Here is a 57,671-nt window from a genome sequence, read left to right on the forward strand (position 1 = left end):
TTTAAGGCAACGGCAGCGGATCTATTTCACTTAGATTTAGCGTATGCTCCACCATTTGCAACGACAAAAGATCCTGTATTGTATACAGGTATGGCCTTAGACAATGCGATACATGATAATCCACTAATAACGCCAGAAACGCTCATTCAGAAACAAAATGAAGGCGAGAAAATGCAGATTATTGATACACGATCCAAAAAGCAGTTTGAAGCATCTTCTGTTAAAAATGCCATACACATTCCTTTGGCCGAGCTCCGAGAACAGGCCACGTTACTTGACCCTACAGTAATTACAGTAACCTACTGTAATAAAGGCGTAACAGGCAATGCAGCCCAGAATATTCTAAAAAACAAGGGATTCCAAACAGTCTATAATCTGTCTGGAGGCAACAAGAACTATCAATTATATTTGAATATGATTAGTGACTAAATAGTATTATAAGGTGAAAGATGTGCCAATGTATAGATGGCATGTCTTTCACCATTTTTGTTGTGTAATAAGTAATCAATACCTAACGGTAAATACTAACAGCTTGATGGTGATTTAGGGTGTACCCTAAATAGACACTCCGGATTCATTGCTTTATGCTGATTTTTAATGTAAAATTAGGGTGTAAAATAAATGAGTTCAAAAATGGAGTGATTTGGGGCATGAAAGTAGCATATGCGCGTGTAAGTTCCACGGATCAGAATTTAGATCGACAATTGGAAGAATTTAAAAGTCATGGTGCCGAGAAAATTTTTGTTGAGAAAAAATCCGGTGCTGATTTTATTAATCGCGAAGAATTTAGAAAAGCATTGGATTTTGTTCGCGAGGGAGATTTTTTGATGGTGGAGGCAATCGATCGGTTAGGTCGGGATTATGCTGAAATTATCCAAACCGTCAATGTACTGAAAGAAAAGAATATTGGTTTGATGGTTACGAGTATGCCTTTATTAAGTGAGCCAATTGGGGACCCACTTTTAGATCGTTTCGTAAAGGATTTAATCCTTCAGTTACTGGCGATGATTGCAGAACGAGAAAGAACGGAAAGTAAGAGAAGGCAAGCGCAGGGAATCGCGATTGCGAAGGAGAAAGGAGTCTATAAAGGTCGGCCGATTTTATATGCGGCAGATGCGAAGGATCCTCAAAAACAGGCAGTGTATCATCAGATTGTTCGGATGTTAGAAGAAGGACTTCCCATCAAACAAATTGCAGAAAAGAATCGAGTGACACGACCAACGATTTATCGAATTAAAGAAGAACTATATGATATAGAAGAAACACGTCATGAAATGAAGTGATTTTGACGAGATCTTCAAAAAATGCTATAATGAAACCAAGAAAAGGAAGCCATGCGCTAACATGACTTCCTTCCAGTAGCACCGTTAAAAAGACGGCGGCCGATTGTATAGTGTAACCATCAAATCCCGACCAAGCGATTGATGGTTATTTTTTTTGGTCGTTATTAAGCTTAATCAATGCAATAACAAGAGCGATTAGGGAGATCAAAAGACTTCCAAAACCGACTGCTAGTTGCAAAGCTTCTGCTACAGACACAAAGGCCTCTCCTTTCGTTAGAGTAGATACTTATTCGCATAAGCATCCCCCCTTTCATGTAAGGATAGCCACCATCTTTCACTCGCTACTAATTTTTATTATAACATACTTGCGGTGCCGTAATACAATGAAATAAGGCGATGTCAGAACGCATGGTTTTTGACAAGGATTAGAGTTAGAGGGGATAATAAAATCATACGATGGGTTAAATTTAAATGAGAGTAGGATTGTAACATGAATAATATCGAAAAAAAGAAACAAATTAGCTTTTCAAATTTTAAGAATTTAAATATCTTTGACAGTGAGCAGTTAGTGATGTTAAAAGGTGGTATACAAGCACTAAGACAGATATCCAACCCTTGTCGATTAATTCATTTTTGCGTAGATATGAGATGCTTTTTAGATGATTTTTTTAATAAGCGTACTCCATATAAACAAGTACAAAGTGAATCATGGTATGAGCCGGAAATTGACCAAGTCACAAAGAAGCCTAAAAAGCATCCTTCAAGGCAGAGTCATTTAATTTATTGGATTAAGAAAGAAATAGAAGCATATGATATTGATGTTCGAAAGGGTACAATAGATAAAATAAAATCATCAGATCATCTTGTAAAAATGTTGAATTCTTATGGAGGTATATGCAAGAAAATACATTCTGACGGAAAACTAGGCGCACTTTTGAATATATCTGATCAAGAGATTAAAGACCAAAAGAATGAAATCTTAAGTGATCTATACAATTTTTTTTACGCTTGCAAGAGATTTGATCTCAGATATGTTAGAATTTAATCTTGTTAAAAATGAATTACTGAGGTATTGCGTGTATAACTCATTTCAAAATTTGGAAAATGTAGGGTATCATGAAATTGAATGGGTTAGTGTATCGAATATAAATATACGAATAAATTCATATGGCGATTTTTTTGGTAAAGGGAAATGTGAGGTTGATTTAATCTTCCATTTAGGCGGTCGTAAAGATGGTGTACAGCATGACTTTGTAATAACACCGAATTTCACTTTTAAATTAGAAGCAGGAAAATCAATTAAAGATTTGCTAGTTGAAATTGATGAGAATTCAATTGATACGGATGCGTTTTATGAATAATGAAGTAAACGTGCATTAGAATTTGTTGTATCTGGATAAAGAATAAAGAAGATACCTATGATTTGACATTAATTTTACTTTATGGTAAAATTTTTTATCAGTTATTTTACTATTATGTAAAATTTCGGAGGAATTTAATAATGAAGGGAATTTTTGCTATGGACAGTCTATTTTGTTTCTATAGCGGCAAGGACCGAGATAAAGCTCCATGGGCATGGTTGCAAGGATACGATAACCCTGTAACCAGGTACGTAATAATGAAACTTCAAGATTCCGATACCATTTCTGAAATAGAGATTATTGATCAGAAAAATCAAATATTCCTTCTTAATATAAAATGTGATGAAGAAAATATTTGCTTAATCGGATATATCCATCATGAGTCACATGTATTATGTGGAAAAACTGATACTATGAATGGAGAAATTTTCAATCAAGATTTGCTGGATGTCATAACTATCATAGCAGAGTAAGCCCAACTCTTTTATCTCGGCCGCTTTGCGGCTGCAAAAACAAATAGAAGCATATAATTCCATTATGAAAAAAGTGCTGTACCGAAGGAGAAAAATAACGTACCGAAGTAAAGACTCAAAAAAAGGAGGGAAAAGATGAAAGAATAGTCAGTAGTGACTATCGAATATCTATCGTATTCTAGTAGGTTTTAGTAAAGAGGTATGAAAAGGAAGGAGGGTACTATTTAACATGAGTATTGAAAAAACATTTAATATGGACGAAATGCTTAATGATATAGGCGATATACATGGTAAGGAACTACAATTAAAATTACAGTTAAGTGCTAAAATAAAAGAGATAAGAAAAAATAATAAAATGACGCAAGTAAAGCTAGCGGAACTATCAAATGTACCTACCAAAACAATTTCATATTTGGAGAATGGAAAGAACTTTCCATCCATTCCTACTTTACTACGAATTACTGAGTCGATGGGAGCGACATTAAAAATTAGTATCCGTTAATAATACTTATAATATTTTATCTATGAGATGTATTTATAATTAAAAATCAAAATACCCAGATGAAAGAGGGATTAAAAATAAGCAGGATTCTTCGTATAAAACCATTTTAAATAATGGAATATACAAGGCTCCTGCTTTTCCTTAATTGAAGGAAGAGGTGATTTAGGTGGGAAAGGTGCCCAATAAAAAAATGATTAAGGTTGTATACTTTGATGAGGGATCGGCAACAGATTACATTGTAATTCAAAATGGTGGTCAAATTGATTGGTCAAAAAAAGAAAATAAGGAAAAATTGGCAAAAATGTTGACTGAGATAGATGTGCAAGCAAAAGGTGGATTTAATCTATTAGCGTTGGCGAAGGCGGCAATTTCAGGTTCAATGCAAGTTGGGTATGATGCAAGCTCTACAAAAATGGCAGAGAGCACAATAACGAATACGTTGCTTACAGACTATATAAAATTTGCCAATGAAGATAAACATATCTATAAATTTTATAATAAATATGTTTATGCCCCGGAAAATTCAGTTTCAATGTATAAAATGTATAGCTCTTATCTTAATATTGTCCCGAAAGATCAAATACCAATTGATTTAGGCGAATTAAATAATGCTATCTTGGGAGAACGAGGATATTATCAAATGTTAATATCTGATGATAATGGCAGAAAGCAAGTCTTACGTTTTAATATAAACACCTTTAAAAATGGATATACTTTAGCAGATTTATCAAAAATGAACTTAACATTTTTTGGTGTCAATGTAGGGACATGTATGGAAGCAGATTTATCAATGGAAAATGAATTTAAGTTTGAGACAGGAAGTAAGAAGCCACCTAGTGCACAAGAAGTGGTAAAAGGAGTTCAGGCAGTTGATGAAAACAGGCTAGAAATTTTTGATATTGTATTGGCAGGTGTTATGCGTGACCCGAGTTAATATTTTTTACGGATCTAAGAAAAAATTTAATGAAATTATCCCTGAAAAATATAGAACTTTGACGGATGTAGCTTATGAATCAGACAGAAATAGTAAGCAATTTTATATAGTTGTAAAGGGAGAAGATCAGAAAGAGACAACTGAAGAGAGAGTATCTATTGAAAATTTTGTGGCGAGTTCGGATGAATATGCTGGTGTAAGCGAGCATGTAATTATTAATTTCAATAATTTTATCGCTAAATTTAAAGTTGACAATATGTATTTGCATAATCCACCAATTCAAATTAGTAACCAAGTAAAACGTCTATATGATGAGGTGAAGATTAATTATCAGAACTACACGCAATTAAAAGTAGCTGATTTACAAACAATAAACAAAGAGTATAATAGCACTATTATTGGGCAGGAGTCTGTCAAAAACGAATTAATCCAGGCTTTATTTCCGCTAACTATCGAGACAAGAGTAAAACCCGTTGTAATTCTTTTCTATGGGAAATCTGGTATTGGAAAAACAGAAACAGCCAAATATATATCGAATATACTCGAGGAAACTTTGTTTAGAAAGCAATTTTCAATGTATCAAAATAATCAATTTGCAACCTATCTATTTGGGGGGGCTCACTACGAGAAGAGCTTTGCGAAAGACATGCTAGATAGAGAGTCAAATGTTTTATTGCTAGATGAATTTGATAAAGCACATGCATCATTTCATAGCGCATTTTATCAGCTTTTTGATGAAGGAACTTATGAAGACCAAAATTATAATTTGGATTTAAAAAAGTCAATTATAATATGTACGTCAAATTATTCGAGTTTAAACGAAATAGAAAAGCACTTGGGAAGCGCAATTTATAATCGATTTGATAAAGTTATACAGTTTTCTGATTTATCATTAGAGTCGAAAGCACAGATTGGGGAAAAAGAGTACATGGAGATTTCAACAATTTATAGACACTCTTTGAATAATGATATTAAGGTAAGGCTTGAAGGTAGTTATAAATATTGTGACAATGTAAGGCAAATTCGCCATTTGATAGAAGATACAATAGCTTTAGATATAGTATCAAAGACGCTGAATTAGTTTGGATAGGTTTAAACTAGTGAAAAGTCCAGAATTTAAGATATATAGACACGCTAAATGAGACCAGTAAGTAGAAACATACAGGTCTCATTTAGTGTTTCAAAGTTGGTCTATAAAGCCGAATCTATATAGAAGAAACGAGATGCTAAGACAGATATTTACTTCGTGTATCCGATTGCTAAAGAATGTCATACCAAGTCGATATCTATATCCGTATTTGGTTATATAGATTTTAGCAAAACACTAGTGTAAACTGAGATTATCACATTGTGATGTAACTAGATAAGGTGTTTGTTGAAGAGATTGACTACTATATATTGTATATGATATAGTGATAATAGATAAAAAGGCAATAATGCTAATAGTTTCAGTCACTTTAATTGAGAGCGCTAACAATTAAAGTGTGACGTGTTCAGTAGTTAGTGGTTGACTTCCAAAAAAGTCATCAATTAAAAAAGGGAGATGATTGTCATAGCAGATTTTATGGTAATAAAAAGATTTAACTCAAAGCAAGACGATATGGAGGTTGCGTCAAAAGAGCAGATTTTATCTTTATTAGATAATGGGGAAGAGTCTCAAAATATAAAGGATATTTTAGACAATATTGTCGAAGAAAAATGTAACATTGCTGGCTCGGCTCAAATAATTAAACTATTTAATCAAATTAATAATAAAAAAGATGATATGCGAATAACAGTAGAAGACATTTCTCTTGTTGGATTTGATGAAAAGCAGCTAATACTATCTTTTAATGAGGAAAGTACTGATGATTTGGCTTTTACCGCAAAAGGTATCTATTCTTTTAGCACAGATTTTTTAGATAAATTATTCAGTATGTCTAAATTTGCGAGATACTGTTTTAAAGTAAATGAAATTGACTTTTTACGAGACAGCTTGGATTATCTGTTAGATAAGACAGATGGTAAAATGATGCAGTATCGTTTTATTAGCGGTACGGGTAAAAATAAAGAGGATATGTATATTAGAGCGATTACTTCTAATCAATACAGAAACTTTGATAATAATATAGTGCTGTATCTTTGTTTAGTATCGATACATAATTATTCAAAGGTAATGAATAAGAAAGCCTATATTGAACAAGCTTATATTACAGATTCCAGCTTAGATTTAACTATAAAGTTAGATGAGAAAATCAAATTAAACAATTATTTTTCTATCGAGGTTGGTATTAACATCACAAATAGTGAAATTAGAGAAGGAGCTGTTCTTTTTGAGTTTATATATACTATTAGTGATAAGAACGGTAAGAAATCCACAGCAATGGGAGATACTGTTATAAAGATACAGCATAATAATAAATTTGAAACTGTGGGTTCGAAAATGAAAATGCTTCACAACTTAAAAGATCATACAGATGGAGTGCTAAATGGAATCAATGTTGCAAGGCTAGCTACAAAATTAGATGAAAATGTATTATTTTCTATCTTTAAAAATTTGGCAAGTTCAAAAACTCTTGAAAAAGGCACTAGATCTAAATTAGAAAAACTTCACAAGGAAGAGATAACTAGTAATACGTTAACGATAATAGAACTTTTTGAGAAGCTAGAGCAACTAAATACTTCTGTTGACGATAAAACATATATACAAAAAAAGTTTAATGACTTTTTAACTAATGGTCTCAAGTAAATATTTTTTGGATATTGCTTAAGGCTTAAGGATGAAAAAAGAACAGCTACCCAACATGATAGATTAAATGGTGTAAATTGTATGTTATTGATGCTTTGTTTGAGTCTCACTTAATGGCATTGTGGGATGCTGAAAATACAAAGCGAATCTAACACAATGGACTTGTGTTAGATTGGATAAAACGATGCGAGACATTGGGCGCGTAAGAGAGAAAATGACTTTTTGGCCTTTCTTTTTTCTTTCAGCTTTTTGAATAGCACATAACATATTCTATAGCAGTATTAAGTGATATTCGATAAAAGATGATATTTTTCCTTATGAATGCATACGCACCAAAACTACGAGCCAACCCCGCCCGTAGTTTTTATTTACGAAAAAACTAAATGAAACCGCTTTACAAATGAACTCAAAAAAGGTATGATATCTGTATAGTTAGTTCGATGCACAAACTAATTGGAATCTGCGTGATAATTTGATGAGGAGGCTATATATTATGAGTTATTTTCCACAAGTAGAGAAGATTCAATTTGAAGGTAAGGGGACGAAAAATCGGTTTGCGTTTCGTCATTATAAGGCGGATGAGGTTGTACTCGGTAAGCCGATGAAGGAGCATTTGCGTTTTGCTGTGGCGTACTGGCACACAATGACTCAGGATGGTAGTGATCCGTTTGGAATGCCTACGAATGAGCGTACTTGGATTGGCGCAACGGAGATGGATACGGCTAAAAATCGTGTTGAGGCGTTTTTTGAAATCCTTGAAAAATTGGGTGTGGAGTATTTCTGTTTCCACGATATCGATGTGGCTCCGGCTGGTAATTCGATTGAGGAGTTCATGAATAATCTGGATGAAATTACGGATCTGATTAAGGTGAAAATGGATCAGACGGGTATCAAATTGCTTTGGAATACGGCGAATATGTTCTCTCATCCGCGTTTTAATAATGGTGCGGGTTCGACAAATGATCCGGAAGTGTTTGCTTATGCGGCGGCGCAAGTGAAGAAGGGTCTGGATATTTCTAAGAAACTTGGCGGCGCGAACTATGTATTCTGGGGTGGTCGTGAGGGTTATGAGACGCTTTTAAACACGGATATGAAATTCGAGCAGGACAATATTGCGCGTCTTTTCAAAATGTCGATTGCTTATGGTGAGAAAATTGGTCACAAACCGCAATTCCTTATTGAGCCGAAACCCAAAGAGCCGTCAAAACATCAATATGATTTTGATGCAGCGACAACGATGGCGTTTATTAAGAATTATGGTTTAGAGGGTGACTTTAAGCTGAATTTGGAGGCGAATCACGCGACGCTTGCTGGGCATACTTTTGAGCATGAATTGCGTGTGGCTCGTGAATATGGGGCGCTGGGCTCGATTGATGCGAACCAAGGGGATATGTTGCTTGGTTGGGATACGGATGAGTTTCCAACGAACGTGATGGACGTGACGCTTGCGATGTATGAGATTTTGCAAAATGGTGGTATTGCTCCGGGTGGGGTGAACTTTGATGCGAAGGTTCGTCGTTCTTCTTTTGCAATGGAGGACTTGATACTTGCGCACATCGCGGGGATGGATACGTTTGCTCGCGGGTTGAAAGTGGCTGCGAAACTGATTGAGGACAAGTTTATTTCTGATTTGCTTGCTGAGCGTTATGGTAAGTGGACGAATACGGAGATTGGGAAGTCTATTTTGGCTGGGAAAGAGGATTTGGAGTCGCTTTCGAGCTATGCGTATAAACATGGTGACGCGATTGAACTGGAATCTAGCCATATCGAATATGTGAAATCTGTTTTGAATGATTACGTATTTTAAGCGAAGGAGTTTAGACTGATGGGCTATGTATTAGGTATTGATCTGGGAACGAGTTCGTTAAAAGGAATCGTCATGGATAAGGCGGGGCAAGTGATTGCGGAGGCGTCGGCGGAGTATGAGATTGATTCTCCGGCGCCGGGCTTTTCTGAGCAGCATCCGGAATATTGGGTGGTTGCTTGTGAAGAGGTGTTGACGCGGCTGAATATTGAAGTGGCGGATTTCAACGCGGAGCTTGAGGCTATCAGTTTTTCGGGGCAGATGCATTCGCTAGTGACGCTTGGCGATGAGGATGCGATTGTTTATCCGGCGATTTTGTGGAATGATGTGCGGACGACGAAGCAATGTACGCAGATTATGGCGGAGTTCGGCGATTCGATGATTGAAATTACGAAAAACATTGTGCTGGAAGGCTTTACGTTGCCAAAAATTTTATGGTTGCAGCAGAATAAACCAGAAGTCTGGGAAAAAGTTCGGAAAATTATGTTGCCAAAGGATTATTTGGCGTTCGTTTTGACGGGAAATATGCATTGTGAGTATTCGGATGCTGCGGGAACGTCGTTATTTGATATTGAAAAACAGGATTGGTCGGCGGAGATTTGCGAGAAGTTTGGAGTCGATATGGCTATTTTGCCGGATGTTGTGTCCTCGATGACGCAAGTTGGTGTGGTGAAAGCGAGTTATGCCAAGCGATTCGGCTTGAAACGGGAAGTGAAGGTGTTCGCTGGCGGCGCGGATAATGCGTGTGCTGCGCTCGGAGCGGGTGCGGTGAATGAGGATTATGCGCTCGTTTCGCTAGGTACCAGTGGTGTTTTCAGTTCGTTTGAGGCGAAAATATCGAATTATGAAGGAAAGCTGCATTTCTTTAATCATGTGATTCCGGATGCGAATTATTCGATGGGTGTGACGCTTGCCGCGGGAAACTCGTTGAACTGGTTTAAGAACACGTTTGGCAAGGGCCTCAGTTTTGCGGAGTTGTTGGCGGACGTTTATACGGTTGCGCCGGGCAGTGAGGGTCTGCTGTTTACGCCATATATTGTTGGTGAGCGGACGCCGCATATTGATTCGAAAATTCGTGGTAGTTTTGTCGGGATTGATACGCGCCACGAGCTTAAGCATTTTGCGCGTGCGGTGCTGGAGGGTATCACGTTTAGCCTGAAGGATGCGCAGATATTGATGGAAGATGCGAAAAATAAGAAGTTTAAGCAGATTATCAGTGTTGGTGGCGGTGCTAAAAATGCTGATTGGATGCAGATGCAGGCGGATATTTTCAATGCGGAAATGATTCGTTTAGAGGTGGAGCAGGGGCCGGGCGTTGGTGCGTGTATGCTGGCGGCTGTTGGTAATGGCTGGTTTGAGGATTTTGAGGCTTGCCGTGATGTCTTTGTGCAGTATAAGGACGCGACTTTTACCCCTCGTGCGGAAAATGTAGAGAAATATGAAAAACTGTATGAGATTTATACGCAGGTTTATCCGGCTACGAAGAATATTTGTGGTGCGTTGACGGATTTGCAAGAGATTTGAGAATAGGGACAGATGAGAGTGGTGTGAGTGCTCTTGTTTGTCCTTTTTTGTATTTTTCTTTTTTTAGATGTAATTTTCTGATTAAATATGGTATGATGAAAAAGATTGGGGATGTGATTTTAGTCGTATTTTTGTAAGCGCTTTACGAATGGGCTAACCACATAAAAAAGGTATTTACTTGGGATAATTACAAACAAAGTGGGAGGAAGAAGAATGAAGATTGGATCAAAAAGGTTTTTTGGGAGTTTGATGGTTGCTTTGCTCGCTTTATCACTTGCTTTTTCAGGGGTGTTTGATGCGCCAAAAGTGACTGCGGCTGAGTCGAAATCGCCGTATCGGAATGTGATGTATTATGGGGATTGGTCGATTACGGAATCGGAGGGTAAGTTTTATCCGAAAGATATTCCGGCGGACAAGTTGACGCATTTGAATTTTGCGTTTATGGATTTTGATAGCGCGGGAAATTTGGAGTTTACGGATAAGGATGCTGCGGTGAGTGCGGCTGTTGGGCAGAAGGCTGCGATGGGCGGTATTTTGAATGCGCTTCAGGACTTGCGTGCGACGAATCCGAATTTGAAAATTGGTGTTTCGTTAGGTGGTTGGTCGAAGTCAGGAGATTTTTCGGTGATGGCGGCTGATGATACGGCGCGTGCGAATTTTGTGGAAAATGTGTTGAAGTTTGTGAAATATACAAATATGGATTTCGTGGATGTGGATTGGGAGTATCCGAATTCGCCGCGGGATGGTGATTTATTGGATAATAAGGAGGATGAAGGGACGCCGAATGCCGGGCCTGCGGATAAGGAGAATTATGTGAAATTGCTGCAGGATTTGCGGACAGGGCTTGATGCGCAGGGCAAAACGCTGAACCGGACGTACGAGTTGTCGGTGGCTTTGCCGGCTTCGCAGTGGACGATGAGCCAAGGGATTGATTTGCCAAGGGTTTTTGAGATTATTGATTTTGGGAATATGATGACGTACGATATGCATGGGGCTTGGGACGCTATAACAGGCCATCAGACAGCGCTTTATGATAATCCAAATGATCCGTATGCGAGTTATGGATTATCGATTGATGGTGTGACGAAGTATTTGAAGAGTAAGGGTGTGCCTTCCGAGAAAATTGTTGTTGGCGCAGCGTTTTATACGCGTGGATGGGATACGGTTGCGGAAGGGCCGAACGCGGGTCAGCCGGGCTTATTTCAGCCAGTGGAGCGCACGAATAAAAATGCGGATGGTTCCACGAGTAACGGCGCGGACAATGAGAAGCCGCTTGTTGCTGGGGACGGCGGAACGGTTGGTGGAATTTGGGCATATCGCAGTATTGATACGTTGAAAGCGGTGACGCCGGGCTTGACGGAATATTGGGATGACGCGGCTAAGGCGCCGTATTTGTATAGTCGGGAAACGGGTGCATTTTTCACGTATGATAATGTGCGTTCGGTGACGGCTAAGGCAAACTATGTGAAGGATAATGGCTTGGGTGGAATGATTTCGTGGATGCAATCTCAGGATAAACCGACGACTTCGGCGAAACGTGAGGAACTGACAACCGCGATTAAAAACGGGATGTTTGGGACTGGAAAATTGGTCGGAAACGTGTTGCCGTATCAGGATTTAGCGATTGAAATGACAGTGACGCCGTACACGAATGATGGTACGGGATATGAGATTACGATTTTGAATAAAGAGGTTGCGAACGAGACGAGCGATGTTTTGAAAGCTACGGAAACCGCGGCTGAGACGATTAAGTTACCGAGACTTTACATTCCAATTCGGGATGGGGAGAAATTGATTGCTGCGGATGATAAGGCGGGCATTGTGAAATCGGAAAATGGCTATACGATCGTGGATTTGGCCTCTTCGGATGCGCGGCTTATTTCGCAAGGTGAGAGCTACACGTTCCGCTTGAAATCAAACGTGACGCCGACGGATCTGAAAACGGTAACTTTGGCGCAGCGGATGACGTCTTCGGGTCAGGAATTAGGCCAACAGCTGGTTTATGAAGGTACAGAAGTTCCGCCGAAAGTTGAGGATATTGCCGCGCCAAGTGTGCCTAGTAATTTGCGCGTGACGAAAGTGACTGGCGATGGGGTTGTTCTGAATTGGTCGGTTTCTAAGGATAACGTCGGGGTGACGGGCTATAAAGTGTATCGTGATAGTAAAGAAATCGCGATGGTTACAAAACCGACTTATACGGATAAAAACGTGACGCCTGGCGAGTCTTATAGTTATACAATTAAGGCGTTTGATGCGGCGGGAAATATTTCGGCGGATAGCAATAAGGTGACGGCGAAAATACCGGTCAGCACGACGCCAAATAAAGGAATAGACAAAGCGCCAGTTGCCAATCCGGTAGTGCAAACTGATACAAAGACACCAGAAAAAACGGGCAATTTACCACAAACTGGCGATGCATTTCCGCTTGGTTTAGTTTTGCTTGGAAGTATGCTTGCAGGGACGACTGTAGTTTATCTAAGAAGTCGTTAATGGAATAATGAAAATAGGCATGGTATGGCGCATTTGATGATGCGTCAATGTATCTGGCATGCCTATTTTCTTTTGTGAGGTAGGAGGTGGAAAATGAAAAATAGTATGATAGTGGTGATTATGTTTTCATTGATTTTGATGTTGGGATGTCAGAAAGAGGATGATGTGGTGAGAGAGGAAGTTTCGGTCAATCCGACGGCGGAGGAGGTTTTGAAGGGAAATCAGGATTTGGATATTTTTCAATGGGATGGTGTCATTTATCAGGCGAATATTGATTGGGTCGATGCGTTGGAGTTGACGAAAAAGGAGCAAATTGGTGAGATTAGGCGTACTTTTTCAGAGGTGAAAGGTTTCGGTGATGGGGATGCTACGCGTTTGCCTGCGGGTGCTAAGGTTTTTAATGTCACTGGGCGTGGTGATGTGCTGATTGTGGATGTCGGCGGGAAAACGAAGCATTATTTGGCGCTTATCGAGGGCTAGTTTTTTTGGTATACTATTTACATAAATGAAAGAGGTGTATGAAGATGAAGGAAAATAAATATGATAATCCGGCTTTTTTTGAGCAGTATAGTAAGATGAATCGCTCTGTTGCGGGCTTGAAGGGTGCAGGGGAATGGCATGAGTTTCAGAAAATGATGCCTGATTTCGCGGGGAAACGGGTGCTTGATCTCGGATGTGGTTTTGGTTGGCATTGTCTTTACGCGGTTGAAAATGGCGCGGAATCTGCGGTTGGTGTGGATTTGTCGGAAAATATGCTCGCGGAAGCACGTAGGAAAACGGATTCGCCTAAAATTACGTACATTCGGGAGTCGTTGGAGGATATCGATTTCCCAGCTGGGAGTTTTGATGTGGTGATTAGTTCGCTGGCGTTGCATTATATTGAGTCGTTTGAGACGATTTGCGAGAAGGTGAATCAGATTTTGACGCCGGATGGTGTTTTTGTGTTTTCTGTGGAGCATCCGGTTTTTACGGCACAAGGCACGCAAGATTGGTATTATGACGCGGATGGGAATAAATTGCATTGGCCGGTGGATCGGTATTTCACGGAAGGTTTGCGGACGGCGAATTTTCTTGGGGAGGATATCACGAAATACCACAAAACGTTGACGACTTATGTGAATTCGTTGCTTGAAACGGGCTTTGAGTTGGTGCGTTTAGTGGAGCCGGAGCCTGATGCGGCGATGTTGGCGAGTCATCCGGATATGCCAGATGAGTTACGCCGGCCGATGATGTTGCTGGTTTCGGCGCGGAAAAAGTAGCTGTTTATGCGTATTTATGTTGAATTTCCCTCAAATAGGCGACGAATCCATCGTAAAAATCACCATGATTGTGGACGGTGACGTGTGTGCCTAGTTGCAACAGAAAACGGTAGCCGGCTTCGTGATTTGGCAAGGTCACTTTTGCTGAGAAATGGGTTTCGTCTAGTGGTTCTATTGCTGTGGCTCCGAAGCGCAGGGCGATTTGTTCGCGGGCTATTTTGTCGACGATTAGGCTGACTTCCTTCATTTCGAACGGCGGTTGCGTTGCGGATGAGCGGAACGGTTTCAGACTAAATGGGCGCGATTCAAACGTTTCGGTGGACACTTCTAATTCGAGAACTCGCGATAGTTTGAATGTACGAAAGTCTTGGCGCTCCAAGCTAAACCCTTGTAAATACCACGACCGATTGCGGAAAAGTAAATGGTACGGCTCAACTTTACGCGTGGTTTGATTGCCATCGCGATCAATGTAGGTTAGGGTCACCAACTGTTGCTTTTTAATGGCCAAATGTAGCTGTTCCACATTCTCGTTAAATTCTTGTTTCATCGCCAAATTCGAAAAATCCAGTGAAATGGACGTGGCGGGAAGCTCGTTTTCGTGACCGAGCATGTTTTTCATTTTTTGCAGTGTTTTTTTAATATCGGCGGATGATAAAAGTTGCTCGAAACCGCTTAAACCAGTGATGATTGCGGTTAAATCTTCGACGGTGAGCAGTTTTTTGTCTACTTTATAGGTTGGCATAATGCCGATTCCGCCTTTGACGCCGGGCATCGTATAAATCGGGATATTCGCCATAGAAAGCGAGTCGATATCGCGATAAATGGTCCGTTTCGTCACTTCGAACATCGCCGCCATTTCCGAAGCGCTGACGAGTTCACGTTGAAGAAGTAACATAATAATGCCGATGAGCCGCTCAATTTTCATAATTTTTTCTCCTTAAAATCGGAATGATGACATACATCAGTCAACATTCGCGTGTTATAGTTACATCATAACAAATTTACAGTAACTTTTGGAGGGAAATAGCATGGCATTTGAAATTGTAAAATTAGATAAAGAAGTTTTTTCTGGAAGCAGAGTGGAGATCCCAGCGTTTAATCCACAAGAAGGTTTCGCGGTTATGAGTGGCGTGAAAGAGACGGCAATAGCGGATTTTGCGAAAACAGCGGAGGATTTCGTCGGCATTAACGCGAATATCGATGGCGTGCAAACATACCTTGTTGCAAAAGTTGGCACGGAGAGCGGCGACACATCGTTTGAAATTACGGAAGGGCAATATGCCAAATTCGTAACGAAAGAAACGGAGCGCACAGCAATCGACCAATTCATCGGCCAATCTTACGGCGAGGTCATGCACAGCGACACGGTTGGCGTTGCAGGAACGTTCAATTTAGAGGATTTGCGTGAAGCAGATTTCACGTTGTACATCCCAGTTGTAGCTAAATAATCTAAAAATGGAGCCCACACAAAACAGCGCGAGAAACTGTCTTGTGAGGGCTCTTTTTTATTGGATATTTTGGTCGAATTGTAAGTACACGACATGGGTTTGCAGGTATTCTTCGAGGCCGTGTTTCCCGTCTGCGCCACCGATTCCTGATTTGCGAGACCCAGCGTGGAAACCTTGCATCGCCTCAAAATTCTCCCGGTTTACATACGTTTCACCGAATTTCAGTTGACGAATCACTTTCATCGCGCGGTCTAGATTCGTCGTATAAACAGAGGAAGTTAAGCCATAATCGCAATCATTGGCGAGCTTAATCGCTTCATCTAGCGTTTTGAAAGTTCCGATCGGTGCGACTGGACCGAACACTTCATCGTGCATGATTTCCATGTCGTTGGTCGCGTCGCCAATCACGGTCGGCTGGAAGAAGAATCCGGTTCCTTCCACAGCTTTCCCACCAGTCAAAATGGTCGCACCTTGCGCAACGGCACGATTTACTTTTGCTTGGACGGATTGTTGGGCGCTCTTATTCACGAGAGGTCCCATATCGATGTCGCCGGATGTCAGTGGATTGCCATATTGAACGGCTTCCATTGCTTTCACAAATTTCGCGGTGAAGGCCTCTTTCACGTCTTCTTGCACGTAAATCCGCTCCACGCAGTTGCAAACTTGGCCGCTGTTAATAACGCGAGAATCAACAATTGCTTTGACGGCTAAATCTAAATCGGCGTCATTCAGAACGATTGCCGGTGCTTTTCCGCCGAGTTCCAGGTTCACTTTCGTAATATTCTCACTCGCCGCTTGCATCACTTTTTGGCCTGCAGGTTCGCTCCCAGTCAAGGAAACTAAGCCAATTTTTGGATTTCCCGCGAGTTCATCGCCAATCTCGCCGCCCCGCCCAGTGATCATGTTGTAGACACCTTTCGGTAAGCCGATTTCATCCACGATTTTGGTGAAAGCGACCGCGTTATTTGGCGATTCCGCACTCGGTTTTACCACAATCGTGTTCCCAGTAATGAGCGCTGGAGCCATTTTCCGAGCAATTAAGAAGAACGGGAAATTCCATGGCAAAATTCCAGTCGTGACCCCAATCGCTTTCTTGAATACGAAAATATGCTCATTTGGCCGATCACTTTGCAAAATTTCGCCTTCATATCTGCGCGCCCATTCTGCCATGTAGTCTAAATAATCAGCGGTGAAATTCACTTCAACCTCGGATAAAGCCAACGTTTTCCCGACTTCTTCTGAAATAAGTTTGGCGATTTCAGGTACTTGTTCCCGGATTTTTGCAGCGATTTTATGTAGATAAACGCCACGTTCTACAGCAGGTAGAGCTTCCCACGCGATTTGCGCATCTTCAGCAGCATCGATTGCCCGTTTTGCGTCCGCTTTTGTGGCTTTCGGTACTTGTGAAATAATTTCCTCTGTAGCCGGATTGATAACGTCAAAAAATTCGCCATCACTCGATAAAACAAATTCCCCATTGATATACATTTTATGTTGATTCATGTGATTTCCTCCTTGTTTCATGTTGTTTCTTGTGTATTAGTATAAAGAAACAAACAGAAACAAGCAAATATAACGCTTACAAATGTAGGGTATAAATGAAAACAAGAGAGAGTAACATGCCGAATATCATGCTCAGAAAGTTGCCAATCAAATAATATTCCGCAAACGTTCGGTTATTTTCCAGTTCTTTGAATCGCGCCAACGTTTTCAAGGCAATGATGATGGGAATCGCCGAATAGATTTGCAATACCATAAAAATGAGCAGTAGCAGTCGTTCTAAGCCACCAATATACCGCCCAGCTTTCAATTCTTTATTCGATACGACCGGTATTTCCTGATTTTTCGTCAAAATTATTTTGCCATTTTGTCCGTTTGCAGTACGAAATCTGCTAGGAAGTGGCATAGGAGTAATGGGAAAAGCAGATTAGTCACGACTAGCGCCTCCCATCATCCTCTGTAAATCGGCTAAATACGCCACAATATCCGAACGCACTTTTTTATATAGAAAATAGTCGGAATTAGCAATCAGAACGCTGACACGAGAGGAGATATCGGCTTTACTAAGCGCACTATAACCAAGCGCAGTGCCAACCTCAATATTACTATAATCAGGATGACTATCTTTGATACGAAACAAGTCGCGCTGTTTGTCACTTTTAATCAGCTTCTCAAAAGCAAGGAAAAACATTGCACCGAGCGCATTACCGAACGATTTGGCCTCCGCGATACAGTAGAATTTAAAAGGCTGCTTTTCGAAAAAATAGTCCGCATTGTTGTAGAGCGCGCTACGTTTCTGACTTTGCTGCGATTTCATGATTATTTTGGCCTTTTCAGAAGCTTCGATCGCGTTAATAATGCTGCTCCCGTTGACGATATTGATGTTCTGCAAATCTTCGGTAGGCGGTGTGTCGATATAGCCAATCCCAGCCCCGAAATAGAAATTAAGCGTTTCATCCGCAACGGCGGAAATCTCACTAAAGTGATGTCTAAAATCAGGCGAATAATATACCGTTAAACAATGACTATAAATCTCGAGCAGCAACTGGAAATCAGAAACACCACCAACGATTGCATCCCCATCCTTAATTGTAAACGGCGTCAGCAGATGATCTTGATAAGCCGCATTAATACTGTCCGCGATATAGGCGAGAATCTTCGTCCCATCATGCAGCGTAGAAAAGACGTGCCGGCTACTGCTAATATCAATATACACATAAATAGCCTCGAGTTTTACCGATTCCATCAAAAAACGACCTCCTTTTATATAGTGATAACTATATATTAGCACGTTTATATAGTGTTTGCTATATATTTTGTAAAATTATTCTTAGTTTTGCGAGAGCGCATACCAAAAAGCCCCAAACGAGGAGTAAGCAACTAGCAAAATTCTTGCTAAGCACTACCAGCTCCCAGTTTGAGGCTACATTTCCTACCTTATTTCAACGTCATTGTTCCATTATTAATCAAGTTCACATCGACAGCTTGATAGAAAGCATTCCCAGTATCCGCAATTTCCCAAACGCCAAGCACAACATAATAACCGTTACGGTCAGTTGGAAGCGGCACTTGATGGTTCACAGTTGTAGAAGTAGGAACCTCATTATGCGCATCAATCGTAGTCAACAACTCCAGGTCGCCACGAGTGAGCAGACTATTTGGATTCCAGCCTTTTTTCGTAATGTAATACTTGTATTCTTTCGTTCTATGAAGCGCAGTGAGCGTCCACGTGAAATTGTTTTGCCCGCCTAAAAGGTCTATGTGGTGCCAACGATCAGGAGTTTGTGCGTCCATTTCTGGAAACTTGCCTCCGCCCGCGATGGTACCGTCAGAAGGTCCGCCAAGTGGGAAATTCCCCGTCGCTTCAACACTTTGCGGCTCCCATTGAATCGCGCCAGCATTTTGGTTAATCCCCAATTTCGCCAAATATGCCCGACTTTCCGGTTTTGAAATGTAACCATGCGCTGATGCCCCCGGTGCAAACGTCGCGAACAACAATGCAAACGCGACTACAAATAAAACTGATTTACCCAAAAACTTCTTCATTTAACTAACACCCCTCGATTTTTTTTGAGCCATCTTCCACGCTCGCTATCTTGTTTACCCATCAGATTTAGAAACGAATCGCAAATATGTGAAAATGAAGCAATGTGCACATGGACTAGACCAATTCTTGTGTTTTGCAGTAGATAGAAAGAGCTGACCTGTTGGCGAGAAAGCGCTTTATCAGATAATCTATCTAGGTATTTTGGTTCTAATCGTGACATTCCAAACAAGCCGAAATGGGCGTCCTGCTCAACGCCTTTTCAACAGATATTACTAATAAGGAATTATTTTTAAGAGAGAGACATGCTCATATAGTAACGTTTGATATTGTGAAAAAAATAACTTGTCTCGATGCTTTGAATATACATACCAAATAAGCTATAATAGTATACGAGTATGCACATGCAGTTTCAAATTCATAATTTCACGAATCGAAAGTTTGTGATATTGTGAGAAATCTACACTATCTAGTTGGCCATATTTCATTATATTATCAATTAGGGGAGTCTCACTGGTCGGGAAATCAGGGAGTCAAGTTGTATTTTTGCGCAAAAATACACAGCAACAAACATCAAAAGGAAAGAAGGGGATTCGGGTGTCAAAAATGCTTAAGTCATTACTACTAACAGTCTCGCTAGTCTTTGTTGGACTTCTTAGCGGCTGTGGTGATTTGACGGTACTAGAACCAAAAGGTCCAGTAGCGCAAAGTCAAAGAGATTTAATCGTGTATTCGATTATTTTCATGCTTATCATTGTACTCACGATCTTCGTGTTATTCGTTATTATGATTACGAAATACCGCGAGAGAAAAGATCATTCCAACTACGAACCAAACATGCACGGTAGTACGAAATTAGAAATTTTATGGACGTTGATTCCGGTTGCGATCGTTATTGCATTAGCTATTCCAACAGTGCAAACGATTTACGCGAACGAAAAAGCGCCAGAGGTTACATCACACAAGGATCCAATTGTTATTTATGCGACTAGCGCAAACTGGAAATGGTTCTTTAGTTATCCAGATCAGTCGATTGAAACTGTAAACTATGTACATATTCCAACTGATCGACCGGTATTATTCAAGCTTACCGCGGCGGACTCGATGACGAGTTTCTGGGTGCCACAACTTGGTGGACAGAAGTACGCGATGAGTGGCATGACGATGGACTTATATTTGCAAGCGGACGAAACAGGCACGTTTAAAGGCCGTAACTCGAACTTTAACGGAGAAGGTTTTGCCGGACAAATATTTGATGTTGTTGCGCAAAAACCAGCCGATTTCGAGAAATGGGCGTTGAAAACGAAAGCAGATTCGCCGACTTTATCGCAAGACCGTTATGATAAATTATTATTACCAGGCAATGTGAAACCACAATCTTACGCGGGCACACATATGGCGTTTGTTGACCCAGCCGCAGATCCAGAGTACGTTTTCTATGCGTATAAACGTTTCGGCTTCGAACTGACAAATCCACATGATCCAAACGCAAAAGATACAAGAACGAAAGAGCCAATTTTGCCAGCGCGTCCGGTAACTATTACGAATCCGCGTTTTGAGCAAATGGACATGAAACCGATGATTATTCCGAATGGTACTGGTTACAAGAAAGATAAGCATTACGATGAGGAAATGAAAAAAATTGGTGACAAAATCAAAACCGATGAGGCAACAGATCACGATAAATCGGGACACTAAAAAGGGGGGTATTTCAACATGAGTTTAGATGAATTTATCATCACCGGCGACCCGCTGATTTTAGGAGCCCAAATTTCGATTGCTCTTGTCAGCATTGGTATCGTCGTGTTACTAACTTATACAAAGAAATGGAAGTGGCTATTCACGGAATGGATCGCTTCTGTTGACCACAAACGCCTTGGGATCATGTATCTCTTGGCAGCAGTACTAATGTTTTTCCGTGGTGGGGTCGATGCACTCATGATTCGTACCCAACTTGCGATGCCAGGGATGGAGTTTCTCGACGCCCAGCATTACAATGAGGTATTTACGACTCACGGAACTATTATGATCTTATTTATGGCGATGCCGTTCGTTATTGGTTTAATGAACATCGTTGTGCCGCTTCAAATCGGAGCGCGTGACGTTGCATTCCCATTCTTGAACAATTTAAGTTTCTGGACATTCTTTATGGGGGCAATGCTATTCAATATTTCCTTCGTAATCGGTGGTAGCCCAGCAGCTGGTTGGACGAACTATGCACCGCTCGCCGAGGAATTTAGTCCAGGTTATGGGATTAACTTCTACTTACTCGGAGTCCAGATCGCCGGTATTGGTACGCTGATGACCGGGATCAACTTCATGGTCACGATTCTGCGTATGCGAACGAAAGGCATGACTCTTATGAAAATGCCAATGTTCACGTGGACATCTCTGATCACTTGTTTAATTATCGTATTCGCGTTCCCAGTACTTACTGTGGCGCTAGCTTTAATGACGTTTGACCGTCTATTTGGGACGGCATTCTTCACGCTTGCAAATGGCGGAATTCCGATGATGTGGGCTAACCTGTTCTGGGTTTGGGGACATCCGGAAGTGTACATCGTTATTTTGCCGGCATTCGGTATTTTCTCCGAGATTATTTCGACATTCTCGAAGAAAAAACTATTCGGTTACCCAGCAATGGTAGCAGCAGTTGTTGTTATTTCCTTGCTAAGTTTCCTAGTTTGGGTCCATCACTTCTTCACAATGGGCTCCGGGGCAGCAGTTAACTCGTTCTTCTCGATTACGACGATGATGATTGCGATACCGACCGGAATCAAGATATTCAACTGGCTCTTTACCATGTACAAAGGGCGAATAACCTTCACCACACCGATGCTTTGGTCACTGGCATTCATACCGAACTTTGTTATTGGTGGGGTTACAGGGGTTATGCTCGCGATGGCAGCAGCCGATTATCAATATCACAACACGTATTTCCTAGTATCACATTTCCATTACGTACTGATCGCCGGAACCGTATTCTCCTGTTTTGCAGGTTTGATTTACTGGTATCCAAAAATGGTCGGTTATCGTTTGAATGAAAAAATTGGTAAGTGGTTCTTCTGGGTATTTGTGATTGGATTTAACGTATGTTTCTTCCCGCAATATTTCCTAGGACTTGATGGTATGCCACGTCGTATCAGCACATATGTGGAAGGCGACGGCTGGACTACATTGAACTTTATCTCATCTGTTGGTGCGTTCCTAATGGGAGCAGCATTCCTAATTCTATGTTGGAATATCGTTTACAGTTATAAACACTCTAAACGCGAAACAACTGGTGATCCGTGGGATGCGCGTACGCTTGAGTGGGCAACTTCTTCAGCTGTACCGCCAAAATATAACTTCGCTAAATTGCCAGAATGGAACGATTTGGACGATTTCTGGGAGAAAAAACAACGCGGCGAAACGTATAATGATGACAAAGAGTACAAACATATTCACATGCCAAACAATACATTGCTAGGTTTCGTCATGTCGGTGTTCTTCTTTATTGCTGGCTTCGGACTGGTCTTTTATTGGTATTGGCTTGGACTACTTGGCGGTCTTGGTGTACTTGCATGTCTTGCTTACCGTTCGTTCAAGAAAGACGACGGTTACCATGTGGAAGTACCTGAAATTGTGGCTACCGAGGAACAAGCAGCACGTGAATTTAAAACAGGCATAAAGGAGGGTAACCCATGGAACCTATAAAAGAAAATTCCAGCCTTCCGTTAGAATATCAATCGGAGCAAGGTCGTTTAAACATTCTGGGCTTCTGGATTTTCCTAGGCGCCGAGATTGCGTTATTCGGTACATTGTTTGCAACATATTTTGTTATGTATAGTGGTGGCTCCAACGCGGGTCATCCACCGTCCGAAATGTTCGAGTTACCGCTCGTTCTGATCATGACATTCCTACTTTTAACAAGTAGTTTTACGTGTGGTCTTGCTATTGGTGAGATGCGCAAAGGTAACGTCAAGCGTCTGATGATTTATTCGATTATCACGCTACTTCTTGGTGCAGGATTCGTAGGTTTCGAGATTTACGAGTTCGCACATTACGTATCAGAAGGTGTTACGCTGAAAGTCGGCTCTTATTGGTCCGCATTCTTCGTTTTACTGGGCACCCATGGTCTCCACGTAACGATTGGTTTGTTCTGGATCGCGTTTATCCTGATTCAAATAAAAATGCGCGGCTTAACCGCTCAAGCAGCATCAAAAGTATTCATTTCAAGCCTTTATTGGCATTTCCTAGACGTTGTGTGGATTTTCATCTTCACAGGTGTCTATCTGTTAGGGATGGTGAATTAATATGGCGAAAAATAAAGCGAACACGGCACACGCTGAAGAAGGCATTCCGTGGAAACATATCGTTGGTTTTGCCCTATCGATCGCGTTAACATTGCTAGCTGTCTGGGTTGTATTCGAATCTACGCTAAGTAAATCAGTAATCATTACGGTTATCTTTATCTTCGCGTTCATTCAAGCAGCATTGCAACTACTAATGTTCATGCACATGACGGAAGGCCAAAATGGACGTATCCAAGTCGGTAATATTCTATTCGCGGCATTCATTGCGATTGTTGTCGTTATGGGATCTTACTGGGTTATGGAAATTGGCCACATGAACCACCTCCTCTAAGTTCTGAAAGGGCACAAACGCTCATCTGCGTCGTTAAAGGCTGTGTTCCGATGCTCATGTACAAGTCGTACATTCCGCTTTGTTGAAGTACTTTGAAGCAAAGCGAATTAGAGCTTCAATATGCAGTGGAACGAAGTGAGGCTGCAGTCCTTTAAGGAGTCTTGCCTAGCATCTAAGCATTTGTGCCCTCTCAGAAGGTTTGGTGGGTTATTCTGGGCTTTTTTAAGAACAAATTTTAGACCTTTGGGATGGTGATTTTTTGCTGTTCTGGGGGTTTTTTATTCTTGACTTTACATTTATGGCAATCTATATTAACATAGGTCAGTATTTATGTATGGGAGGGTAGAGATGGATTATGTGAGGACTTCGTTGGTGCTTAAGGCTATGGCTGATCCGAATCGGATGAAGATTATTGATTTGCTTTCGGCTGGGAGTTTGTGTGGGTGTGATGTGTTGAAACATTTTGATTTTACGCAGCCGACGCTTTCTCATCATATGAAGGCGTTGGAGAAGGCCGGGATTGTTTCGGTGACGAAGAAGAGTCAGTGGCATTATTATACGTTGCGAACGGATTTTGTGGAGGATTTTATGGGGGCGATGGCGAAATTGCTTTCTAACGATGGACAGAATGATACGGATAAGGAGATAGTTATTACATGACATATGCACTAGAAATAACAGGCTTGAAAAAAGTTTATGCGACGGGCGTTGAGGCGCTGCGTGGGATTGATTTGACGGTTGAAGAAGGGGATTTTTATGCCTTGTTGGGGCCTAATGGTGCCGGGAAATCGACGACAATCGGGATTATTACGTCGCTTGTTAATAAGACATCGGGAAAAGTGAAGGTTTTTGATTATGATATTGATACGGATTTAGTGCGTGCGAAACAGCAGATTGGCTTGGTGCCGCAGGAGTTTAACTTTAATCCGTTTGAGACGGTGCAGCAAATTGTGGTGAATCAGGCGGGTTATTATGGGGTTTCTCGGAAAGAGGCGTTGAAACGGAGCGAGACGTATTTGAAGCAGTCTGGTCTGTGGGAAAAGCGTGATGTGCGTGCGCGGATGCTTTCTGGTGGGATGAAGCGCCGGTTGATGATTGCGCGTGCTTTGATGCATGAGCCGCGTTTGCTGATTTTGGATGAACCGACTGCGGGTGTGGATATTGAGTTGAGACGTGAGATGTGGGATTACCTGCGAGAGTTGAATGCAGGTGGAACAACGATTATCTTGACGACGCATTATCTGGAAGAGGCGGAAATGCTTTGCCGCAATATCGGGATTATTCAGTCGGGTGAGCTGATTGAAAATACGAGTATGAAAACTCTTTTAGGGAAATTGCAGTTTGAGACGTTTATTTTTGATTTGGCGCCTTTTGATAAGGAACCTGAGATTACGGGTTATAAGAGTTGTTTGGAGGATGATCAGACGCTTTCTGTGGAAGTGGAGCGTGATCAGGGCGTGAACGAGTTGTTTGAGCAGCTCACGAAACAAGGGATACAGGTTCTTTCGATGCGGAATAAATCGAATCGATTGGAAGAACTATTTTTGAAAATCACAGACGAGACACATCAAGCGGAGGGGAAACATGTTTAATCTTTATTTTACAGCTTTAAAAAGTTTAGCGGCTAAAGAAACGAATCGCTATATGCGGATTTGGATTCAAACCTTAGTGCCACCAGTGATTACGACATCATTGTATTTTGTTATTTTTGGAAATCTGATTGGCGGGCGAATCGGGCAGGTCGGCGGATTTTCTTATATGGAATTTATTGTACCCGGACTTATTATGATGTCTGTTATTACCAGCTCTTATTCCAATGTGTCGTCCTCGTTCTTTTCGCAGAAGTTCCAGAAAAATATTGAGGAGTTATTGATCGCGCCAGTGCCGACACACGTGATTATCTGGGGCTTTGTCCTCGGCGGAATCGGCAGAAGTATTCTCGTTGGGGCGCTAGTCACAATGGTTTCGCTGTTCTTTGTGCCGCTGCATGTGCATTCATGGTTATTGGTCATCATTACACTGCTCATGACGGCGATTTTATTCTCGTTAGCGGGGCTATTGAACGGGATTTTCGCGCAGTCTTTTGATGATGTGTCGATTATACCGACGTTCGTTTTGCAGCCATTGACGTATCTTGGTGGCGTATTTTATGCAATCTCGATGCTACCACCATTTTGGCAAGCCGTTTCAAAAGTCAATCCGATTGTGTATATGATTTCAGGATTCCGGTTCGGCTTTCTTGGAAAAACAGATATTTCGGTCTTGTGGTCGATGGCGATTTTGATCCTGTTTATCGTGGTGCTTTATGCGATTTGCTGGTATCTGATTGATAGAGGTCGGGGATTGAGAAGCTAATTATTAAAAAAAGACTGTAAACATGATGTCAAATGTTTACAGTCCTTTTTTGTTAGTAAATCAGTGTTACCTCTTTTTCCTTCAAAAATTGTTGCCATTCGTGCGTTGGTTCTTGGTCGGTGATGAGGTAGTCGATTTCTGAGATGTCGACTATTTTGATGAAGGCGTTTTTGTCGAATTTAGAGGAATCAGCTACTAGTATCACTTTGTTAGCGCGCTTTAGCATGTGGTTTTTGATTTCGGCTTCGGGCTCGTTGGAATCTGTGATGCCGTTTTCCATGGAGAGGCCTTTGCAGCTGATGATTGCGTAATCCACGAAATAGCGGCTGATTGTGTTGGCTGCGTCGGAACCGATGAGTGAGTTGGACTTGGTGCGCAGGGTTCCGCCGGTCAGAATGAGGTGTACTTTGAACTTGGCGAGTAATTCTACTGCCGTGATCGAGTTGGTAATGATGGTGAGATTCTCTTTTTCGCGGACGAGCAGGTTCAGCGCTTCGAAAACGGTGGAACTCGTGTCTGCAATGAGGGAATCGCCGGTCTTGATGAGTGATGTTGTTTTTGTTGCGATGTTCTTCTTTTCTTCGACGTTGATGACGTTTCTTGTTGCGTACGGTAAGTCTTCGTTCGTGTGTTGGCTGAGTGTTGCGCCGCCGTAACTGCGATCCACGATGCCTTCTTTCTCCAACTTGTCTAGGTCGCGTCGAATCGTTTCTTCGGATACATTGAAAATTTTAGCTAGTTGGGATACGTGGACTTTCTTGTTTTTCTTTATTTCTGATAGTATTTTGTCTTTTCGCTCGAAAGCAAGCATTTTCATCACATCCTTGTCTCTTTCATTGTAAACAATGGGACATTTACAAGCAAGTTTTAATTGAAAACCACATAAAAACAACATAAAACTACAAAATAATAAATAAAAATGTTGACTTAGTGACGGATTCGGTGTATTCTTGGTTTATAAAATAAAAGTGTGAAGGAGGAGGAGCTTTTGAAACATGTGGCTGTGGATGTTGGCGCATCGAGTGGGCGTCTGCTTATGGGCGAGCTAGTGAATGGGACGATTGAGCTGACAGAGATTCACCGTTTTAAAAATGGTTTCACGGAAGTTGATGGTCATTGTGTATGGAATATTGATCATATTTTCACAAATATATTGCTTGGCTTGGAGAAATTGAAGAAAACTGGTGTCACACGTTGCACGTTGGGGATTGATACGTGGGCGGTGGACTATTGTTTGGTGGGCGAAGAAGGAAAGCGGTTACACGAGGTGGTTAGTTATCGTGATAAGCGGACGGATTGTGCGATGGATGCGGTTTTGGCGGAGGTGCCGGCTGCGGATATTTATGCGAAAACTGGGATTCAGTTTTTGCAGTTTAATTCGTTGTATCAGTTGTATGTGGAGGATGCGGGATTGAAGGCGCGGACAGATGCGGTCATGATGGTGCCGGATTATTTGGGGTATTTGTTGACTGGTGAGCGTGTGACGGAGGTTACGAATGCTTCTTCTACGCAAATGTTGCATTTACATACGAAACAGTTTGATGTGGATTTGTTGGATTTAGTGGGATTGGATGCTGGGCAGTTTGCGCGGTTTGTGAAGCCGGGTGAGATGTTGGGCAAGATTTCGGCGGAATGGCATGAGCAATATGACTTGCCGGATTGTGATGTGATTGCGGTTGCGACGCATGATACGGCTTCGGCGGTGCTTGGTGCGCCTGGTGTTGGTGATGATTGGGCGTTCTTGTCGAGCGGGACGTGGTCACTTCTTGGAGCGGAGTTGGAGAGTCCGATTAATAGCGCAGAGGCGTTTGCGGCGAATTACACGAATGAGTGGGGCGCGTATGATACGTTTCGTTTCTTGAAAAATATCATGGGGCTGTGGCTCATTCAAGAGGTCGCGCGGATGCAGGATTATGCGTATAGTTATGCAGAACTTGCGGAATTGGCGGCGCGTGAGGAGGCGTTTGGAGTTTTGATTGGGGTGGATGATCATCGCTTTTTAAACCCGACGGATATGATTGCGGAGATTCAGGCGTATTGTATGGAGACGGGACAGGAGATTCCACGAACACCGGGCAAATTGGCGCGTGTTATTTATGATAGTTTGGCGATTCAGTATGCGATTCAGATTGAGCAGTTGCAGGCGCTGACGGGTCAGGAAATCAGGCATCTTCATATTATTGGTGGCGGCGCTAACATTGCGATTTTGAATCAGTTGACGGCGGATTTGACTGGGATTACGGTGCATGCGGGGCCAACTGAGGCGACTGGGCTGGGGAATTTGGCGGTGCAGTTGATTGCGAGTGGTGAGGCCAAGGATATTACGGCGGTTCGGGAGTTGATTCGCAGGTCGACGCCGATGACGACGTATACGCCGGGTGATGGTGTGAACATGATGGAAATTCGAGCAAAGTACAAAAATATATCTGGGAAACAGGAGGCTTTTTAAATGGGAAACGAGAAATTACAACAGCAGTATGCGTGGGCAAAAGAGGAATATGCGAAGTATGGCGTGAATGTGGATGATGTTTTGAAACGGTTGGCGGATGTGAAAATTTCGATGCATTGTTGGCAAGGGGATGATGTGACGGGGTTTATGAATCCTGATCAGGAGTTGACGGGCGGGATTTCGGTGACGGGGAATTATCCGGGTGCGGCGCATACGCCAGAGCAGTTACGCCAAGATTTGGAGAAGGCTTTCTCGCTGATTCCTGGAAAACATAAGGTGAATCTGCATGCGATGTATGTGGATACGGATGGAAAAGTGGATTTGGATGAGATTGAGCCGGCGCATTATGCGAAATGGGTGGACTGGGCGAAGGAGCAGGGATTGGGTTTGGATTTCAATCCCACATTTTTCTCACATCCTAACTCGGAAGATGGTTTTACGCTGAGTCATCCGGATAAGAAGATTCGTGATTTTTGGATTGAGCATGGGAAACGGGCTAGGAAGGTTGCGGCTTATTTTGGTGAAGAGTTAGGGCAAACTTCGGTCAATAATTTCTGGGTTCCTGATGGTTTCAAGGATAACCCAATTGATCGTTTGGCGCCGCGTAAGCGTTTGATGGAGTCGCTGGATACGATTTTTGCGGAGGAGTTGGACCGGAAATATACGCTGGACGCGGTGGAAAGTAAGCTGTTCGGACTTGGCGCTGAGGCTTATACGGTCGGATCGCACGAGTTTTATATGGGATACGGGATTACGCGGAATAAGTTGATTTGTATGGACGCTGGACATTTCCACCCGACGGAAGTGATTTCGAACAAGTTGTCATCGTTATCTTTGTTTAGTGAGGGAATTCTGTTGCATGTGAGTCGTCCGGTGCGTTGGGATAGCGACCATGTGGTGATTATGGATGATGAATTGCAGGAAATCGGGCGCGAGCTGGTTCGCAATGACTTACTTGGCAAAACGCATATTGGGTTGGATTTCTTTGATGCAACAATTAATCGCGTGGCGGCGTGGGTTATTGGGACGCGAAACACGTTGAAATCGCTTTTAAAAGCAATGCTTGAGCCGACGGAATATCTTCGCAAAATTGAATTGGATGGCGATTATACGACGCGTTTAGCGCTGACAGAGGAATTGAAGGACTTTCCTTTTACAGCGGTTTGGGACTATTATTGCGAGACGCAAAACGTTCCAGTTCGCGAGGCTTGGTTAAAAGAAGTGAAGGATTATGAAGAAAAAGTTTTGGTAAAACGGTCTGAGGAGGCAATTGGAATTGAGTAAAGATGTTGTAGCAGCACCATTTGTACAGGAAATGATGAAGGTAACGGCGAATTTATATCGTCTAGGTTGGGATGAGAGAAATGGCGGGAATATTAGTTATCTGCTGACGGAAGCAGAGGTTGGTGCATTTATTAATCCGAACCAAGTGATTCGCACAATTCCGATGATTTTTGACGCAACCGAGCTTGCGGGGAAATATTTTATCGTGACGGGTTCTGGGAAGTATTTCAAAAATGTGATTGATGCGCCGGATGTGAATCTTGGTATTATACGTGTTGCCGAGACGGGTGATAGTGTTGAGTTACTTTGGGGCTTAACGGATGGCGGTGTGCCAACGAGTGAGCTGCCGGCACATTTTATGAGCCACATTGAACGCCTGAAAATTGATCCGGAGCACCGTATTATTATGCATAATCATGCGACGAATATTATCGCGATGACATTTACGCATTCGCTTGAGGAACGTGATTTCACGCGAACTTTATGGCAAATGTGCACGGAATGTATCGTAGTTTTCCCAGAAGGTGTTGGGATTTTGCCGTGGATGGTGCCTGGGACGGACGCGATTGGGATGGCTACGGCTGCGAAAATGCGCGAATTCCGATTGGTTATTTGGCCACATCACGGGATTTTCGGAGCGGGAAGCACGATGGACGAAGTGTTTGGCTTGATTGAAACGGCTGAAAAAGCTGCGGAAGTTTATACGTTGGTTCAAGCGCAAGGCGGCGCGCGACAAACGATTACGGACCAACAATTACAAGATTTAGCGGATGCATTTGGTGTGACTGCGAAATCGGGATATTTACAAATAGGCGTTAAGTAAATTTTACAGGTCTGGGGCATAATCTAGATAAATCGGCGACAAGCGCTCGTATTACATTAATTTGGCGGACTTCCGGTTCTCACATACTCAAGTATGCTCCGCTTCCGGATTCCACCAAATTAATGTAATACAAACGCTTTCACTCGATTTGTGTAAGGCGTAATTTACTTCTTACCCCTAAATATGGGTCAAGAGGAACTGTCTTGCTTTGAGTTATACCTCAGTCTCTAATATAGGAGGAGTCGCAACATGGAAAGAATCGCATCGATTATGTACTTAAAAGATGGTTTTTCGGAGGAATATAAGGCGAGACACGATGATTTATGGCCGGAAATGGAGCAAGCCTTGAAGGAACACGGCGCACAGAACTATTCGATTTTTCTGGATGATAATACACACGTTTTGTTCGCGTACTTAGAAGTGGAAAATAGAGAAAAATACGACAAAATTGCAGAGACTGAAATTTGCAAAAAATGGTGGGCGTATATGGAGCCATTGATGGAAACGAATGAGGATAACAGCCCAGTTTCGAAAAATCTAACATCTGTTTTTTATCTCGCGTAACATAAAAAAGGAGGAAAAAGTATGGCGAATGCAGGTAAAGGAAGTTTAAAAGCCACTCTAACTGTGTCGATGTCCAATTTTTTGGAGGCTGGATCGATCGTTGCGGCGGCTGGGGGACTGACATTGTGGGTAAATTATTTGAATCTATCGGATGCGTCTGTTGGGTTGCTTGGCGCGGTTAGTGCGAATGGTTTCGGATCGGCGGTCGGTGCCTTTATTGGTGGAGCTTTGGTTGATAAATATGGGCGGAAATTCATCTATAAATATGATTTAATTGTGTATATGATTGGTGTCCTTTTGATAGCGCTGTCAATGAATTTCGGCATGCTATTGACGGGATACATCATTACGGGGATAGCGGTCGGGGCGGCGATTCCAGCGGCTTGGACGTATATCGCGGAGGAAGCGCCGGCAAAAGATCGGGCGGCACATGTTGGTTATGGGCAGTTGGCTTGGTCGGTAGGTCCTGCGGTAATGCTGTTTTTGGCGGTATTAATGGCACCACTTGGCTTGTTAGGAAGTCGGATTATCTTCGGAATGTTGTTTGTAATCGCTCTCATAACGTGGGTTTTACAGCAGCAAATTAATGAATCGACCGTTTGGGAAGATCAGAAGAAAGAGGACGCAAAAGCTGAGAATATGGGTAAAAAAGTCTCGATTAAGGAGTTATTTACGATTAAGGCGAACCGAAAAGCGATTACGCTCGTGCTTGGTATCTACTTTTTCTGGAATTTGGTTGCAGGTGTGATGGGCTATTTCATGCCGTATATTTATCAGGTTGTTGGCGGTTTGACGTCGGCGCACGCGAACTTGTTACAAGGGACGCTGTGGGTGTTCACGATTCTTTCGACGTACTTTGTCTTTATTAAATTGGGCGATAAGATGAATCGTAAATTGTTGTTCGGAATCGGTGCTGTGATGGGAATTGTGGCATGGATTATCTTGACGTTTGGTTCGATGGGAATGACGGAATTGTTGCTATTCATTATTTTGTGGGGTGTTGCAGCTGGTTTTGGAGCGCAAGCGTTCTACGGATTGTGGGCTGGTGAACTTTTCAAAACGCAATATCGAGCAAAAGTGCAAGGCATGATGTTTGGATTGGTGCGGGTTGGTGTTGGTTTGATTTCGCTAGTCGTGCCGGCGATGATTACCTTCTTAGGATTCAAAGCGGCAGGCGTCGTGATGATTATTTTCCTTGTGATTCACTTGATTATCGGTCTTATTTTGGCGCCGGAAACGCGTGGTAAGACGCTGAAGGAGATCGAGGAAGAGCGATATGGTCCGGAAGAAAACAGCATGATCGAGGAGGAACAATTAGATGGTTAACAGAATGATTTTGAATCAAACTTCTTATTTTGGCGCGGGTTCGATAGGGAAAATCACGGATGAGGTCAGAAAATCGGCTTTTCAAAAAGCGTTTATCGTGACGGATAAGGCTTTGGTGGAGCACGGAATCGCGCAAAAAGTGACGGCGTTATTGGACGCGGAACAGCTTCCATACGAGGTTTTTGATGGCTCGATTCCCAATCCGACGATCGCGGTTGTGAAAGCAGGACTCGCCGCGTTCCAACAATCAGGCGCGGATTACATCATCGCGATTGGCGGTGGCTCCCCGATTGATACGGCAAAAGCGATTGGGATTATTGCGACGAATCCGACGTTTAGCGATGTGCGAAGCTTGGAGGGTGAGGCAGATACGACGCAGGCTAGCGTTCCAATTTTTGCAGTGCCAACGACTTCGGGAACGGCGGCGGAAGTGACGATAAATTACGTGATCACGGATGAGGAGCGGCAGCGCAAGTTCGTTTGTGTGGACCCGCATGACATTCCGCTCGTGGCGTTTGTGGACAGCGATATGATGATGTCGATGCCGAAATCTCTTTGTGCTGCAACGGGTATGGACGCTTTGACGCATGCTATCGAAGGCTATATCACGAACGCGGCTTGGGAATTGACCGATATGCTACACTTAAAAGCAATCAAAATCATCGTGGGATCGCTGCGTTCATCGGTGAAAGGTGATGCGGCAGGACGCGAAAAAATGGCATTAGGTCAGTACATCGCAGGAATGGGATTCTCCAATGTTGGTTTAGGTCTCGTGCACGGCATGGCGCATCCGCTCGGGGCTTGGTACGACACGCCTCATGGGGTTGCGAACGCGATTATTTTGCCGACCGTCATGGAATACAATGCGGCGTATACAAGCGAAAAATATCGTGATATCGCCGAGGCCATGGGTGTTGTTGGCACCGAATCGATGTCGCTTGATGAAGCCCGAAAAGCAGCTGTCCGAGCGGTTGCTGAGCTTTCCAAAGATGTCGGAATTCCGAGTTCACTGAGCGAGGTCGGCGTCAAAGAGCAAGATTTAGAAGCGCTCGCCAAAGATACCCTGGCTGACGTGTGTACTGGCGGGAATCCGCGGACAACGAATGCTGAAGAAATCCTAACATTATATAAGAAACTACTTTATTAACAAAAATTTCACATTTTCATCTTAAAAAATTCATGACTGTCCTGTAATATAGGTTTTGTAGATAACAACAATTACTTTTTAACTCCCTTTTAGAGTAGTTGCATTGTTTCTCACCTTTTTTCATACCTCTCTTAGAAAAACATCGATCCCAACTAACTGGGCGTCGGTGTTTTTTGCATGGTACAGGTATTGTGCTAAACTAGAGATATGGAGGTGCGGTATATGTTGCAAAATGGAGACACTATTGGCCTGGTTGGTTGTTCTAACGGGCGGGAGCAAGAGCGAGAAAAGGATATTAAACGTGTCGAGGAGCTACTTTCTAAGCATTTCGGTATTGGCGTAGTTCGCGCGACAACGATTTTTGAAACGGAAAGCAGGATGCCGAAACAACGCGCAGAATCGCTCTTAAACATGTATCAAAATCCCGAAATAAAGGCTATATTTGATATTTCGGGCGGTGATTTAGCGAATGAAATCCTGCCATATCTTGATTTTGAGGCAATCAAGATAGCGAATAAACCTTTCATTGGTTACAGCGATTTAACGGTTATTTTGAATGCTATTTATGCGAAAACAGGTGTGTCGGGTTATAACTACCAACTGTTGCATTTAGCAGGAAATGAATCGGAATTACAGTTGCGGCAGTTTGAGAATACCTTTTTAAAGGGGGAAAAAACAGTAATTCCGTATGAAACGATAGTAGAAAGCGCTAAAATGACAGGCCAGGTAATTGGTGGGAACATTCGGTGTTTATTGAAGTTGGCGGGAACGGAATATCTTCCTGATCCGACTGGGAAAATTATTTTGCTTGAGGCGATGAGCGGGGATCGTAGCAAAATCGCGACATTTTTTGCTCAGCTTGATCAAATTGGCTATTTAAAAGAGGCGAACGGCGTTATTTTAGGAACTTTTTCAGAGATGGAGAAATTGGAGCAACAAAAAGAGGTAGATGAAATGGCGCGTGAATACATGCAACGATATCGTAAATTCCTGATAAAAACCTCGATTGTGGGGCATAATGAAGACGCGCAACCATTCCCGCTTGGCGAAAAACTTGAATTCTAATAAAATTCTCATGGAATCCCCGCAAAACTTTCATCGACGCCCTGTATTATAGAGAATGTAAACAAGGACAGCAATTAGGTTTCCCCCCTTTTTCCTAATTGCGATATTCCTTAACAAACTCCCTTTTTGACCAGCTTCCCCGGCTGGTTTTTTTGTGCCTATTTGGAAGTAGTCAAAGCGGTTAGGAGTATGAGATAATGGGGTTTGGGAGGGATTTCGATGGAGATTGATAATAAAGTGTACGCGACGAATCGGGATGAATGGAGATCGTGGTTGGAAGCGAATGGCGAGACACAGAAGTATTGTTGGCTTGTTTTGCCGCGGAAACAGAGTGATTTTACATATATTGATGCTGTGGAGGAGGCTTTGTGCTTCGGTTGGATAGATAGTACGAAAAAAGGACTGGATGAAAAGCATATCGGGCAGCGGTTTTCGCATCGGGTGCCAAAGAGTAATTGGACGGAATTAAACAAAGAACGGGCGCGCCGAATGAGGAAACTGGGATTGATGACGCCTCAGGGAGAGCGGGTTTTGCCGAATCTGGACGCGGAATTTGAAATATTTGAAGACATTTTAGAGGCGATAGAACAGGACGCCATTTTGAAAGAAAATTTTGCGAAACTTCCGGATTTATATGTTCGAATCAAGCTGGACAATATCCAATCGGTTTTTAAGGACCGTGCGCTGTTTGACAAGAGATTGGCGACATTTTTGGAAAAAACACGAAAAGGCGAATTGTACGGCAAATGGCATGATGACGGCAGATTAACGGATTATTAGTGGAGGGAGCGGAAATAGGATGGCGTTAGAGATCAGTATAGTTAATAAATCGCAGAACAAGTTGACGCAAAAAGCTTTTATCTACATAGATGGCCAGCAGAAAACGACGAATATCAAGCAATTGGAGCCGGGTGAGGAATGCCAGATTGAGATTCCGACAACAGAGAAAGACGTAACCAGCGATATCATGCTTTCCTATTTAAACACAGATAGCGCGATTATTATCACAAAAATGGGCGAAGTGACCAGCCAGGCTCAAAACATGCTGCTAGACATCACAGATATAGCGCCAGAAGGAACAATTAGATACCAGTTTTCATAAAAAATGAAAGTTTCATGGAATTCTCATAAAAATCCCCGCAAACTTTCATCGAAGCCCTGTATTATAGAGAATGTAAACAAGGACAGCAATTAGTTTTACCCCCCCTTTTTCTAATTGCCGCTAGTCCTTTAAACTCCTTTTTTGAACCAGCTCCCCCCGGCTGGTTCTTTTTGTTGGTGCTGTTACGACCAAAAGGAGTTACAGCACCAATATAAGGGTGAGCGTAGCGAACAGTTAATCCATGCACTGAACAAAGTGAGGCACAGCCCTAACATAAGCGCGAACAAAGTGAACGGTTAATCCATTCCCCCAAGTTTCCCATCCCGAATCCCCTTCAACCTCTCCTCCAAACGCACCCAATCACCCTGCGTCGGCGGAAAATTCCAAATGAAAACACAATCAGAATTCCCTGAAACAGTCGTGGTCTCCGATATTATGAGGTCAACTATTTTCGGAATATCCTGCGTACTTATTTCGATATTCAAATCTAGTTTGCGAAGGATTTGCGACTTTAATTTATTCAAAATAGCGTTATCCTGACTCGTAAACAAAGCAACTTGCAATCGCGGTTCATACTTTTTCATTGCGAACCGTTCTAGAATCAGAACCATGTACTTATAGCAAAAATAAATAGGTGGCGCCGAAACGTGCTTCAAACGCTTAGGATCAAATAAATGCATCGTTATCTTATCTAAAACCATCCATAATCCAGGATTTTCAGTTTTGAAATAGTCAGCCTGTGCGCGCACATCTTGGTATATATACAAGTACGGAAGCGATAATCCATAAAAGTTAGCGTTGATAAAATCGAGCCATAAATGATCGTTATCTTCTATTATAATATCTGGGTAGCATTTGGTAAATTCCTCAAAAAAGGATGCAGCAATTGTATAAGGTAGTGTTTGCTGTTGTCTATGCCACGCAATGAGTCCAGTTGCAGTGGAATCACGAGCTTTAGGGTACATCAAATTACTAATAGCAATCGTTAAATATTTTTCCTCCAGATCTTTGTGCTGTGCAGGTACATCGTTTATTAAAGATTCTCCATAGTCTCTAATAAATTGCGTCACTTGGGGAGGCACGCAATCCTGCAATATCATCTCCTCTACATAACGTTTTTGAGCATGCCTCATGTATTTTACTGCCAGACGATAAAGCAGCTGTTCTTTCTCAATCGCGTTCACGTAAACATCCACTTTACGCAAAAATTCATCGAGTTCGTATACCAAAACTTCTCTGGATATGGAGCGAAATGGCCATGTTCTCCCTTTATATACAAGCCAATATAGGTGATAGTAACATTCTCTCACCCAAATCTCAGGCCCAGTAATGCGTAGGGGATTTGTTTGGATGCCCAAATGGCTTTTGTGAAGGACTTTTTGTAAGCGTTTTAATTTTAAATAGAAGGTACTTTTCGTAATAAAATGTTGCTCATAAAATTGTCGTGCTCGTAAATGTGGATAATTAAACGTGCTGTCCAACAAAAGATACGCGACAGAAGAAGTCATATATTTTTCAATAATTGCATCTACAGGTAGGTCATCGTTTTTTTTCAGATAAGCACCGATCCCTTTTTTGATAATTAATTGGGTACCAGGGGCGTTTTTAGCCAAGTATAATGCAATATCATCGAGTGCTTTGTAAACTGCATCTAGGTTGTAATTTAAAATATGAGATATCTCAGAGATTGGCCAGTATTTTTTCTCTGTCCCTATCAACCGTATAATTTCGAATTCTCGTATTTCCTTCTCATCCAAAAAATACATGTCATTTCCCCTTTCTGGCATTGTTAATCGTATTTAATAATACCCTTTTATACTATTTTTATGCTAATTAGCGATATGTTAAGAGATAGTCACAAATTCTTCAGATTCTGATAGCGATAATTGTATAAACTTATAAAACGGATAAAAATAGCCGTGATAAGCTGAGTATGTATCCTATTTCAAAATTAGGTGGAAGCGGGATGCTAGTTTTACTTTTTAATAAGAAAAGGAGGGTTATTTCTATGATTACATAAAAAAAGAGCACTAAATGTACTTTTTAAGAAAAATATACATCTGGAGGAACATATTGATATGACTTGATTCTGCTGTATTTGTCCTATTGGCGCGAAAAGAAACCTATTTTTTAGGAAATAAATCAGAAGTAAAGTATTATACTATGAATGTACTTAAGGAACAGCATACTTTTAAGACATTCAAACCTAATTTACTTAGGATTTCCTAGGTTCAAAAAACTATAGATGACACAAAATATTCACAGTTAGCCTGACTAGTTGCAACTCTGTTGTGAAATCTAGAACAAGAAGATGATACACTTAGAAACAATAACTCGGGTAGTAACACAGAGCCATTCTCATATACAAAAATAGGCGAACGCGATGAAAAGACATAAAAGTTTCACAATTCTTCTGGAAATCTGCACCATAGTTGAAACGCAGAAAACGGGAACATGTTAAATTTATAAATGTAATCTTTCACAACTATTCAAGATGTTAGAAAGGAGAAATCATAATTGGTGTATATTTCAAGTGATACGAGTTTAGACGGGATTATTAAAGAATTACAAACAAATGCGTATGGCGATAATTTAGTACAAGAAGTTACATTTGATAAAGGGCAACAAATTATTGCGCCAGGGAAGCCGAACAATGCACTATACATTATTACATCTGGGATTTCCATCACGACCCAGACGATGAAAGATTCGCTAAAGCCAGTCATATCCTTTCTAACGGATGGGGATATCATCGGGCTGGAATCGTTTTTCAGGAAAAATGAGAGTGTGGTAATGACACAAGCGACAACATTAACAGAGTTACGAGCAACGAGAATCGATATGGATTATCTAATGAATTATTTAGCAAATCGACCGTCATTCATGGAGTACTTTGCGAACCTAATGACAGAACAATTGTACAATCTATACGAGCGCTACATGCAACTAATGCTAGGTCGAGAAGAACGATTCGTTAACTCCCTTTACGATATTGCAAACAAACTAGGGGCCACAGTAGAGGAAGGCATTCAAATCCCATCTGTTATTAATACGAAGCTGATCGGAGCCTATTGCAACGTGGACCGAAACTTCATACCGAAGCAGCTAAAGAAAATGATAGAAGAAGGTCAGATTAGTGTGGATCATAAAAATATTACTATCAAAAATGTATCCACAAGTCGGAATATTCAGTTATAAAAATTCTGAATGTAAGGAGGTGTTTATCATGTGAACCCATAACCGTTCTATGGTAGGCAGACATTTTACAAAAAAAAAAGAAACATAAGAAGGAGAAACATAAACATGAAATTAGAACAAAAGGGACCTATTAACGTCTTATCTATGAAAACCGTGAAAAAAGCGGCTAAAACATTATTAATCGCGACAGTGGTTGCAAGTCAAGTATTTACAGTACTACCAACAGGCTCACATGCAGCAGAAGCAGCAGGAAGCACAACAGCTGGAACAGAAGCTCCAAGTGCAGCAGTCGTAGCACAAAAATACGCTCCACTAGGCGCAACTTTAGCACTAGATGGCGGAGTTACAGAGAAAAGACAACAAGTTTCAACATTTGCTGAATTTAAAGCAGCAGCAGAATCAACAACTGTAAACGTAATTGAAATCACTGGGGATTTTCAATTAGCAAGTAATGTAACAGTTAACAGCAACATGCGTATTGAAGGTAATGGACATACGATTAGTGCAGCATCTTACCAAGTAATCATGAAATCTAATTCGATTGTTGATTTAGAAGACGTAATCATGACAAACGTTGGAACGAAAGCAATTTTCACAGGTTATACATCTTCAGCAGCACCAACAGTAAACATCATTGATAACGTTCAAATTCGCGGTATGATCATGGGTGGATCTGGTAAACTTTCACTATCTATCGCTGGAACAAATAACCGTTTAGTAAATGCTGAGCGTCAAGGTATGGATGTTGATAGCCTAGAAATCGCTGACAACACGCAAATCGACCAACTAGAAGCTTTGGAAACAGCGGTTAAAGTTCGTTCATCAGGTTCTGTAAACATTGGTGACAACGCGAAAATTAACATGATGTCAAACAAAGGCTATGCATTCGACGTATCAAATAGTGCACTTGTAGTCGGCGAAAACACAGTTATTAACTCCGCATCTAAATACGGTACATTAAAAGCTGCTACATTAGTTGTTAAAAATGGCGCAGACTTAACGCTAGCTTCAGGTGATGTTGGTAACGGTATTTACGTATCAGGTAACATTACAATCGGCGACAACGTAAAAGTGAAAGCAACTGGTACAGGTACAGCAATCTATGCATACAACACAGGCGCTTCGATCGTTGTAGGTAAAGACGCAGATATCGACGTAGTTAGTGATAACGGCAGTGGTATCTACGGTAACGCAACAATCACATTTGGCGATCGTTCATCTCTTAAACTAAGAACACATGATAGAGGTATTTATTCAGCTGGAGCAGCAACAATCCGCTTCGGTTCAGTATCTAACCAAAATCCACAACCAGAAGATCGCGTGAAAATTGATATCGATTCAGGCGTTAGTTACGGAATTTACTCTGGCGGACCAGTTATCTTTGGTGACAACACAGAAATAGCTATTAAAGCTAAGAGTGATGCAATCTACGCATCAGGTAATTCACGTGTTGATTTCGGTGCCAATACAGCGTCAAACATCACTTCATCAAGTGGCGACGGCGTTAACGCAGGCGGAATCAAGTTTGGCGACAATTCTACAGCCTACATTAAAGCATACACAAACGGCCTTGAAACTACCAACACAAGCGGTGAAGGTATTTCTACAGGCAAAAATGTAAACATGACAATCATTTCTCCAAACCATGATGGTATCTACACATACAAAGATACAACGTTTGGCGATAACAACACAATTTCAATCACAGCATTGAACAGTCACGCTATTCATACTTTCTACGGTGGTTCAGTTAAATTAGGCGTAGATTCTAGTCTATATTTAAATGCACAAACAGGTATGATTCAAGAAGGTAGCGCGGCAGCAACATTCAACGTAGGGAATAACACACTTGTTAAAATCGAGTCTTCTGATTACGGTATCAACACATCAGGATCCATCACTTTTGCAGAAAACGCGAAAGCTAACATCCGTGCAGCATCTGGACAAGGAAACTACCCAGCAATCAAAGCTAACGGTATTGTTACATTCAACAAAAATTCAATGGCTTACGTAGAAACACTTTCAAATACATCAACAACTGTATTTGATCTAAGTGGTGCACAAAGCTCGAAACTAGTTCTTAATTCACCGAAATATATCGATTTCCGTCAAAACAACAGAGCGGTAGCAGGACATATCGTTCGTGGTTACGGTAACGACAATGCATCTTACGTTTCTCGCGTAGAGATGAACAACATGGCTAAAGTTTACGCTTGGGAACATGCGGCAGACTGGTCTAAAGCAACAGGAAGCGAATGGACAAGCGTTGATGATGCTAGAATCCCATTAACTTACAAAGTTGGAAGCGCGTATACAAGCTATTACAGTGGTTTAGCAACTGGTCAAAACATCGAAGGATTCAGCCTTTTTGATTACTCACGTGTATCAACAGAAGGTTCAAGCATCGTAGAACGTCCAGTAGTATCTCCAATTTTTGAAGGTGCGAAAACTGTTTCAGGAACTGGTACAGCTGGCGATGATATCGTTGTAACATTCCCTGATGGCAAAACTGCTAAAGCAACAGTTGACGCTGATGGTAAATGGACAGTTGACGTACCAGCAGGAACAAACTTAGTAAAAGATCAAAGCGTTCTAACTTACCAAACAAACGGTGTTAATGACAGTGCTCGTGTAACAACGAAAGTACAAGCAGACACTACGGTTCCAGCTCCACCAACAGTTGATTCTATCAAAGCGGGCGATACAACAATCAGCGGTAAAGCTGTTCCGAACAACACTGTAACAGTAAAACTTCCAGACGGAACAACAGCAACAGGTACAGCAAATGATAAAGGCGAGTTCGCAATAACAATTCCAGCTCAAAAAGCAGATGCAGTTATTGATGTAACGCAAGCAGGTAAAAATGGTCTACCAAGTGATCCAGCATCCGTTGTAGTTAAATCGAACGAAAAACCAGTGATTACAGCAAGCGACAAAACAATTAAAATTGGTGACACGTTCAACGCATTAACAGGCGTAACAGCGACTGACAAAGAAGATGGCAGCTTAACAGCAGACATCAAAGTCGTAACAAACACAGTAGACACAACAAAAGCAGGCGTATACTCAGTTGAGTATTCTGTAACAGATTCAGACGGCAACACAACAACAAAAACAATCAAAGTAACGGTTAACACGAACGATAAACCAGTTATTACAGCGACTGATAAAACAATTAATGTAGGCGACACGTTCAACGCGTTAACAGATGTAACAGCGACTGACAAAGAAGATGGTAACTTAACAGCAGACATCAAAGTCGTAACAAACACAGTAGATACAACAAAAGCAGGAACATACACTGTGGAATACAGCGTAACAGACTCAGATAAAAACACAACAACAAAAACAATCACAGTTACCGTTGTTTCCGTAACAGCAGGAACAATTACAGCTAACCCATTTGTTATTGGTACAGATGCTTATGTAAAAGGTAACCTTACTGGCGACGTTACAAAAGCGTACCTTATTGTTGACGGTAAAACTTACGCAACAATCAATGTGACAGGTTCCACTTACCAATACTATGCATCAGACAAAATCAAAGACCCAGCAAGCAAAGTATACATCGTTGGTCTAGATTCAACTGGTAAAGAACTACAAAGAACAGAAGTTGCCGTTTCTAAGAAAAAAGTCGGAACAATTACAGCTGACCCATTCACAATCGGAACAGACAACTATGTTAAAGGCGCTCTAACAGGCGATGTAGTAAAAGCAGCACTTGAAGTAAATGGTAAACAATTAACTACTATTACTGTATCAGGAACTAGCTACCAATACTACGCAAAAAGCAACATCACGCAACCGACAGACCAAGTTTTCATCATCGGTCTTGACGCAGCAGGTAACGTACTACAAAGAACACCTGTAACAGTTAAATCTGCAAAAGTAACAGCAGGAACAGTTACACCAGCTAAATTCGTACTTGGAACAGACACATATGTAAAAGGAACATTCACAGGCGATGTAGCAAAAGTTAGCATCACAGTGAACGGAACAGTATCACAAACAATCAATACACCAACTTCACCATTCCAATACTATGCAAAAGCACTTATCAAAAATGTTACAGACATCGTAACCGTAACAGCATACGATGCAACTGGTAAAGTATTAGATACAAAACCAGTAACAGTAACAAAAGATCAAGGCGATGCAGGAGCAGTTATTGCTAATAGCTATAAACTAGGTAAAGACAGCTATGTAACAGGAACGTACACTGGTGATGTCGTGAAGGTTTCTCTAGAAGTTAACGGAACAGAATTACAAAAAATCAATCCAACTGGCGGAACAATCAAGTATTACGCAAAAACTCAAATCACGTCTGCAACAGATGTTGTAAAACTAAACGGTTATAACTCAGCAGGTGTGCTAGTAAGTTCTAAAACAGTTGCTATCACAACAACAGATGGTACTATCACAGCTAACCCGTTCGTTATCACAGAAGATGACTACGTAACTGGTAAAGTAACAGGTGATGTTTCTAAAGTATCAATCACAGTAAATGATGTAGAACAATCGTTAATTCCAGCAGCAGCAGGAGATTATAAATACTACGCTAAATCATTAATCACAGACCCAACAGATGTTGTAATAGCAACTTTGTATGATGCAACTGGCGCGGTATTAAGCACAGCAACAGTAGCAGTTAGCAAACCAGCTGACGTTGTAACAAAAGGAACAGTAACACCAACAGCTTTCAAAATTGGTACAAATAACTATGTAGATGGGACATATACTGGTGATGTAGCGAAAGTAGAACTAGAAGTAAACGGCACAAAATACAGCCAAATTCCAGCTTCTAACGGCACAATCCACTATTACGCAGCATCTCTAATCAAAAATGCAGCAGACGAAGTAAAAGTAAACGTATATGATTCAGCAGCAAAATTATTAGACAGCAAAACAGTAACAATCAACGCAGCAACAGGAACTATCGAAGCTAAAGATGTAAAAGTTGGCGATAGCTATCTAACTGGTACAGCAACAGGCGATGTAACAAAATTAGCACTAAGCGTGAACGATGTTGTTCAATCAAGTGTTGCATTTATCCAAGCAGATGGTACGTACAAATACTACATCAAAGCACTAAACCTAAAACCAACAGATGATGTAAAAGTAATCGGACTGGATGCAAAAGGCGGTCAAATAGCTACAAACACAGTTACAATCGCAAACTAATAAAGTAGAGACAAAAATTATAAAGGGGAATAGCACTATTCCCCTTTAGTTATTAAAAGAATGAGGTGTACTAGACAGATGAAAAAAGGTATAATCGCAGCCGCAGCAGTATGCATGCTTGTATTCGTAGGCGCATGTGGGAATGATTCGACAACAAAAGATACAGATAAAAAAGCAGAAACAGCTGTTACAGAACACGTAACAAAAACCGTTAACAACATCGATATGAAAATCGGTACAATCAAGACAACAGAAAGCACAACTAAAAACAAAAATATGGTCAGCATCGACATGTCTTTCCTCAACAATGATAGCTCAGATGTAGGCGTCGGCGCAGCTGATTTCAAAATAAAATCAGACGGAAAAACATATGAAGTTTACCCACAAGGTAATAATTTTGGCGATATGTTCAAACCGAATGCCAAATTAGAAGGAAAAGCGTATTTCGAATTACCAACGAGCGTCAAAAAAGGCACACTCGTATACGCACCAATGGACAAAGAGCAAGCTAGCTGGTCGATTGTGATTCCAGCTGCCAAATAAGAAAATAAACTAAAACAGAACCGGAAGGGTGTAACAATTGAAATTAGTCGTTATGGGATTAGGATATATCGGACTTCCAACAGCCATTATGTTTGCCAACCACGAGCAAGATGTATTAGGTATTGATATCAATGAAAAAGTCATTCAAGAATTAAATGCAGGCAAGATTCATATTGAAGAGCCAGGATTGCAAGCAGAACTCGATCGAGCGATTCAAAATAATCGATTCCGCGCGGGTCTGGATGTAGAAGCAGCAGACGCTTTTATCGTATCCGTTCCAACTCCGAATAAAGAAGATGAGCTAAAATCATGTGATCTAAAATATGTGATCGCAGCTGTAAATAACATTTTACCCGTGTTACGAAAAGGTAATACGATCATCATAGAATCTACTATTGCCCCACGATCTACGGAAGATCATATTTTGCCACTAGTTGAGAGTACTGGATTAATCGTTGGACAAGATGTATTCCTCGTACATTGCCCAGAACGCGTGTTACCCGGTCAAATTATCCACGAACTAATCTACAATAATCGTATTATCGGAGGCGTCACTCCCGCGTGTACCCAAGCCGGGAAAGCAATTTACAGCGTCTTTGTGAAAGGTGAATTAATCGAATCAGCCGCGTCTACTGCCGAAATGTCGAAGCTTATGGAGAACACGTATCGAGATGTGAATATAGCGCTGGCAAACGAACTTGTGCATATTTCCGCTAAGTTAGGCATTAACGCGTTAGATGTCATTGAAATGGCGAACAAGCATCCTCGTGTGAATCTACATTTACCAGGGCCAGGCGTTGGTGGACATTGCCTAGCGGTTGATCCGTACTTTATCGCAGCCGCAGCACCAGAACAATCTTACTTGATTCAGCGTGCGCGTCACATCAACTCGACGATGCCAGCTTTTATTGTAGAAAATACGATGGCGATTATGAAAAAAATCCAAGGTAAAAAAATCGCGGTATTCGGTCTGACGTATAAAGGTGACATTGATGATATCCGTGAAAGCCCGGCGCTTGAAATTTACCATGAGTTGAAAAGACAGCAAGAATATGACGTTGTCGCGTATGATCCACATGTCGAAGCAGATTTTGTCGAGCACGATATGCAAGTAGCTACGGCGGATGCTGATCTTGTTTTGATACTGGTAGATCATTCGGAATTCCGTTCGTTAACGAGTCAAGATTTTGCCAATATGCATGAAATGGTTATTTTAGATACGAAGAAAATTGCAACGGAGTGTGGAGATATGGAGCATTACTTCCACCTTGGTACGCTTTCGGAAATCAGTCAGTTAGAAAAAGTAGGCGTAACAGCATAAAGCCATAGCATGTGATCAAAAATAGAAATGTGGATGATGAATGAAAAAGATACTATTAATATCACAAAATTTCTATCCCGAGATCGGTAGCGCGGCGAATCGAATGAAGCAATTGTTTCGTTTATTTCGCCAAGACTACGATACGACCTTGTTCACAACAGAACCGCAATACCCGAACCGCGATATGTACGAACAGGAAAAGTTTTGGGACGCTGATCTCGAGGATGCCAACATTGTTCGGGTGAAAACGAGAACGAGCAAATATGAAGCAAACATGATATTACGATTTCTTCTCTATTTGGAAACACTGTGCCGATTCATCTGGAAAATCCTAACGGAAAAGCAATCCTTTGATGTCGTCTATGTGTCGAGTCCGCCGATTTCTATTGCACTTGCTGGGCTCATTGCCAAACGAAAAATGAAAGCCAAGCTGATTGTTGATATTCGCGATTTGTGGCCAGAAACGTTGAAGGGTGTCGGCAAATTCACATCCCCCATTTTTCTACACATCGCATATCGATTGGAGAAGCGGATTTACAAAAAAGCAGATGAAATCATTGTGAATAGCGAACGGTTTGCGACGTATATGATTGAGCAAGGTGTGGATCCAGCCAAAATCACCTTTGTGCCCAATTCGCTCACGCAAGAAGAATTTGATTTAGGTGCTAAAAAAAGGCCACTCATCAATGAACCATTGACGGTCATATACACTGGAAACATCGGTTTAGCACAAGAGTTGGCAAGCTTCATTCGGATGGCAGACTATTTTCAAGATAATCCGCACGTACGCTTTAAGATGATTGGTTACGGCGCGAACTATCAAAAATTAGTCGATTCGGTGAAAGAAAAGGACCTGAAAAATGTCAACGTTAGCCCGCCAGATACACGAGCGAATGTCCTTCATGAGCTGGCCCAAGCGGATGTAGCTTTCGTAAGTTTAGTTCCGCATCCGGTTTTTGAAACAGTGATTCCTGGTAAAATAGTGGATTACATGGGCATTGGGTTACCGATTATTGGCATGGTTTCTGGTTATAGTAAAGACGTGATCAATGCTTCTGAGACAGGCTTTATTTTTGGCCATGATAAGGAACAAGAAATGTACCGCGGCTTGTGTCATTTGATTCAAGACCACGATTTGCGAAAGAGACTGCATCAGAATGGGTTAGCTTTCGCGAAAGAGAACTACAATTGGCAAGAAAACTTCAAACGTATTGAAAAAATCATTGCAAAAAATTGAATGAGGGATGAACGTATGTCAAAGAAAGTTGCCGTTTTTGTTTGGAACCATTTTACGAATGATGCACGCGTATTACGAGAATGTATGGCGTTGCAGGAAGCTGGTTATTTGGTTGATTTGATTGCGATTCATGATTTGAAACAGCCCGATTTACCGTATTTTGAACAACGGACAACGCGTTTTTCCGTTCGCCGTGTCAGGGCAGACCAAGCTAAATGGGCAGATTTTCTTTTGAATGGTATTGGTCGCATCAAGCAAAACAAGATGCTTCTTCTGGCGTTTAGTATGTTATTCCTTCTTCTCCTCCTGTTTTTTCCTCTTATCATGCTGGTTATAGGCGCGATGATAGCAATTTATCCTCTCCCAAAAGTACAAACGCTAATCCGTCGTAGCATGATTTTCAGCCGTATGGTTGCTTACGGTTTACGAAACAAATACGATGTTTACCACGCGAATGATTTGAACACGTTACCCCAAGCCATTCTTTGTGCGAAGTTATTTCATCGTGAAAAATTGATTTATGATTCGCATGAAATTCAGACGAGTCGAACGGGCTACAACAACCCAATGTATGGCATCTGCGAACGGTTTTTCCTTCGATTTACAGATGTGTGTATTCACGAAAACCATACACGTGCGGCTTATATTCAGGATAGGTATCACTTTTATCCGAAAGTCGTGCACAATTATCCAACGCGCCAATTTCCCGAGCAAAATAAGGATATCGATTTACATCAAATGCTACAAATTCCAACACAGGAACCGATTTTATTATATCAAGGCGGTGTGCAGGTTGGCCGCGGTTTAGATAAGTTAATACAAGCAGTACCAATGTTCCAAAAGGGTGTCGTCGTCATGATTGGTGATGGGCGCATCAAGGTGGAATTAGAGCAGCAAGTGCGACAGGCTGGTTTGGAGCAGAAAATCCGATTTTTGCCGAAAGTACCTTTGCAAGATTTGCTTCACTATACGAAAAACGCGTACCTAGGTTTCCAGCTTTTAAACAATGTGTGCTTTAATCATTATTCTGCTTCATCGAATAAGTTGTTTGAATACGTGATGAGTGGCGTGCCAGTGATTGGGAGCGATTTTCCGGAAATTAGGCGTATTGTGACGGGTGAAGAGGTTGGCTTAGTCGTCGATTCACATGATCCAAATGCGATTGCGGCGGCGGTCAATGAACTGCTGACAAATCCGGCGTTACGAGAGCGATATAGTCAGAATTGTTACCGAGCGCGTGAAATTTATAATTGGGAACGCGAAAAAGTGCCGTTTTTAAAGATTTATGATGGATTGAAAGGTTGATGTAATCTGCAAGTCCTGAAATGATTCATTTTTCTAACAAATGCTGGGTGGAACGAAAGAGAATTTTATCAAAAGTTGATAGAGGTGTAGGGCGTAATGAAAGGCAAGCAAGTAAAAAAGAAGTACCACAAACAAGCGGAAACAGTGGCGTACGAGTCCCAACTCAAGGTCGCGTTACAGGAAATAGATCAGTTACAAGAACAGCTAGAAGAACGGGTTCACAACGAAATCTCACTACGTGCTGAAACAAAGCGATTAGAGCATGAAAAAGAAATGCACGAAGAAAATGCGGAACAACTCAAGCAAGAAAATGCGAAATGGAAAGTAACCAATCAGGGTTTGCAAGAGAAGAATGAAGCATTAGCCAAGCAACTTAGAAAAGAAGCAGACCTGATAGATCAAATAAAAGCGATACAAAAAGAGTTAAGCGAGTATAAAGTGAAGACGCTGGAAGTATTGTCTAGTCAAAAAGAACCGCTCGAAGAAATTTCTAAAGAACACGAGAATACCGTCAAGAAAATCAAGCAATTAGATAATGAGTTGATAAGGATGAAGAAAGAAGAAAAACTTTTAAAAGAACGGCTGAATAGTTTGCGAGCGCGGCATAATCAAATAATGAATACTAAAATGATGAAATGGACTGGTTTATATTGGAAACTACGCAAAAAATTAAGATGGAAGAAAAAATAAATCACGTACGCGAAACCATTACTAATTTTCAGAATGAGTTAATGTCAGAGCTGCATCCAGTTTTCTTAGCAGAAGAGGCATTGAAGGATTCGGCGCAGTGGTGGTGTATTCAGGACGAGGGTTTGCAGGTTTTTGAAGAAGCTGGTGATTTAGTTTTCCAAAATACGGGAGAACGTGCGAATTATGCCTCCTTCCAAGAAGAAAATGTCGCGTTTACACGATTACCACGCGTTTTTATCGATGTTTTGCCAGAAGAAACGCTTGCTATTCATGTGGAGGCAGAAGTAGAAGCCGGGATGTCAGTCAAAATCGCCGTCGTGGAATATGACGGACAAAAAAAGACGGCTACGACAATGGTGGACGTCAACAAGGAGATGCAGATTACGTTGGGACAAGCAGCAAAGCATATCCGATTAGCGTTGAAAGTAACTGGAAAAGGACTTATACGTATTCAAAAAATGGTGCTGCAACGTGTATTCAGTGCTAAGAAAAGCCAGTTGCCGCAAGTAGTATTGCGAGAACCGTTCCAAAACTTGAAGCAATTAGATGAGCTAAAAGTGGCGTGCATTTTCGATGAATTTACGATGACGAGTTACAAAGAAGAAGTCGAATTAATCACGTTTACACCGGAAAATTGGCAAAGCGTATTGGAGGAAAATCCACCGCATTTCCTATTCGTGGAATCTGCATGGCACGGGAATTTTGGTTCGTGGCAATATAAGGTTGGGCGTTACGCGAATGAAGATCGTCATGAGTTGTTTGAGTTATTGGAATGGTGTCAAGAACGTGGCATCCCAACGGTTTTCTGGAATAAGGAAGATCCGATTCATTTTGATAAATTTATTGATTCGGCGAAGCGTTTTGATTATATTTACACGACGGATGCGAATCGTATTCCGGATTATGTGAAACATGCGAAACATCAGAACGTGTTTGCTTTACCGTTTGCGGCACAACCGAAGCATCATAATCCTGTGCAATTGTTAGAGCCACGCGTGGATGGCGTTTGTTTTGCAGGTTCGTATTACGCGAATCGTCATGAAGAACGGCGCGACGTGATGGACCAGATGCTTGCGATCAGCGAGGAATTCAACTTGGCTATTTATGATCGGAATTATGAACGTCCGGAGCCGGAATTCCGTTTTCCGAAGCAATTTGAGAAAAATGTGAAGGGCAGCTTGGCGTATAGCGAGATTGATAAGGCGTATAAAGGTTATCGTTTCATGTTGAATGTGAATAGTGTTATCCACTCGCCGACGATGTTTTCAAGACGCGTGTTTGAAGGGATGGCTTCGGGAACGCCAATCCTCAGCAGTTATTCGGAGGGCATTGATAAAATTTTCGGGAACCTTGTGATGATTGCGCAGAAACCAGAAGACTTGCGTGCCCAGATGAAGGAAATCGCACAAGACGAGCACTTATACCGCAAAAAGTCTTTAGAAGGTATCCGCGAAATTTTCGGGAAGCATACGTACAAACATCGCTTGCATTTCATGTTGGAAAATATGAATCGACAGGTGCCTGTGCAGGAGAAAGAAGTCACGGTCATTAGTTTCGCAAGCTCCGAACAGGCCTTGAAAAACGTGATTGCGGCGTTTCATAAACAAAGCTATCTGACGAAAAAACTATGCGTCTTCGTTCGTAGTGTCGATGATTTTACAGACTTTAATGCGATTATCAACACGTACCAAAACGAAACGGTATCGATTTTTCTACTGGATTATATGCAAAATTATAAGCAAGTGACGGACTTTATTGGATCGGATTTTATGACGGTTTGGAATCAGAAGCATTTTTATGGGCGGCATTATTTGAAAGATTTAATGCTTGCGTCTGTGTATACCGATGCCGATTTTATTGGAAAAGGAAGCTATTATACGCAAGTTGGGCAACGATGCCAAGACCAGAATACAGAGAAAGAGTATCGTTTTGTGATGAATCTTAAGTCCACACAAGCGATTGTCAGAACGAACTATCCGTTCCGCAAAAATGTGAAGGCGTTATTGATCGATTTGATGCGCGGCATGGATTTATCCCTTTATATGAACCAAGGCGCGAAAATGTTTAGTGCAGACAAGTATAACTTTATTGAAAATGGAACAGAAGTGGGCGAAGAATGGCTTCACCACGTTGAAATTTAGGAGGAAGATAACGCAATGAGCAAATTACGGATTCTTTTGTACGGAGATATTGATTTGAATTTTATGGATGGGTCAGCGGTTTGGTTAACGTCGATAGCACCGGTTTTAAGTCAGAACGCGCATATTCACGTGGATTTACTATTGAAAGCACGGGAGCAAAATGATCGTTTGACAACTGCATTAAAAAACAAAGCCAATCTCCGTCTGATTCAGCCGTTTGAAGCCTTTTCGATGATGTCATTTCAAGGTCCGCGTTTGAACGTCGAGGAAGCGGTGAACATTATGTCGAAGCTGCATCTAGAAGAGGCTTATGATCTTGTGATTGTTCGTGGCTTTGATTTAGTGCGGGAAGTCATGAAATATGAAGCGTTTCGCCATATCACGGTGCCGTATTTGACAGATTTCAAGCATGACGAGCGCTCAACGGCACAAGAACAGGCCGATCTAAAAAGTGTCTATGCGCATTTTGATTATCTATTCCTACAAACGAAAGAAACAAAGGAAGCATTGAAAAACTTGATTCACGTCGATGGTGAAAAAATTCGTTTGTTGTACCCAATGGTTCCAGAATCAGCAGCGATTCCGAGTTTTCGAAATAAACACAACCGCCTGATTTACAGCGGAAAATTCCACGAAGACTGGCATACAGAAGAAATTATCTCTGCCACGAAAAAATTAGCCGCATCAGATACGCGGATTCACACGCAAATTGTGGGCGATAAATTTCAGGAACGGTTGCGCGAAAAAGAGAACCAGCTGCGAATTAAAGCGGCTTTTAGAGAGGAAACATCGATTGATTGGGTTGGCGCTGTTTCACGTGAAACATGCCAAGCGCTGATTGAAGAAGCGGATATCGGGATTAGCTGGCGCAGTGCTTCACTTGATAATGATGCGAGTGTAGAGCTGTCTAGTAAATTGTTGGAATACGGCAGACTTGGCAAACCGTCGTTAGTGAGAAGAACCAAGATGCATGAAGATTTGTTAGGCAAGGATTACCCGCTTTTTGTCGACACAGAAGAAGATTTTATTCAAAAGACACAAGCCGTTTTAAAAGATGAGCGTTTGTATTTGAAAGCTGCCACGATGATGTATGACGCGAGCCAATATTTCACGTTCCAAGCCGCTTATGCACGCCTGAAGGACTTCATTTGGTCCTTTGAAAAACGGAAAAAAAGAATCGTATTTGCGGGCCATGATTTGAAATTTGCCAAAATGATTATCGCGCACTTTGAGGCGCATCCAGGTTTCGAGGTGCAAATCGATGAATGGCAATCGCATGAAAAGCACGATGAGAAGCATAGTTTAGCATGTGCGAAATGGGCGGATATTGTTTTTTGTGAGTGGGGCTTAGGGAATGCGGTTTGGTATTCGAAGCATAAACAGCCGGATCAGGAATTGATTGTACGCATGCATTTTCAGGAGAAAGATTTGAAATTTCCGCGTTTGATGGATATCGAGCAGGTTAATAAAATCATCGTGATTACGCCGTATATGCTGGAAGAGTTTCATCGTATTTTTAAAATTCCGCGTCATAAAATGGTGTATATTGATAATTTGCTGGATGCGGAGAAATTCGATTTGCCGAAACAAGACGGGAAAGAGTTCCGATTAGGGATTTGTGGTATTCTTCCAGAGCGCAAACGAGTGGATTTGGCGGTGGATCTTTTTGAGGAGTTGTGGAAGCAGGATAAACGCTACCAATTGTCGATTAAGAGTAAGCATCCGAAAGACGTGGCGTGGCTGATGGCGCGTGAGAAGGAACGGGCGTATTATGATGCTGTTTTTGCGCGAATCGAGCAGGCACCTTGGAAGGATAACGTGATTTTTGAACCGCATGGCGATGACGTGAATGAGTGGATGAGCACGATTGGTTATCTTCTTTCACCGAGCGATTATGAAGGTTCGCACGTTTCGGTTTCCGAGGCAATGGCGAGTGGTGCGGTGCCGATTATTCGAAATTGGAAAGGCGCCGATACGGTTTACCCGGAAAAATATATAGTCGATTCTCTGGAAACAGCGAAGCAGGCAGTAGAAGAATATGGTTTTACAATGAAAGAAATGTTAGAACGTAAGCAGTTTGCGAAATATAAATTTGATCAAAAGCGAATCGTCCAAGAGATAGAAGCCTTGGTGAATCAGAGCTGGATCGCATTGTAGTAGGAAGGATAGGAAATCAGAATGACACAAGAGATGATTCAACATATAGAAACGTTTTTCACGGAAAATTATTTGCAAGTGAAGGTCACGTTAGCAGAAACAGACGAAAATAATGTGTACGCTTTTTATGTCTACAAGGGCGGAGATGCGGAGGCAATCGCTAAATCGCCTTACAAGAAGTTTGACACGTATCAATTGGAAGTTCTAGAAGCCGGAGAATATCGCGTGAAGGTCTTTGTGAAAAATACGAAAACGGGCCAAGTGGTGACGAAAACGAGCGAACGAATCCGAAAAACCATTATTGTGGAATATTGACGAAAAGGAGCGCGAACGGATGTTACACGGAAAACACATGATAAACGGCAACGACACACTGGTTCTTGTTTTTCAGAATGCAGCGAAGCCATTGAATGATGCGATACCAGGCATTTATAGTGGAAAAGTAACGCAGCAGGAAGTGGCGGAAATGCATGAGCGGTATACGTGGATGAAATTCGCGCAACGTGTGCCACAAGCCGATTATTTCTTCATCAAGGACCATTTTTCGAGTGTGTATGGATGGTATCTGGTCGACGGTGGGAAGCTGATTCATGAACGATTTAATGAGGAGTTAACGGCATTTATTAAGAAGCATGGCTATAAACGGGTGATTGCATTTGGTTCGAGTAAAGGCGGGACGGGGGCGCTGCTATATGGCGCGATGAACCCACTCATAACGGATGTCTTTTCGCTCATCCCGCAAATTCATGTCGCGACATTCATTAATAAACTGTGCCCGAATGAGAAGCGTTTATTCTTTGGAAAAGATAAAAAATTCGAGAAAAAAGTGGATCATATTTTATTTACAGATACCTTGTACAGCAATTATAAAAAGAAGAAGTTGTATTTTTATACGGGAACAATGGATATTCAGTTTCAGGCATTAGTGAAGTATCGGGAGTTTTTAGCGGAAAAAGGGATAGATAGTGAGTTGTTTTTAAATCGGAGTGATGAGCGGCATACGCGTTTGGTGAATCAATATACACCGTTTATCTTTGGGGTGTTGGAAGATTTGATTGACCAGAGCGATAGTCGAACGAAGCAGCAAGTGACGCAGATTCATCCTTCTGTTCAAGTATTAAAAGAACAATAGAAATGAGGAACGAGAGTTATGAAAATCGAGATGAGCCATTTAGCGTATAACAAGCCGGATATTCAATTGCCGTTTTTTACAAAGGGTTCTTTGTGGGGTTGCGAATTTGCGTACTATATTTATCAGGATGGGAACATTATAAAGAAAGAATGGTACGCGGAGTTGACGCAAGATAGCCACATCCGATTTCAGCCGATATACAGCGGTACGTACCAGATTCGCTTGTTTATTCGGAAAAAAGGGACGCTTTTGTATAACGAATTGTCGACGAAGTTACATTTAGATCTTAGCAGTGGGCAAACGATCGAGGCCAATTTCCCGAATGAAGCGGTGTTTTATAGTGATGTACCGGTCAAATATTTATTCCAGCCGGCCAAAACAAAATCGGACCATCTTATTATATCTTTTTCCGGGCTTTATTCGACGGAGTTCAAAGGTGGAGCGCCGGTGTATAACCATATCCGAACGCTGGCGCCGATGGATGCGCATAAATTGTTTATTTTAGATTCGTATCAAGATCAGTTTTGTTATTATGTCGGGTTTGGTGGTTCGCATGATTTTGAGCGTAGTGTGGTCAGTCTGATTACGACGATTGCGAATCAACACAATATCTCGCCGCAAAATATCATTGCTACGGGTTCGAGTAAAGGTGGGGCCGCGTCGCTTTATTACAGCATGAAGTATCATTATGGCAAGGCGATTATCGGTGCGCCACAAGTCTATATTGCGAATTATTTATATCGACGTGCCAATTCTGAATCGATGAGAGCGCGTTTTAATCGCATTCTTGGAGAAGACAGTCAATACGGGATGCAATTTTGGAATGGTTTGATTTTGAACCAAGTGAATGTGAATACGACGTTTCCAGAACTGTATTTTCATGTCGGAAAAGGTGATTTTCACTATGCGGAACATCTGCAGCCGCTATTTAAAAAATTAGACCAGAAAGAGGTTCCGTATACGCTTGATTTGGCGGATTACGAAGAACATGGTGACACAGGTCTTTATTTCACGCCGTTTCTACTGAAAAAAGTAACAGAACTCGTGCAAGAAAAAAATGAGGTGTAAGTTTGAACGTTTTAATTAATTGGTGTCGCGTGCAATTATATAGCGGTAGTAAAATCATGCGTGTTGCGCGTTTTGATAAAAAGGCTGCCCATCAAAATCATTTTCTCGGTCTGTTTTGGGAATTCTTGAGTCCAACCATTCAAATTGTGATCTATTACTTGATTTTCGGTTTGCGTTTAGGTGGACAAAATATGGTGAATTCCGATGTGCCGTACGTGTATTGGATGTTGATGGGCGTCATTCCTTGGTTTTATATGAGTGCTAGTATTAATGCGGGGGCCAATTCTATTAGCGCGAATTTGAATTTAATTTCTAAGACGAAATTTCCAGTCGAGATTTTGCCGACGATAGCGATTGTGAAGGGGTTAAGTGGGTTTTTCTCCATGTTTGGTTTGTTTCTTTGTCTGTACATTGGGACGGGGAATTTTCCGAATATACACTGGTTGCAGTTCATTTATTACTTTTTCGCGATGATTTTATTGTTGGTTTCGGTGTCGACGTTAAACGCTGTGGTCGTGATATTTTTCCGAGATTATCAGTTAATTATTAGTTCGACGATGCGCCTGTTGTTTTTCATATCGGGTGTCGTGATTGATGTATCCGCGAATCCAGATTCTTTATTGACGAAAATCCTGCATCTGAATCCATTTGTTTATGTGATCGAAGGGTTCCGGGATGCGTTGCTTGCTCGGGCTGCTATTTTTGATCATTTTTGGTGGGGGATTTATTTTTTCAGTAGTACGTTCCTTATTTTGGTGATTGGGATTTACGCGACTACGAAATACAAACGCTACTTTGTCGAGTATACGTAAGGAGATCGATGTAATGGAGAGCATATTAAAGCTAGAAGCGATTGACAAGATTTTTTATTTAGAACGGAAAAAGTGGAACAATGTGTGGCGAAATCCATTCCGGAAGCGGCAGGAAAAACTGTTTCAAGCGCTAGAAAATATTTCGTTTGAGGTGAAAAAAGGGGAATGCGTCGGACTTATCGGCTTGAACGGGTCGGGGAAATCGACGTTAGCCAACATTATCGCGGGGCATTTAGCGCCAACATCTGGTCGGTTAGAACAAACGGGGAGTGTCTCCTTGCTTGCGATTGGATCGGCGCTTAAGCCAAATTTAACAGGGGTGGAGAATATCCAGTTGAAGATGTTGTTAATGGGATTTAAGCCGAAAGAAATCGAAAATCGGATTCAAAACATCATTCAATTTACGGAGTTACAAGATTTTATCAATCAGCCGTTGAAGCAATATTCAAGTGGAATGCGGGCGAGATTGGGTTTTGGCATTGCGATTCAGACAGATCCAGATGTATTAATTATCGATGAAGCGCTGTCTGTTGGGGACTCGACGTTTTATCAGAAATGTGTGGATGAAATTGAGCGCATGAAAAAAGCGGGCAAAACGATCTTTTTTGTCAGTCACTCGTTAAAGCAGATTCGCGATATTTGCGACAAAGTAGGATGGTTGCATTACGGGCATTTGAATATATTTGGGGACAGCGAGGAAGTTTGTTTGGAGTACAGTAAGTTCATTCATCATTTTTCTAAAAAGACACCGGATGAAAAGCATTTGTACCAAAAAGAAATGATTTCGAAGCAGAA

General features: G+C 41.6%; 54 protein-coding genes (1 of these 54 running past the window's edge). 45 read left to right on the top strand and 9 right to left on the bottom strand.

Annotated features, from left to right (window positions below; all coding sequences use genetic code 11):
* A partial coding sequence (locus EP58_RS15120; protein ID WP_036094681.1) for a rhodanese-like domain-containing protein occupies positions 1–429 on the top strand: 429 nt, incomplete at its 5' end.
* Between the two features lie 221 nt (positions 430–650).
* Positions 651–1,283, top strand: coding sequence for a recombinase family protein (locus EP58_RS15125; RefSeq protein WP_036094682.1), 633 nt, complete (start codon positions 651–653; stop codon positions 1,281–1,283).
* A gap of 145 nt (positions 1,284–1,428) precedes the next feature.
* On the opposite strand, the gene EP58_RS17300 is transcribed toward EP58_RS15125, so the two are convergent.
* Positions 1,429–1,539 (bottom strand): putative holin-like toxin, encoded by a 111-nt coding sequence (locus EP58_RS17300; protein ID WP_077917947.1) that lies wholly within the window; start codon positions 1,537–1,539, stop codon positions 1,429–1,431.
* A gap of 234 nt (positions 1,540–1,773) precedes the next feature.
* Between EP58_RS17300 and EP58_RS15130 the strand changes: the two genes are divergently transcribed.
* The 12 genes from EP58_RS15130 to EP58_RS15185 all read left to right on the top strand — a co-directional run bounded on the left by EP58_RS15130 (position 1,774) and on the right by EP58_RS15185 (position 14,358).
* Entirely contained in the window at positions 1,774–2,328 is a 555-nt protein-coding gene (locus EP58_RS15130) for a pPIWI-associating nuclease domain-containing protein (RefSeq protein ID WP_036094683.1), read from the top strand.
* The gene (locus EP58_RS15135) at positions 2,315–2,644 is read left to right on the top strand and encodes a hypothetical protein (protein WP_036094684.1); all 330 of its coding nucleotides are present in this window, start codon (positions 2,315–2,317) and stop codon (positions 2,642–2,644) included. The genes EP58_RS15130 and EP58_RS15135 overlap by 14 nt, the downstream gene beginning before the upstream one ends.
* Before the next feature lie 140 nt (positions 2,645–2,784).
* Entirely contained in the window at positions 2,785–3,117 is a 333-nt protein-coding gene (locus EP58_RS15140) for a hypothetical protein (protein ID WP_036094685.1), read from the top strand.
* 229 nt (positions 3,118–3,346) lie between these two features.
* Complete coding sequence (locus tag EP58_RS15145) at positions 3,347–3,619, top strand: helix-turn-helix transcriptional regulator (RefSeq protein WP_036094686.1); 273 nt, start codon at positions 3,347–3,349, stop codon at positions 3,617–3,619.
* Positions 3,620–3,809: 190 nt separating this feature from the next.
* Positions 3,810–4,553 carry a DUF6414 family protein gene (locus EP58_RS15150; protein ID WP_036094786.1) on the top strand — a complete coding sequence of 248 codons (744 nt, stop codon included), beginning with the start codon at positions 3,810–3,812 and terminating at the stop codon, positions 4,551–4,553.
* Complete coding sequence (locus EP58_RS15155; RefSeq protein ID WP_036094687.1) at positions 4,540–5,634, top strand: AAA family ATPase; 1,095 nt, start codon at positions 4,540–4,542, stop codon at positions 5,632–5,634. Before EP58_RS15150 ends, EP58_RS15155 begins: the two co-directional genes overlap by 14 nt.
* Positions 5,635–6,096: 462 nt before the next feature.
* Positions 6,097–7,281 (top strand): hypothetical protein, encoded by a 1,185-nt coding sequence (locus EP58_RS15160; RefSeq protein WP_052171469.1) that lies wholly within the window; start codon positions 6,097–6,099, stop codon positions 7,279–7,281.
* A 493-nt stretch (positions 7,282–7,774) separates the two neighbouring features.
* The gene (xylA, locus tag EP58_RS15165) at positions 7,775–9,088 is read left to right on the top strand and encodes a xylose isomerase (protein ID WP_036094688.1); all 1,314 of its coding nucleotides are present in this window, start codon (positions 7,775–7,777) and stop codon (positions 9,086–9,088) included.
* Between the two features lie 18 nt (positions 9,089–9,106).
* Positions 9,107–10,609, top strand: coding sequence for a xylulokinase (gene xylB / locus EP58_RS15170; RefSeq protein ID WP_036094689.1), 1,503 nt, complete (start codon positions 9,107–9,109; stop codon positions 10,607–10,609).
* 213 nt (positions 10,610–10,822) lie between these two features.
* Positions 10,823–13,099, top strand: coding sequence for a glycosyl hydrolase family 18 protein (locus tag EP58_RS15175; protein ID WP_052164958.1), 2,277 nt, complete (start codon positions 10,823–10,825; stop codon positions 13,097–13,099).
* A gap of 93 nt (positions 13,100–13,192) precedes the next feature.
* Positions 13,193–13,579, top strand: coding sequence for a hypothetical protein (locus tag EP58_RS15180; protein WP_036094690.1), 387 nt, complete (start codon positions 13,193–13,195; stop codon positions 13,577–13,579).
* A gap of 44 nt (positions 13,580–13,623) precedes the next feature.
* Entirely contained in the window at positions 13,624–14,358 is a 735-nt protein-coding gene (locus tag EP58_RS15185) for a class I SAM-dependent methyltransferase (RefSeq protein WP_036094691.1), read from the top strand.
* 4 nt (positions 14,359–14,362) lie between these two features.
* Here EP58_RS15185 and EP58_RS15190 read toward each other — a convergent pair whose 3' ends face one another.
* Positions 14,363–15,283, bottom strand: coding sequence for a helix-turn-helix transcriptional regulator (locus EP58_RS15190; protein ID WP_036094692.1), 921 nt, complete (start codon positions 15,281–15,283; stop codon positions 14,363–14,365).
* A 103-nt stretch (positions 15,284–15,386) separates the two neighbouring features.
* On the opposite strand from EP58_RS15190, the gene EP58_RS15195 reads away from it, so the two are divergent.
* Positions 15,387–15,806 (top strand): effector binding domain-containing protein, encoded by a 420-nt coding sequence (locus EP58_RS15195; RefSeq protein WP_036094693.1) that lies wholly within the window; start codon positions 15,387–15,389, stop codon positions 15,804–15,806.
* Positions 15,807–15,863: 57 nt separating this feature from the next.
* On the opposite strand, the gene aldA is transcribed toward EP58_RS15195, so the two are convergent.
* From aldA to EP58_RS15215, 5 genes are all read right to left on the bottom strand, one after another.
* Positions 15,864–17,309 (bottom strand): aldehyde dehydrogenase, encoded by a 1,446-nt coding sequence (aldA, locus tag EP58_RS15200; RefSeq protein ID WP_036094694.1) that lies wholly within the window; start codon positions 17,307–17,309, stop codon positions 15,864–15,866.
* A gap of 76 nt (positions 17,310–17,385) precedes the next feature.
* The gene (locus tag EP58_RS15205; protein WP_052171470.1) at positions 17,386–17,658 is read right to left on the bottom strand and encodes a hypothetical protein; all 273 of its coding nucleotides are present in this window, start codon (positions 17,656–17,658) and stop codon (positions 17,386–17,388) included.
* A 2-nt stretch (positions 17,659–17,660) separates the two neighbouring features.
* Entirely contained in the window at positions 17,661–17,741 is an 81-nt protein-coding gene (locus EP58_RS17910; protein WP_077917948.1) for a DUF3307 domain-containing protein, read from the bottom strand.
* A complete protein-coding gene (locus EP58_RS15210; RefSeq protein ID WP_036094695.1) occupies positions 17,734–18,552 on the bottom strand; it encodes a hypothetical protein in 819 nt (272 codons plus the stop codon). Before EP58_RS15210 ends, EP58_RS17910 begins: the two co-directional genes overlap by 8 nt.
* A 191-nt stretch (positions 18,553–18,743) precedes the next feature.
* A complete protein-coding gene (locus tag EP58_RS15215) occupies positions 18,744–19,352 on the bottom strand; it encodes a lytic polysaccharide monooxygenase (protein WP_036094696.1) in 609 nt (202 codons plus the stop codon).
* 595 nt (positions 19,353–19,947) lie between these two features.
* Here EP58_RS15215 and qoxA point away from each other — a divergent pair.
* From qoxA to EP58_RS15250, 7 genes are all read left to right on the top strand, one after another.
* On the top strand, positions 19,948–21,048 hold the full coding sequence (qoxA, locus tag EP58_RS15220) for a cytochrome aa3 quinol oxidase subunit II (RefSeq protein ID WP_036094790.1): 1,101 nt from the start codon (positions 19,948–19,950) through the stop codon (positions 21,046–21,048).
* Between the two features lie 18 nt (positions 21,049–21,066).
* Positions 21,067–23,046: a cytochrome aa3 quinol oxidase subunit I gene (gene qoxB, locus EP58_RS15225; RefSeq protein WP_036094697.1), complete on the top strand. Its 1,980-nt coding sequence runs from the start codon at positions 21,067–21,069 to the stop codon at positions 23,044–23,046.
* Positions 23,034–23,645 carry a cytochrome aa3 quinol oxidase subunit III gene (gene qoxC, locus EP58_RS15230; protein WP_036094698.1) on the top strand — a complete coding sequence of 204 codons (612 nt, stop codon included), beginning with the start codon at positions 23,034–23,036 and terminating at the stop codon, positions 23,643–23,645. Before qoxB ends, qoxC begins: the two co-directional genes overlap by 13 nt.
* 1 nt (position 23,646) lies before the next feature.
* Complete coding sequence (gene qoxD / locus EP58_RS15235) at positions 23,647–23,976, top strand: cytochrome aa3 quinol oxidase subunit IV (protein ID WP_036067086.1); 330 nt, start codon at positions 23,647–23,649, stop codon at positions 23,974–23,976.
* Positions 23,977–24,324: 348 nt separating this feature from the next.
* A complete protein-coding gene (locus EP58_RS15240) occupies positions 24,325–24,636 on the top strand; it encodes an ArsR/SmtB family transcription factor (RefSeq protein ID WP_036094699.1) in 312 nt (103 codons plus the stop codon).
* Positions 24,633–25,568 (top strand): ABC transporter ATP-binding protein, encoded by a 936-nt coding sequence (locus EP58_RS15245; protein ID WP_036094700.1) that lies wholly within the window; start codon positions 24,633–24,635, stop codon positions 25,566–25,568. The genes EP58_RS15240 and EP58_RS15245 overlap by 4 nt, the downstream gene beginning before the upstream one ends.
* A complete protein-coding gene (locus EP58_RS15250; protein WP_036094701.1) occupies positions 25,561–26,331 on the top strand; it encodes an ABC transporter permease in 771 nt (256 codons plus the stop codon). Before EP58_RS15245 ends, EP58_RS15250 begins: the two co-directional genes overlap by 8 nt.
* A gap of 52 nt (positions 26,332–26,383) precedes the next feature.
* Here the strand turns inward: EP58_RS15250 and EP58_RS15255 are convergent, their stop codons facing one another.
* Positions 26,384–27,148 carry a DeoR/GlpR family DNA-binding transcription regulator gene (locus tag EP58_RS15255; protein WP_308738465.1) on the bottom strand — a complete coding sequence of 255 codons (765 nt, stop codon included), beginning with the start codon at positions 27,146–27,148 and terminating at the stop codon, positions 26,384–26,386.
* A 171-nt stretch (positions 27,149–27,319) separates the two neighbouring features.
* On the opposite strand from EP58_RS15255, the gene rhaB reads away from it, so the two are divergent.
* From rhaB to EP58_RS15300, 9 genes are all read left to right on the top strand, one after another.
* Positions 27,320–28,780, top strand: a complete 1,461-nt coding sequence (gene rhaB / locus EP58_RS15260; protein ID WP_036094702.1) for a rhamnulokinase — start codon at positions 27,320–27,322, stop codon at positions 28,778–28,780.
* Complete coding sequence (rhaA, locus tag EP58_RS15265; protein WP_036094703.1) at positions 28,781–30,064, top strand: L-rhamnose isomerase; 1,284 nt, start codon at positions 28,781–28,783, stop codon at positions 30,062–30,064.
* A complete protein-coding gene (gene rhaD, locus EP58_RS15270) occupies positions 30,057–30,887 on the top strand; it encodes a rhamnulose-1-phosphate aldolase (RefSeq protein ID WP_036094704.1) in 831 nt (276 codons plus the stop codon). Before rhaA ends, rhaD begins: the two co-directional genes overlap by 8 nt.
* 249 nt (positions 30,888–31,136) lie before the next feature.
* Entirely contained in the window at positions 31,137–31,451 is a 315-nt protein-coding gene (rhaM, locus tag EP58_RS15275) for an L-rhamnose mutarotase (protein WP_036094705.1), read from the top strand.
* A 21-nt stretch (positions 31,452–31,472) separates the two neighbouring features.
* Complete coding sequence (locus EP58_RS15280; protein ID WP_036094706.1) at positions 31,473–32,777, top strand: MFS transporter; 1,305 nt, start codon at positions 31,473–31,475, stop codon at positions 32,775–32,777.
* Complete coding sequence (gene fucO, locus EP58_RS15285; RefSeq protein WP_036094707.1) at positions 32,770–33,924, top strand: lactaldehyde reductase; 1,155 nt, start codon at positions 32,770–32,772, stop codon at positions 33,922–33,924. Before EP58_RS15280 ends, fucO begins: the two co-directional genes overlap by 8 nt.
* A gap of 222 nt (positions 33,925–34,146) precedes the next feature.
* Positions 34,147–34,989 (top strand): LD-carboxypeptidase, encoded by an 843-nt coding sequence (locus EP58_RS15290; RefSeq protein WP_036094708.1) that lies wholly within the window; start codon positions 34,147–34,149, stop codon positions 34,987–34,989.
* A gap of 219 nt (positions 34,990–35,208) precedes the next feature.
* Positions 35,209–35,769, top strand: coding sequence for a YdeI/OmpD-associated family protein (locus EP58_RS15295; protein ID WP_036094709.1), 561 nt, complete (start codon positions 35,209–35,211; stop codon positions 35,767–35,769).
* Between the two features lie 19 nt (positions 35,770–35,788).
* The gene (locus EP58_RS15300) at positions 35,789–36,091 is read left to right on the top strand and encodes a hypothetical protein (RefSeq protein ID WP_036094710.1); all 303 of its coding nucleotides are present in this window, start codon (positions 35,789–35,791) and stop codon (positions 36,089–36,091) included.
* Positions 36,092–36,387: 296 nt separating this feature from the next.
* Here EP58_RS15300 and EP58_RS15305 read toward each other — a convergent pair whose 3' ends face one another.
* On the bottom strand, positions 36,388–37,857 hold the full coding sequence (locus EP58_RS15305) for an AcpB/EbpR/MafR family transcriptional regulator (RefSeq protein ID WP_036094711.1): 1,470 nt from the start codon (positions 37,855–37,857) through the stop codon (positions 36,388–36,390).
* Positions 37,858–38,611: 754 nt separating this feature from the next.
* On the opposite strand from EP58_RS15305, the gene EP58_RS15310 reads away from it, so the two are divergent.
* From EP58_RS15310 to EP58_RS15375, 14 genes are all read left to right on the top strand, one after another.
* Entirely contained in the window at positions 38,612–39,289 is a 678-nt protein-coding gene (locus tag EP58_RS15310) for a Crp/Fnr family transcriptional regulator (protein WP_241481028.1), read from the top strand.
* A 105-nt stretch (positions 39,290–39,394) separates the two neighbouring features.
* Positions 39,395–44,470 (top strand): immunoglobulin-like domain-containing protein, encoded by a 5,076-nt coding sequence (locus EP58_RS17745; protein WP_052171471.1) that lies wholly within the window; start codon positions 39,395–39,397, stop codon positions 44,468–44,470.
* Positions 44,471–44,548: 78 nt separating this feature from the next.
* Complete coding sequence (locus EP58_RS15320; RefSeq protein WP_052164955.1) at positions 44,549–45,013, top strand: DUF4352 domain-containing protein; 465 nt, start codon at positions 44,549–44,551, stop codon at positions 45,011–45,013.
* Between the two features lie 37 nt (positions 45,014–45,050).
* Positions 45,051–46,334, top strand: a complete 1,284-nt coding sequence (locus EP58_RS15325) for a nucleotide sugar dehydrogenase (protein ID WP_036094713.1) — start codon at positions 45,051–45,053, stop codon at positions 46,332–46,334.
* A gap of 40 nt (positions 46,335–46,374) precedes the next feature.
* Complete coding sequence (locus tag EP58_RS15330; protein ID WP_036094714.1) at positions 46,375–47,571, top strand: glycosyltransferase family 4 protein; 1,197 nt, start codon at positions 46,375–46,377, stop codon at positions 47,569–47,571.
* Positions 47,572–47,586: 15 nt separating this feature from the next.
* The gene (locus EP58_RS15335) at positions 47,587–48,876 is read left to right on the top strand and encodes a glycosyltransferase (protein ID WP_036094715.1); all 1,290 of its coding nucleotides are present in this window, start codon (positions 47,587–47,589) and stop codon (positions 48,874–48,876) included.
* Positions 48,877–48,972: 96 nt separating this feature from the next.
* A complete protein-coding gene (locus EP58_RS15340) occupies positions 48,973–49,566 on the top strand; it encodes a hypothetical protein (protein WP_036094716.1) in 594 nt (197 codons plus the stop codon).
* Complete coding sequence (locus EP58_RS15345; protein ID WP_036094717.1) at positions 49,527–51,707, top strand: CgeB family protein; 2,181 nt, start codon at positions 49,527–49,529, stop codon at positions 51,705–51,707. The genes EP58_RS15340 and EP58_RS15345 overlap by 40 nt, the downstream gene beginning before the upstream one ends.
* A 15-nt stretch (positions 51,708–51,722) precedes the next feature.
* Positions 51,723–53,864, top strand: a complete 2,142-nt coding sequence (locus EP58_RS15350; protein ID WP_036094718.1) for a glycosyltransferase — start codon at positions 51,723–51,725, stop codon at positions 53,862–53,864.
* A 21-nt stretch (positions 53,865–53,885) separates the two neighbouring features.
* Complete coding sequence (locus tag EP58_RS15355; protein ID WP_036094719.1) at positions 53,886–54,179, top strand: hypothetical protein; 294 nt, start codon at positions 53,886–53,888, stop codon at positions 54,177–54,179.
* Between the two features lie 19 nt (positions 54,180–54,198).
* The gene (locus tag EP58_RS15360; protein WP_052164954.1) at positions 54,199–54,996 is read left to right on the top strand and encodes a hypothetical protein; all 798 of its coding nucleotides are present in this window, start codon (positions 54,199–54,201) and stop codon (positions 54,994–54,996) included.
* Between the two features lie 18 nt (positions 54,997–55,014).
* A complete protein-coding gene (locus EP58_RS15365; RefSeq protein ID WP_036094720.1) occupies positions 55,015–56,064 on the top strand; it encodes an accessory Sec system protein Asp2 in 1,050 nt (349 codons plus the stop codon).
* Positions 56,065–56,066: 2 nt separating this feature from the next.
* Positions 56,067–56,876 (top strand): ABC transporter permease, encoded by an 810-nt coding sequence (locus EP58_RS15370; protein WP_103034793.1) that lies wholly within the window; start codon positions 56,067–56,069, stop codon positions 56,874–56,876.
* Between the two features lie 13 nt (positions 56,877–56,889).
* A protein-coding gene (locus EP58_RS15375) for an ABC transporter ATP-binding protein (RefSeq protein WP_052164953.1) crosses the window boundary here: on the top strand, positions 56,890–57,671 show its 5' portion. It continues 115 nt past the right edge of the window; only the first 782 of its 897 coding nucleotides appear in the window; its start codon is at positions 56,890–56,892; its stop codon lies off the right edge, out of view.

Origin of the sequence: Paenilisteria newyorkensis, assembly GCF_000766145.1 — a bacterium.
In the GTDB taxonomy this organism is placed as follows: domain Bacteria; phylum Bacillota; class Bacilli; order Lactobacillales; family Listeriaceae; genus Listeria_A; species Listeria_A newyorkensis.

Coding starts and splice junctions, on each gene's coding strand:
- EP58_RS15125 (WP_036094682.1), top strand. CDS start 651: ATGAAAGTAGCATATGCGCGTGTAAGTTCCACGGATCAGAATTTAGAT.
- EP58_RS15130 (WP_036094683.1), top strand. CDS start 1,774: ATGAATAATATCGAAAAAAAGAAACAAATTAGCTTTTCAAATTTTAAG.
- EP58_RS15135 (WP_036094684.1), top strand. CDS start 2,315: ATGTTAGAATTTAATCTTGTTAAAAATGAATTACTGAGGTATTGCGTG.
- EP58_RS15140 (WP_036094685.1), top strand. CDS start 2,785: ATGAAGGGAATTTTTGCTATGGACAGTCTATTTTGTTTCTATAGCGGC.
- EP58_RS15145 (WP_036094686.1), top strand. CDS start 3,347: ATGAGTATTGAAAAAACATTTAATATGGACGAAATGCTTAATGATATA.
- EP58_RS15150 (WP_036094786.1), top strand. CDS start 3,810: ATGATTAAGGTTGTATACTTTGATGAGGGATCGGCAACAGATTACATT.
- EP58_RS15160 (WP_052171469.1), top strand. CDS start 6,097: ATGATTGTCATAGCAGATTTTATGGTAATAAAAAGATTTAACTCAAAG.
- xylA (WP_036094688.1), top strand. CDS start 7,775: ATGAGTTATTTTCCACAAGTAGAGAAGATTCAATTTGAAGGTAAGGGG.
- xylB (WP_036094689.1), top strand. CDS start 9,107: ATGGGCTATGTATTAGGTATTGATCTGGGAACGAGTTCGTTAAAAGGA.
- EP58_RS15175 (WP_052164958.1), top strand. CDS start 10,823: ATGAAGATTGGATCAAAAAGGTTTTTTGGGAGTTTGATGGTTGCTTTG.
- EP58_RS15180 (WP_036094690.1), top strand. CDS start 13,193: ATGAAAAATAGTATGATAGTGGTGATTATGTTTTCATTGATTTTGATG.
- EP58_RS15185 (WP_036094691.1), top strand. CDS start 13,624: ATGAAGGAAAATAAATATGATAATCCGGCTTTTTTTGAGCAGTATAGT.
- EP58_RS15190 (WP_036094692.1), bottom strand. CDS start 15,283: ATGAAAATTGAGCGGCTCATCGGCATTATTATGTTACTTCTTCAACGT.
- EP58_RS15195 (WP_036094693.1), top strand. CDS start 15,387: ATGGCATTTGAAATTGTAAAATTAGATAAAGAAGTTTTTTCTGGAAGC.
- aldA (WP_036094694.1), bottom strand. CDS start 17,309: ATGAATCAACATAAAATGTATATCAATGGGGAATTTGTTTTATCGAGT.
- EP58_RS15210 (WP_036094695.1), bottom strand. CDS start 18,552: ATGGAATCGGTAAAACTCGAGGCTATTTATGTGTATATTGATATTAGC.
- EP58_RS15215 (WP_036094696.1), bottom strand. CDS start 19,352: ATGAAGAAGTTTTTGGGTAAATCAGTTTTATTTGTAGTCGCGTTTGCA.
- qoxB (WP_036094697.1), top strand. CDS start 21,067: ATGAGTTTAGATGAATTTATCATCACCGGCGACCCGCTGATTTTAGGA.
- qoxC (WP_036094698.1), top strand. CDS start 23,034: ATGGAACCTATAAAAGAAAATTCCAGCCTTCCGTTAGAATATCAATCG.
- qoxD (WP_036067086.1), top strand. CDS start 23,647: ATGGCGAAAAATAAAGCGAACACGGCACACGCTGAAGAAGGCATTCCG.
- EP58_RS15240 (WP_036094699.1), top strand. CDS start 24,325: ATGGATTATGTGAGGACTTCGTTGGTGCTTAAGGCTATGGCTGATCCG.
- EP58_RS15245 (WP_036094700.1), top strand. CDS start 24,633: ATGACATATGCACTAGAAATAACAGGCTTGAAAAAAGTTTATGCGACG.
- EP58_RS15250 (WP_036094701.1), top strand. CDS start 25,561: ATGTTTAATCTTTATTTTACAGCTTTAAAAAGTTTAGCGGCTAAAGAA.
- EP58_RS15255 (WP_308738465.1), bottom strand. CDS start 27,148: ATGAAAATGCTTGCTTTCGAGCGAAAAGACAAAATACTATCAGAAATA.
- rhaA (WP_036094703.1), top strand. CDS start 28,781: ATGGGAAACGAGAAATTACAACAGCAGTATGCGTGGGCAAAAGAGGAA.
- rhaM (WP_036094705.1), top strand. CDS start 31,137: ATGGAAAGAATCGCATCGATTATGTACTTAAAAGATGGTTTTTCGGAG.
- EP58_RS15280 (WP_036094706.1), top strand. CDS start 31,473: ATGGCGAATGCAGGTAAAGGAAGTTTAAAAGCCACTCTAACTGTGTCG.
- fucO (WP_036094707.1), top strand. CDS start 32,770: ATGGTTAACAGAATGATTTTGAATCAAACTTCTTATTTTGGCGCGGGT.
- EP58_RS15290 (WP_036094708.1), top strand. CDS start 34,147: ATGTTGCAAAATGGAGACACTATTGGCCTGGTTGGTTGTTCTAACGGG.
- EP58_RS15295 (WP_036094709.1), top strand. CDS start 35,209: ATGGAGATTGATAATAAAGTGTACGCGACGAATCGGGATGAATGGAGA.
- EP58_RS15300 (WP_036094710.1), top strand. CDS start 35,789: ATGGCGTTAGAGATCAGTATAGTTAATAAATCGCAGAACAAGTTGACG.
- EP58_RS15305 (WP_036094711.1), bottom strand. CDS start 37,857: ATGTATTTTTTGGATGAGAAGGAAATACGAGAATTCGAAATTATACGG.
- EP58_RS17745 (WP_052171471.1), top strand. CDS start 39,395: ATGAAATTAGAACAAAAGGGACCTATTAACGTCTTATCTATGAAAACC.
- EP58_RS15320 (WP_052164955.1), top strand. CDS start 44,549: ATGAAAAAAGGTATAATCGCAGCCGCAGCAGTATGCATGCTTGTATTC.
- EP58_RS15330 (WP_036094714.1), top strand. CDS start 46,375: ATGAAAAAGATACTATTAATATCACAAAATTTCTATCCCGAGATCGGT.
- EP58_RS15335 (WP_036094715.1), top strand. CDS start 47,587: ATGTCAAAGAAAGTTGCCGTTTTTGTTTGGAACCATTTTACGAATGAT.
- EP58_RS15340 (WP_036094716.1), top strand. CDS start 48,973: ATGAAAGGCAAGCAAGTAAAAAAGAAGTACCACAAACAAGCGGAAACA.
- EP58_RS15350 (WP_036094718.1), top strand. CDS start 51,723: ATGAGCAAATTACGGATTCTTTTGTACGGAGATATTGATTTGAATTTT.
- EP58_RS15355 (WP_036094719.1), top strand. CDS start 53,886: ATGACACAAGAGATGATTCAACATATAGAAACGTTTTTCACGGAAAAT.
- EP58_RS15360 (WP_052164954.1), top strand. CDS start 54,199: ATGTTACACGGAAAACACATGATAAACGGCAACGACACACTGGTTCTT.
- EP58_RS15365 (WP_036094720.1), top strand. CDS start 55,015: ATGAAAATCGAGATGAGCCATTTAGCGTATAACAAGCCGGATATTCAA.